Below are 55,887 nucleotides of genomic sequence, written 5' to 3'. Positions count from 1 at the left end.
AAGGATCGCCATCACGATGCCGAGCAGATAGAGAGAGAAGACCGCCAGCGCCCCCTCCTTACCAAAAAAGGCGGAGGCGAACACGGCGAAGATGGCCAGCCGTGCCCCGCAGGACATAAACGGTGCCATCATGATGGTCATCAGGCGTTCGCGCGGCGCGTCAAGGGTGCGCGCGCCCATCACCGATGGCACATTGCAGCCGAAGCCGACGATCAGCGGCACGAAGGATTTACCCGGCAGGCCAAGGGACTGCATCAGGCGATCCATCACAAAGGCCGCCCGGGCCATATAGCCCGAGTCCTCAAGGAAGGAGAGGAACAGGTACATCATGCCGATCTGCGGCACCAGCGGCAGCACGGTGTTGATCCCGCCCCCCAGCCCCTGCGCGAGGAAGATTGTCAGCCACTGCGGGAAGTGCAGGGTATAGCCCAGCCACTGTGTACCGTGGATGAAGATGGCGACCGAACCGGCATCGAAAATAGGCGACAGCGCGCCGCCAATGTTGATGGCGAGCACGAACATGACGTACATCACCAGCAGAAAGATGGGCAGGCCGAGTAGGCGGTTGATGATGATCCGGTCCATCGCGGCGGTAAAGCGGCTCGGCTCGGCGGTAAGAGTGTTGCTGACCGTGTCGCAAACGGCGGCGATGGTCTGGTAACGGGCATCGGCAATGTGTAAGGCCGGATCGTCCATCTCCTTGCCGAGGCGCGCCAGCGAGGCTTCCAGCTTGCGCGCGGCTTCACCGGCATAGGCGCGGCTGTAAATATCGCCCTCCAGCATTTGCAGACCCAGCCAGCGGCGCTGCTGAAGCGGCATATCCGCTGCCATCGCCTGCGCCAGCACGTCTGCTTCATGCACCAGGGGCCGGGCGTAGTGAACCCGCTCAATATCGCTGTTCCGCTGATGGCGGTCGATGGCTATTTTCAGCGCCTCAATGCCGCGTCCGCGGGTCGAGACCAGCGGCACCACCGGGCAGCCAAGGCGGGCGGCGAGGGCGTCGATATCGATGCGGATCTGCTGCTTCTCGGCAATGTCCAGCATGTTCAGCGCGACGATGCAGGGGATGCCCAGCTCCAGCAGCTGCAGCGTCAGGTAGAGGTTACGCTCCAGGTTGGAGGCGTCGACGACGTTGATCAGCATATCGGCATCGCCGCTGAGGATATAGTGGCAGGCGATCTGCTCATCGAGAGAGGTTTGCGACGAGATGGTGGTCAGCGAGTAGGTGCCAGGCAGATCGACCAGCGTCACCTGAGCGTCGGTGGTAATAAAGGACCCCTCTTTGCGCTCGACGGTAACGCCCGCCCAGTTGCCCACGCGCTGGCGTGCACCCGTTAGCTGATTGAATAGGGTCGTCTTGCCGGAATTAGGATTACCAATAAGACCAAGGGTTAATTTTTTCATAATAGCAGACTCATTGCGTGGAGCGCCGTTAACGCGGCAGGGCTTCCACCTCTAATAACGCGAGATCTTTTTTGCGTAATACCAGGCTAACACGCCGGGTTTGAATATGAATGGGATCGCCTAAGGGGGCGACGCGCACCACGTTAAATGACGATCCGGGGAGCATGCCTAGCGAGAGCAATTTTTGCCGGTAGGCCGGGCTAATTTCACGGGAAAACCCCACGATTTTCCACGCGCTGGCGGGCGAGAAGGACATAGGACGGACCTGCTAGATTAATGGTTAAATAATCAACAGGGCAATGGTAATGATAATAGTTTTTATCATCAATCATTAAAATGTGTGGGAGTGTTGAATTAGGTAAGAATAACTATTAGGTTTGATTTAGCGCAATATTTGCCATTGCTCTTTTAACAGCGGGAATTAATTAATATACGTTGTGGTAACAAGGAGAGTTATATTTATTTACTCTTCGCGTAAATAAACTCCCCCTGCACGATAAATTAACGCGAAGGGGGAGAGGGGATCAGCGTTTTTTACCCATTGCCGCTGCCAGCGCATCCATCATCGCGCTGTTGCCAGCCGGCTGCGTTTCACGACCACGTGGCTTCGCCGGACGGGAAGCGGGTTCACGCTTCGCGCCGTTGCTGTTGCTGCCGCCGCGTCGGGCGTTGCCTTCGCCTGGCTGCTCGTCCAGACGCATGGTCAGGGCGATACGCTTGCGGGGCAGGTCAACCTCCAGCACCTTCACTTTCACTATGTCGCCCGCCTTCACCACCGTGTGGGGATCCTCAACGAACTTATTGGCAAGGGAAGAGATGTGTACCAGGCCGTCCTGATGCACGCCAATATCCACAAACGCGCCGAAGTTGGTCACGTTGGTGACCGCACCTTCAAGGATCATCCCCGGCTGCAGGTCGTTCATGGTCTCAACGCCATCGGCAAAGGTGGCGGTTTTAAACTCGGGACGCGGGTCGCGGCCAGGTTTCTCCAGCTCTTTGATGATGTCGGTGACCGTCGGCACACCAAAGCGCTCGTCGGTAAAGTCAGATGCCTTCAGGCCGCGTAGATTGCTGCTGTTACCCATCAGGTCGCGCAGCGAGTGCTCGGTCGCGGCAAGGATACGCTCGACCACCGGGTAGGCTTCCGGGTGAACAGTGGAGGCATCCAGCGGGTTATCGCCGTGGTTGATGCGCAGGAAGCCTGCACACTGCTCAAAGGCTTTTGGCCCCAGGCGGCTCACCTTCAGCAGCTGCTGACGGTTGTGGAACTGGCCGTTCTCGTCGCGCCACGCCACGATATTCTGCGCCATCATCCGCGTCAGGCCCGCGACGCGGGTCAGCAGCGGCACGGAGGCGGTATTGAGATCGACGCCGACGGCGTTCACGCAGTCTTCTACTACCGCATCCAGCTTACGGGCCAGTTGGGTCTGGCTGACGTCATGCTGGTACTGGCCGACGCCGATGGATTTTGGATCGATCTTCACCAGCTCCGCCAGCGGATCCTGTAAGCGCCGGGCGATGGAGACCGCGCCGCGCAGCGAAACGTCGAGACCCGGGAACTCCTGCGCCGCCAGTTCAGAGGCGGAGTAGACCGACGCTCCGGCTTCGCTGACGATTACCTTCTGCCCCTTCACCTGCGGGAACTGCTTCTGCACGTCGAGGTAGAAACGTTCGGTTTCGCGGGAGGCGGTACCGTTGCCGATTGCTACCAGCTCTACGTTATGCTTTTCACACAGCGCAGCCACGATGGTGGCGGCTTTTGCCGCCTGGCCGGTGTGGGGATAGATGGTATCGGTCGCCACCAGCTTGCCGGTGCCGTCGACAACCGCCACCTTCACGCCGGTACGCAGGCCAGGATCGAGACCCATGGTCGCGCGCAGCCCGGCAGGGGCGGCCATCAGCAGGTCGTGCAGGTTGCGGGCAAATACGTTGATGGCTTCATCTTCGGCGCGCTCGCGCACCGTGCCCATCAGCTCGGTCTCCAGATGCATCAGCACCTTGATGCGCCAGGTCCAGCTCACCACGCCTTTGCGCCAGCTGTCCGCCGGGGCGTTGTTCAGGCGCAGGTCAAGATGATCGCTAATAATCTGTTCGCAGTGGCTCTCTTTTGGCGGCTCGTCAAACTGCGGATCGGCATTTAGCGCCAGCTGCAACACGCCTTCGTTGCGGCCGCGGAACATTGCCAGCGCACGGTGGGACGGCACGCTGGAGATCGGCTCATGATGATCGAAGTAGTCGCGGAATTTCGCGCCCTCTTCCTCTTTGCCGGCGACCACGGTTGCCGTCAGGTGAGCATTTTTCCACAGGTAGTCACGCACCTTCGCCAGCAGGGCGGCATCCTCAGCAAAACGCTCCATCAGGATGTAGCGTGCGCCGTCCAGCGCGGCTTTGCTGTCGGCTACGCCTCTATCGGCGTCAATAAACTTCTCCGCTTCGGTTTGCGGATCGTGGGACGGGACGTTCCACAGCAGATCCGCCAGCGGCTCGAGGCCAGCTTCGATGGCGATCTGTCCGCGGGTGCGGCGTTTTTGTTTGTACGGCAGATAGAGATCTTCGAGTTCGGTTTTATTCAGGGTGCCGTTAATGGCTTTTGCCAGCTCGTCGGTCAGCTTGCCCTGGTCGCCGATGGATTTCAGAATTGCCTGACGACGCTCCTCCAGCTCCCGCAGGTAGCCCAGGCGGGTCTCAAGGTTGCGCAGCTGCGTATCATCCAGCCCGCCGGTGACTTCCTTACGATAACGTGCAATAAACGGCACGGTGTTCCCTTCATCAAGCAGGCGAACGGCAGCTTCTACCTGTTCGGCTCTGGCCTGAAGTTCACCCGCAATAATGCGGCAGAGCGAATCATTCATCATGGCTATTTCATCTAGTGGATCGAGTAGTGGATCGAAAATCAGGGGGATAGTTATACGGACTGGCTGGCAAAAATGCCAGCCGGGGAGGATGCTCCAGGACTATTTAACGTACTCGATTTCGTTGACGTACCAGCTCGCTTCGCCGCCAGGCGTCTGGACGATTGCCAGGTCGCCGACCTCTTTCTTCAGCAGCGCACGGGCCATCGGAGAGTCGATGGAGATATAGTCTTTGCGGCCAAAAATCTCGTCGTAGCCCACAATGCGAAAGCGCTTAGTGTCGCCGTCGTCGTTTTCGATCTCCACCCAGGCACCGAAGAACACTTTGCCCTCCTGCTGCGGGGAGTAATCAACAATTTTCAGGTTTTCCAGGCATTTCGTCAGGTATCTGACGCGGCGGTCAATTTCCCGCAGGCGTTTTTTATTATACTGATAGTCAGCATTCTCGCTGCGGTCACCGAGGCTTGCCGCCCAGGTCACCTTTTTCGTGACTTCCGGGCGCTCCTGACGCCAGAGATAGTCCAGCTCCTGTTTAAGCTTGTCGTAACCTTCTCGGGTGATAAGTGGCGTTTTCATCCGGTTTTTGCCTTTAAGCTGCTGTTAAATATGCTTTGTAACAATTTCGACTAGAATGTATACCAGATTTAGCTGGTGGTCGGCGCACACTTTTTTAGAATACGCACTTATATTGTCCGAACCTTTGGGAGTACAAACAATGCAAGAGAATTATAAGATTCTGGTCGTCGATGACGATATGCGCCTGCGCGCACTGCTGGAACGTTATCTCACCGAGCAAGGCTTCCAGGTTCGCAGCGTGGCCAACGCAGAACAGATGGATCGCCTGCTTACCCGTGAATCCTTCCACCTGATGGTACTCGACCTGATGCTTCCCGGCGAGGACGGTTTGTCCATCTGCCGCCGCCTGCGTAGCCAGAGCAACCCGATGCCGATCATTATGGTCACGGCGAAAGGGGAAGAAGTTGACCGTATCGTGGGGCTGGAGATTGGTGCGGATGACTACATTCCTAAGCCGTTTAACCCTCGCGAACTGCTGGCCCGCATCCGCGCGGTGCTGCGTCGCCAGGCCAACGAGCTGCCCGGCGCACCGTCGCAGGATGAGGCCGTCATTCAGTTTGGTAAGTTCAAGCTCAACCTCGGCACCCGCGAAATGTTCCGCGAAGATGAGCCGATGCCGCTCACCAGCGGCGAGTTTGCGGTGCTGAAGGCGCTGGTGAGCCATCCGCGAGAGCCGCTCTCCCGCGATAAGCTGATGAACCTGGCGCGCGGTCGTGAATACTCGGCAATGGAGCGCTCCATTGACGTGCAGATCTCCCGCCTGCGCCGCATGGTGGAAGAGGACCCGGCGCACCCGCGCTATATTCAGACCGTCTGGGGTCTGGGCTACGTCTTTGTGCCGGACGGCTCTAAAGCATGAGGCGACTGCGCTTCTCGCCGCGAAGTTCATTTGCCCGCACGCTGCTGCTGATTGTCACCCTGCTGTTTGTTAGCCTGGTGACAACCTATCTGGTGGTGCTGAACTTTGCCATTCTGCCCAGCTTGCAACAGTTTAATAAGGTGCTGGCGTACGAAGTGCGTATGCTGATGACCGACAAACTGCAGCTGGAGGATGGCACGCAGCTGGTAGTGCCCCCGGCGTTTCGCCGGGAGATCTATCGCGAGTTGGGCATCTCTCTCTACTCGAACGAGGCGGCGGAAGATGCCGGCCTGCGCTGGGCGCAGCACTATGGCTTTTTAAGCCAGCAGATGGCGCAGCAGCTGGGCGGCCCAACGGAAGTGCGCGTTGAGGTAAACAAAAGCTCACCGGTGGTGTGGCTGAAGACCTGGCTGTCGCCCAACATTTGGGTACGCGTACCGCTCACCGAGATCCATCAGGGCGACTTCTCGCCGCTGTTCCGTTATACCCTGGCGATTATGCTGCTGGCGATAGGCGGGGCGTGGCTCTTTATACGTATCCAGAACCGACCGTTGGTAGACCTTGAGCACGCGGCGCTGAAGGTGGGGAAAGGGCAGATCCCGCCCCCGCTGCGCGAGTATGGCGCCTCGGAGGTACGCTCTGTGACCCGAGCCTTCAACCAGATGGCGGCAGGGGTTAAGCAGCTTGCCGACGATCGTACCCTGCTGATGGCGGGCGTCAGTCACGACCTGCGTACGCCGCTAACCCGTATCCGGCTGGCGACGGAGATGATGGGTGAGCAGGATGGCTACCTGTCAGAGTCAATCAATAAGGATATTGAAGAGTGCAATGCCATCATCGAACAGTTTATTGACTATCTGCGTACCGGCCAGGAGATGCCGATGGAGATAGCCGAGCTGAATGCGGTGCTGGGGGAGGTCGTTGCGGCAGAGAGTGGCTACGAGCGTGAAATTGATACCGCGCTCTATCCGGAGGAGATCTACCTGCGCATGCACCCGCTGTCGATTAAGCGCGCCATTGCTAACATGGTGGTGAATGCCGCCCGCTACGGCAACGGCTGGATCCGGGTCAGCAGCGGCAGCGAGGCGAACCGCGCCTGGTTCCAGGTAGAGGACGACGGGCCGGGCATTAAGCCGGAGCAGCGCAAGCACCTGTTCCAGCCCTTCGTGCGCGGCGACAGCGCTCGCAGCACCAGCGGCACCGGGCTGGGGCTGGCGATTGTGCAGCGTATCGTCGATAACCATAACGGCATGCTGGAGCTGAGCACCAGCGAGCGCGGCGGTCTCTCGATTCGCGCCTGGTTCCCTGTTCCGGTCACGCGTGGGCAGAATAATACGTAGAATGTAGGCCGGGTAAGCACAGTGCTACCCGGCATTTTACACTCTTATAATTTCGGACCTGCACTCACCAACGCCGCGCCCGCTGGCGTATCGGTATACTTCTCAAAGTTCTCAATAAACAGCTTCGCCAGCGCGTTGGCCTTCTCTTGCCACTGCTCAGGGGAGGCATAGGTGCTACGCGGATCGAGGATCTGCGGATCGACACCCGGCAGGCTGGTGGGGATCGCCAGATCAAATATTGGCAGCGTGAAGGTGTCAGCCTTATCAATAGAGCCATCAAGGATGGCGTCAATAATGGCCCGCGTGTCCTTAATCGAGATCCTTTTTCCCGTGCCGTTCCAACCGGTATTCACCAGATAGGCTTGCGCGCCCGCCGCCTGCATCCGTTTGACCAGTACCTCGGCATACTGCGTCGGGTGCAAGGAGAGGAACGCCGCGCCGAAGCAGGCGGAGAAGGTCGGGGTTGGCTCCGTCACGCCGCGTTCGGTACCGGCCAGCTTGGCGGTAAAGCCGGAGAGGAAATGATATTGCGTCTGGTTTGCGGTCAGACGGGAAACTGGCGGCAGCACGCCAAAGGCGTCGGCAGTCAGGAAGATAACCTTAGTGGCATGGCCCGCTTTTGACACCGGCTTGACGATATTATCGATATGGTAGATGGGGTAAGAGACGCGAGTATTTTCGGTCTTGCTGCCGTCATCAAAATCGATGGTGCCGTCGTCGAGCACGGTAACGTTTTCCAGCAGCGCGTCGCGACGAATAGCGTTATAAATATCTGGCTCTGCCTCACGGGAGAGCTTGATGGTCTTGGCGTAGCAGCCGCCTTCAAAGTTAAACACGCCGTCGTCATCCCAGCCGTGCTCGTCATCGCCGATCAGGCGGCGCTTGGGATCGGTGGAGAGCGTGGTTTTGCCGGTGCCGGAGAGACCAAAGAACACCGCCACGTCGCCCGCTTCACCGACGTTCGCCGAGCAGTGCATAGAGGCGACGCCCTTGAGCGGCAACAGGTAGTTCATAATCGAGAACATCCCTTTCTTCATCTCGCCGCCGTACCAGGTCCCGCCGATAAGCTGAATGCGTTCGGTCAGGTTAAAGGCAACGAAATTCTCAGAGTGGAGACCCTGCTCCTTCCACTGTGAGTTTGTGCATTTTGCGCCATTCATGACGATAAAGTCCGGCGTAAAGTCAGCCAGCTCCTCATCCGTCGGGCGGATAAACATGTTCTTCACAAAGTGCGCCTGCCAGGCCACTTCGGTAATAAAGCGCACCGCGAGGCGGGTGTCGGCATTCGCACCGCAGAAGGCGTCAATGATAAACAGACGCTTGCCGGAGAGCTGCTGGGTTACCAGCCCTTTCAGCTGCTGCCAAACCTCGGGAGAGAGCGGTTTATTGTCATTTTTGCCTTTGCCTTTATCGGCCCACCACACGGTATCGCGGGTGGTGTCATCGCGGACAATGTACTTATCTTTCGGCGAACGCCCGGTAAACACGCCGGTATCGACGGCGACAGCACCAGAATTCGTCACTCTGCCCCGCTCAAATCCCTCCAGGTCTGGACTGAGTTCCTCCTGATACAGCGTATCGTAGTCGGGGTTGTAGACGATATCCTGAACATCATTGATACCATAAGCCTTGAGATCCTGCGGGGTTAAACGTTTAACGCGCATGTCACTGCTCCTTAGCCAATATGTATTGCCTGCGATTGTAGGGTTATTCTGAGGGGGTTAACCGCGACGAGGCTCATAGATTTATGCATCCAGACAAGCCTTCGCTGGTGAAAACGCTGTTACATCTACCCATAAGCGAGACAAATTATGGCAGGATTCATCAGTTGCATAGCGAAAATGCTCTATAAAGGCAAAACGCAGGTGATTTTATCGGTGAGATTGTGAGTGTAATCGCTTTCCGGTAATAAAATTACGTAATGGTTTCAGGAAAGTGATCGCCCGTGCGGCGTCTGTAAGGGGAGGGGAGAGCAGCGCGCCGTCGGGCGACGCGCTGGGGGAGCAAGTAATCAGTGTACCTGCGGATCGGCAGGAGAAGCGTTGTTGCGGATCTCCGCAATATCCATGGCGTTAAACAGATAGTGATTGCCACAGTAGTCGCAATGCATATCGATTTCGCCGTCTTCTTCCAGAATACTGTCGATCTCCTCATCCGGCAGCGTCTTCAGCGCGCCGGCGCAGCGTTCGCGGGAGCAGGTGCACTTGAACTCAACGTCCTGCGGATCGTAGAGCGTCACCTCTTCTTCATGATAGAGACGCCACAGCACGTCGTTCGCTGGCAGAGTAAGCAGCTCTTCCGTTTTGATGGTGTCGGTCAGCGTTGCCAGGTGCTCGAAGTCATTGGAGTCGGTATCCTGGGCTGGCAGTACCTGTAACAGCATACCGCCTGCAGCGGGCAGGCCATCGACTTCACCGGTACGGATGTAGAGGCGCGTCGGCAGCTGTTCTGAACGCATAAAGTAGTCCTCAAGGCACGCCGCCAGCGTATCGCCTTCCAGACCCACTACACCCTGATAGCGCTCGCCCTCTTCCGGGGAAATAGTGATCACCAGATAGCCATTGCCGACCAGGGTTTTCAGATCGGCATCGTCCGCAATCTCGCCCTGAACACGCGCCACGCCGCGCATCTGCTGCTGGTTGTTACCGTTGATGACCGCCAGGCTCATCGGGCCATCGCCCTGCAGCTGAACGGTAATATCACCGGCAAATTTCAGCGTAGCGGTCAGCAGGCTGGTAGCCACCAGCAGCTCCGCGAGGATGTTTTTCACCGGCTGCGGGTAGCTGTGGTTTTCAAGGATCTGCCGCAGGCTTTCGGATACCGTTACCAGTTCGCCACGAACAGCGTAGTTTTCAAACAGATAGCGGTGTAATTGGTCGTGTTGGGCCATAATTATCTCTCTGGAGGGCGACGACTACTCGTCATCACCATATTTAAATTTCATCAGGTCGCGGCGCTCTTTTTTATCCGGGCGACGCTCCGGATGCGGCATCGTTAACGCGTTCATCTTGCGGGCCAGCGCCATCTTTTCGCGTTTTTCAATACTTTCAGCTGTCTCTTCATACAGCGCCACCGCCTCGCTTGCCGGACGGCGCTGATCGGTGATGGCTTTCACCACCACCGTGCGTTCATCGTTTCCCTGACGCAGGGTCAGAGTGGCGTTCAGCTCGACGATTTTACCCGGCTTGCTGCGTTGCCCGTTGTAGTGCACCTTACCGCCCTCGATCATCTCGCGGGCCAGGGCGCGGGTTTTGTAAAAGCGCGCCGCCCAGAGCCATTTGTCTAAGCGGACTTCTTGCGCGGGCTTCTCTTTCATCGCGTCTCCTTCACTTGAGGGAGGGGATCAGGCGGCGATAGTCATTGAGTCCGGGGTGGCGCTGGTAGCGCTTCTCCACCAGCCCGGAGTCAGGATTGGTGACGCCGAGACAGTAACGAATACCGAATGCCGCTGCCGCATCCAGGATCGGCTCGCTGTCATCAATAAACAGCGTCTTCTCCGGGTTCAGGCCAGTAGCCTCAACGACGGCCTGCCACAACCGTTGATCCTCTTTCGGATAACCAAATGTGTGGGTAGAAAGCAATAAATCAAGGTGTGCGCCAAGCCCGGTATGCTCAAGCTTCACCGCCAGATTATGCGGATGTGCATTGGTGAGCAGAATGCGACGCTTGCCGCAGGCTTTCAGCGCGTCCAGAAAAGGCACCGTATCCTCACGCAGAACGGCACGTGCTCCCTCGGCGGTGGTCATGGCACAAATATCCAGGCCGAGGCGTTCGCTCCAGTAATCCAGACAGTACCAGTTTAGCGTATGCTGCACAGCATGGTACTCCGCCTGCATGTGTGCCTGCGCCTCCGGCGGCGTTAAGCCGCGCACGGAACCAAAGGTTTCCGGTACCAGCGTCTGCCAGAAGTAGTTATCGAACGCCAGGTCCAGCAGCGTGCCGTCCATGTCCAGCAGCACGGTCTCTACGTCCTGCCAGTTGATATCAATATGCATGAGAGACTCCTGCGAGCGGATAAGCGCGACAGGGTAGCATACCCCGACGCGCATCGTATTTATCAGATGAGGCTATAAGATAAGGCTATCGGAGGCCTGAAGCAGCGGCGGATTCAGGCAGCTATCATAGTACTCCTGAATGTCGGCAAGACGTGAGCGGTGGCGCTGGTAGCGGCGCACTGCCTGCACGGCGTTGTAGAGGGTGCAGAGCGTCATCGCCAGCAATAGCAGCGCGGTACCAATATAGCGCCATAGCCCGGCGCTGGATGGCATTCGGTGCAGGCTGACATGCTTCGTCCCGTTGGCATCGGTGTAAATATTAGTGACGATACCCTCGGCGCTAAACGGGGTCTGCATCAGCATTTGCGCCAGTCGCTGGAACTCTTTCCACTGCTCCTGGGCCGGATAGTCATATAAGGCAATCGGCGGCCAGGGCTGATCCACCAGCTCGCTGCCCTCATCGCTGGCGATCACAAATCCACCCGGGGCCGGACTGTTCAGTGCCTGGGCGGCGCGTGACGTCTCGCGCAGCAGGAAGGGGGCGGTAGACGTGGTGACCAGGTTATCGAGGGATTCGGCGCTGACCGGACGCAGCAGCACGTTTACGCCGCTAAGCCTGCCGGCGCTGGCGCGTTTGGTCAGGGTCTCCCAGTCTTTGGTGTTGCCGAGGTTCACCAGCGCGTTTTTAAGCCGTACACACTCGTCGTCGGCAGAGCAGAGATCCTGGGTTTTCAGCACGATCTCGGCGAAATCATCCAGCAGCACCATGCCTGACTTCTGGATCGCCGAGCGCAGCGCGGCGCTAACGTGGGAATCCTCTTCGCTGGAGGGGTGCAGCTGCCGGTTGACTGCCTCAATCAGCGCATTGGCTTTATTTACGATATCTGACTCCGGCAGCGGCAGCGGCGGCGCGTCGTTCCAGATGATCTGCGAACAGTCGAACGGCGAGAAGGGGGAGTTTTGCCGCCCGCGCCAGTTCTCCTGCATATGGATATTGCACATCCCGGTGCCCTGGATGCTCAGGGTATCGCCTACCCGCAATCCAGCCTGCTCCAGTTGGCTAACGCTGGTGGCCTCAACGGTCTGCGCGCCTTTCATCCACGACAGGGTAAATTTGACCGGCATATCCAGCGGCACCCAGATCAGCAGCAGGATCAGCACTACCAGCGCGCCAAGGGAGATAATGGCGCTGCGCAGCCAGTGCTGTAAGGGGAAGTTAACCGCTTCGTCATGCAGGGAGAGAAAGCGCCCCTGGCGCACCACGTGGCGGTCGAGATAGATATCGATATCAGTCTGCTGGCCCAGATCCTGAGTGATGTAGGGCTGCCAGTGGCGAGGATAGATCAGATCGATAATCCCTAATGAGATATTGTTGATCTGCTCCTGGTTGTTCTCACCAAACAGCCCCCAGCGCCGGGGCGTGCCGCGCAGGCAGTGGATCTCCCGCAGGGTATTTTTTGCAGGTGGGGCGAAGATACCCCATAGTCCCGCAGCGAGCAGCATGACTGCTCCTCCTGCCATCCACGGCACAAAGACATCCGGCGTCGCGAGACAGAAATAGAACAGCAGGAATGAGGTGACGATCAACAGCGCTTCCCGCAGGCCGTCCGGACGACTCAGGGCATACTCCTCCCGCGTCTCCTGACGAATATTCAGCAGTTCAATCTGCTCGCTCTCTTCACCGCGAATCGAGGTCTGGGTAGAGGGCGGCAGCTCCAGCGCATAGCCGCGCGCTTCCTGAATATAGTCGCTCAGCGTATGGCCGTTGAGAGAGATCACCAGCGGAAGCGTATCGGTGCGGATAAGCTCAACCACGTTCTCGTCGGTAATATACTGCTCCCAGAACGGCGGCAGATGGACTTCAACCGAGTCGAGGAAGTAGCGCCACTTGTTCAGATCGTCGCTGTTAATGCCGTAGCGGGTGATCGAGTGGGTAACGGAGAGCACCGTATTGCTCTGCGCATTCAGGGAGAGAGAGATCGGCGCAGCGGTTGCGCCCGTCAGGCCGGGTGCCTGCTGGGTTCGGGACAGCGTCTCGATATAGGCTTCTACCGCGCTACGCTCTTCCGGGGTAAGCTTACGGTTCGCCGCGCCGGCGAAATCTGGCAGGTACGGCAGACGGAAGCGACGGTGTGAACGTCGTCTGAAAAACCACCCTGCAAGGAGTGCGCAGGCCAGCATAGCAGCGATAAAAATCAAAATGGTGCTCATGCTTTCCCCATCTTACTTTTTCTTACAGAGGTGTAGTCAGTGCACCTTGTTGGCGAAGCGAATTGTAGCAGCGCCCGATAGTAACAAAGCCGTATCGTTGACCATATCAGCAAATTCTTAGTTTCATTTCAACCTCTTGACTTTTTAGGCTAAATGATTAATGACACGCTCTACGTTGCACAAATGTAAATAAAAGGCAATTGCCGTTGCCGAAACCGTGCGGTTTGCCGCACAATGGCGAAAGTTTTCACTGGAAAGACCCATCAGAATGAGCAAATCATTGCAAAAACCCATCATCCTTAACGTAGAAACGGTAGCTAAATCGCGCCTGTTTAACGTCGAAAGCGTGGATTTGGAATTTAGCAACGGCGTTCGCCGCGTGTATGAGCGCATGCGCCCTTCGACTCGTGAAGCCGTTATGATTGTGGCCATTGTCGATGAGCACGTGATGCTAATCCGTGAATATGCCGTCGGTATTGAGTCCTACGAGCTGGGGTTCCCGAAAGGGCTGATTGACGCTGGCGAGAATGTCTATGAAGCGGCGAACCGCGAGCTGAAAGAGGAGATCGGCTTTGGTGCTAATCAACTCACCTTCCTGAAGAAGCTCAGCATGGCGCCCTCCTACTTCTCCAGCAAGATGAACATCGTGGTTGCAGAAGATCTCTATCCGGAGTCGCTGGAAGGGGATGAACCAGAGCCGTTGCCGCAGGTGCGCTGGCCGCTGGCACATCTCATGGATCTGCTGGAAGATCCCGATTTCAACGAGGCCCGCAACGTAAGCGCGCTGTTTTTAGTGCGTGAGTGGTTGAAAGGTCAGGGACGACTGTAGAGTACATAACGCCCAGCGGGAGTTGCTCCGCCGGGCGTTTTACGACTTAAAACAGCTCGTGCGTCTCGCCGTTATCGATAAGTGTTGTCCCCACCTCATGCACTGCCTGCTGCGTTGGCTGCGTGCCTTCAATGAAGAACTCCTGACGGCTATTCCCACCGTTGGCCAGCTGCCCGGTACTGCGGTCGATATTCACCGTAATAATACCCGGCGGCGGCGTGAGCGGCGCTTCCGGCACGCCGTCCAGCACGCTCTTCATAAAGGCATCCCAGGCGGGCTGAGCGCTCTTCGCGCCGCCTTCATAACCTGAAATCTGATCCTTAATCGCGCCAGAGGCGGTGGTCCGGCCAAGATCGCGGCGGTGATCGTCAAAGCCAATCCATACCGAGGTCACAACGCCCGGACCGTAGCCGGAGAACCAGGCATCTTTTGAGCTGTTGGTGGTGCCCGTTTTGCCGCCGATATCGTTACGCTTGAGATCGCGGCCGGCGCGCCAGCCGGTACCTTGCCAGCCCGGTTCGCCAAAGATATTAGTGTTTAGCGCGCTCTTGATCAGGAAGGAGAGCGGGGTGTTGATCACATGCGGTGCATACTGCGGCGCGCCGGTCTGGGCCACCAGCGCCTGGTTGGCCTGCTCAAGCTGCGGCATCGGCACGGTAAGATTCTGCTGCTCCTGTGATACGGCCACGTCCTCAACGTTGCTGTTCTCCAGCACGTTGGATTTCTGCGTCTCGCCGTAGATCACCGGAATATCACAGTCCGCACAGGCCACCTTCGGCTGTGCTTCAAACAGCACCTTACCCTGGTCATTTTCGATCTTGCTGATAAACCACGGATCGATAAGGAAGCCGCCGTTCGCCATTACCGCGTAGCCGCGCGCAACCTGCAGCGGGGTGAAGGAGGCGGAGCCAAGCGCCAGCGATTCGGTGTGCACAATGTTCTGCGCCGGGAAGCCGAAGCGTTGCAGGTATTCCGCGGCGTAGTCAACGCCCATTGCCCGCATGGCACGCACCATCACCACGTTTTTCGACTGGCCTAACCCCTGGCGAAGACGAATGGGACCGGCATACTCCGGCGGCGAGTTTTTCGGTCGCCAGTCGGAGCCTGCGCCCGCATCCCAGCGAGAGATGGGCACATCGTTAAGAATGCTCGCCAGGGTCAGCCCCTTGTCCATCGCCGCGGTGTAGAGGAACGGCTTGATGTTCGAGCCAACCTGGCGCAGCGCCTGGGTGGCGCGGTTAAACTTGCTCTGGTTGAAGTCGAAGCCGCCGACCAGCGCGATGACTGCCCCGTTCTGCGGATTAATGGAGACCAGGGCTGAGTTAACGTCCGGCACCTGCGCCAGCCACCAGGCGTCGTTCACCTGGCGAACCCAGATCTGCTGTCCGGCCTGCACCGCATCGGTTACCCGGCGCGGCGTCGCGCCCTGAGCGGTATCCGACCGGAAAGGACGCGCCCAGCGCACCCCATCCATGCGCAGCGACACCGACGTGCCGTCAGCCAGCATTGCCGTGGCCTCCTGGGCATTCGCCTGCACCACCACCGCAGGGAGCAGTGGTCCGTAGGTCGGCAGCGCCCGCAGAGAGTCGGTGATTTTTTTGCTGTCCCAGGGGCTTTCGCCCAGCTTCCACAGCACGTTTGCCGGTCCGCGATAGCCGTGACGCATGTCGTAATCCATTACGTTGTCGCGTACCGCCTTCTGGGCCGCTTCCTGTGTCTTCCGCGTGATGGTGGTATAGACCCGGTAGCCATCCTCATAGGCCTTCTCACCGTAGCGCGACACCATATCCTGGCGCACCATCTCCGAGAGGTAAGGGGAGGAGAAGGCGATCTCCGGGGCGTGATAGTTAGCATCAATGGCTTCGCTGCGGGCGCTGTCGTACTGTGACTGGCTGATATAGCCCTCGCTCATCATACGCGCCAGCACCACGTTACGCCGTGAGGTAGCTCGATCGAGGGAGTAGAGTGGGTTGAAGGTAGAGGGCGCTTTCGGCAGCCCGGCAATCACCGCGATTTCGCTAAGGGTAAGCTGATCGACCGACTTGCCAAAATAGACCTGCGCCGCTGCCCCCACGCCATAGGCGCGATAGCCGAGATAGATCTTGTTCAGGTAAAGCTCAAGGATCTCATCCTTCGTCATCATCTGTTCGATGCGAATGGCGAGGAATACCTCTTTCAGCTTACGTATCAGAGTCTTTTCCGGACTCAGGAAGAAGTTACGCGCCAGCTGCTGCGTAATGGTACTCGCCCCCTGAGACGCGTGGCCGGAGAAGAGCGCGACGCTAGCGGCACGGAAAATCCCCACCGGATCGACACCGTGATGCTCGTAGAAACGGCTGTCTTCCGTCGCAATAAAAGCTTTGACCATAACGGGAGGGATCTGATCCAGGGTCAGCGGAATGCGGCGCTTTTCGCCGTACTGCGCAATCAGCTCGCCGTCGGCGGTGTAGACCTGCATCGGAATTTGCAGCCGCACGTCTTTCAGCGTGGCAACGTCGGGTAGCTGTGGCTCAATAAACTTGTAGAGGCCATAAACCGAGCCTGCTCCCAGCAGAATGCAACAGACTGCAAGGATAAATAGATACTTTACGAACTTCACCGGAGATTTCCCATTTAGTTTTCTTTGGGCAGTTTATAAACAATCGCGCGGTAGTATAAAGGCAAGCCTGATGCATTGATATAGCCGTCACCCTGACGAACGATAAGGAGATCGCGATTTATGGCAATCAGTCGCTGGCGAATAGGCCTTCATATTCAGCAGGATGGCATCTATGCCATCGCGCTAACGCAGGAAAAATCCCACTCTGTGCTGCGCCACTGGTGGCAGCTGCCGCTGGCGGCGGGCACCCTTGTAGACGGGCAGATCACGCAGCCTGAACGCCTCCGCGCGGCGCTACAGGCGTGGAGTAAAACCCTGCCGCGCAGGCACCAGATTAGCCTCGCCTTTCCCGCCGCGCGTACGCTGCAAAAGAGGTTGCCCCGTCCCGCCGTACGGCTAGGGGAGAGCGCCCAGCTGCAGTGGGTGGCAAACAGCCTCGCTCGCGAACTGGGTATGCCTGCCGGCGACCTGCGTTTCGACTACACCGATGACAGCGTGCAGCGTGCGTACAGCGTAACGGCGGCGCAGAACAGCGACGTTGCCGGGCTACTGACGCTGGCGGATAGCCTGGGCCTGCACCTCTCGGCCATCACCCCCGACGCCTGCGCGCTACAGCGCTTTATCCCGCTGCTTACTCCGCCGCTGCGCTGGCTGGCCTGGCGTGATGCTACCCAGTGGCTGTGGGCAACGCGCAGCGGCTGGGGGCGGCGGGCGCGTAAGGATGCCAGTAACCTTGATGAACTGGCGCAGGTGTTAGGCCTGCCGCTGGAGGAGGCCACGCTGTGCGATGCCGAACCGGAGGGCTTCGATCCCTGGCGCGCGATTGCCCGCCGCTATCCGCCGCTGCCAGAAAACGGTGGGGCCTGGGCAGTAGCCATTGGCCTGGCGCTGGGAGGTGAATAGTGGCGCAGGCGGTTAACTTTCTCCCCTGGCGCGCCCGGCGGCAGCGCCAATGCCTGCGCCTTTGGCTAACGATCTTCTCTGTCACCCTGCTGCTGATTGTGCTGCTGGCGGCGATGCTGCGAATGCAGACGGCGCAGAAAAATCGGCGGCTGGAGCTGATACAGCAGGCGGGCATCACGTTGCAGACAGGGCTGGCGCAGCGCAAGACAAACCTGCTTGCCCGGCAGGCTGAATACCAGGCACGACAGCAGCGTTATCGACAATTGCAGGCCACGCGGGAGTGGCAGCAGATCTTAACCCGTCTTGCAGACACGCTGCCGGAGCAGGCGTGGCTGAGCGAGCTGCGCTTTCAGCAGGGAACGCTGTCGCTGGCGGGCTATGCAGTCAGTTTTACGGCGTTAAGCCAGCTTGAAACGGCGCTCTATGCTCTCCCCGGCTTGCGAATGGGCAAACCTGGTCCAGCCTCGCGGGATGCGCAGGGGCGCTGGCAATTTGATTACGCTCTGGTTTTGGATGTGCGCCATGCGCCTTAGCCCTGAACGTTGGCTCTCGCTCTCAACCCATCGTCGAGTGGTCTTCTGGCTAAGCGTAACGATGAGCTGCACCGTGCTGGCCTGGCTCCTGACGGTACGGCCATACATCAGCGAGCAGACGCAGCGGCTGGCCGAGCTGCATGCACAGCAGCAGAGCCGCAGCCAGATGTGGACAAGCACCCTGCCGCTGCGCCAGGCGTGGGGAGCTGAAGCCACGGCGCCTCTGCCCGAACGCGTATTTTCCGCCCTCGCTTTCCAGACCGGCGGCGCCCGGCTGCTGAGCTGGCATCCCACCGAACGTGGCGGTGAGATGGTGCTACAGACCGGATGGCAGGATGTGCCAGAGACCTTTACCCGCCTCGCCGAGCAGGGTATGCAGGTCACTGCCTTTTCGCTGGCGTTAAAAGAGGAGGTGCTGCATCTGCGGCTGGAGCTGGAGAGCGGCAATGATCCATGACATGCATAGAGCATTGCTGCTGGCGCTGCCGCTGCTGTTGGGTATGCGCGACCCTTTCCAGCCGCTGCCGGACCGCTGTCAGACGGCGGCGCTGGCACAGTGGCGCTACCAGGGCTTTATTAACGTTAACGGCCAGCATCGGGGTGTGCTGCGTAGCCCAGAGGGGAGATGGTACAGAGCGGCAGCGGGTGAGAGCCTGCTATCCGGCTGGCGCGTCGTCTCGGTCACGGAGCAGACGTTGCGGATTACCATCGCTGCGGGCTGTGAACCGACGCAGTGGCAGTGGCAGCGACAAGGAGTTGAAGATGAAAAAGTGGATAACGGCAGCGGGACTGCTTCTCAGCGCGCTGCCTACGGGGGCAAAAAGCCCCCTGCCGGTGACGCTGGCCATCGATGATGTACCGGTGGTGCAGGTCTTGCAGACCCTGGCGGAGCTGGGGAGATATAATCTTATCGTTGCGCCAGAGGTCAGTGGCACGCTCTCTCTGCATCTGGTCAACGTTCCCTGGAGCCAGGCCCTGCAAACGGTGCTCGCCAGCGGCGGACTGATTGTGCAGAGAGAGGGGACTATTCTGCAGGTGCATACTCAGGCGTGGTGGCAGCAGCAGCAGGAGAAGCGCGAGGCCGACAAGGCGAAGCAGCAGAGCGCCCTGCCGCTGGTGGCAAAGAGCGTTACGCTACGCTATGCCGAGGCGGAGGAGCTGGCCAAAGCGGGTGGCAAGCTGCTCAGCCCACGGGGAACAATGATGGCCGATAAGCGCATGAACCGCCTCCTGCTGCGCGACAACGCGGCTACGCTAAAGACCATAGAGCGCTGGATAACGGAGATGGATCTGCCCGTCGCTCAGGTGGAACTGGCGGCGCATATCGTGACTATTAATGAAAAGAGCCTGCGCGAGTTGGGGATCAAATGGACGCTGGCCGAGGCGCAGTCGGCAGGAAAAATCGGTGATATCACTACCCTGAGCAGCGATCTCTCAGTGGGAGAGGCCACAACGCGGGTTGGGTTTAATATCGGGCGCATCGATGGCCGGATGCTGGACGTTGAGCTGTCAGCCCTTGAACAGGCGCAGCAGCTGGAAATTATTGCCAGTCCGCGCCTGCTGGCCTCCCATCAACAGCCCGCCAGCATCAAGCAGGGCAGCGAGATCCCCTATCAGGTCTCCAGCGGCGAGAGCGGGGCGACCTCGGTTGAATTTAAGGAGGCGGTGCTGGGCATGGAGGTGACGCCAACGGTGCTGCAGGACGGCAGAGTGCGCCTGAAGCTGCACATCAGCCAGAATATGCCCGGCCAGGTGCTTCAGCAGGCGGATGGTGAGGTGCTGGCTATCGATAAGCAGGAGATCGAAACCCAGGTCGAAGTAGGTAGCGGCGATACGCTGGCGCTGGGAGGCATCTTTCAGCAGCAGAAGAAATCCGGCAGTGAGAGCGTGCCCGGGCTTGGCAGTCTGCCCTGGCTGGGACAGCTCTTTCGCCACAACGGCCACGATAACGAGCGGCGCGAGCTGGTGGTTTTTATCACGCCACGCCTCATGCCGCTGCATGAAGGCGGAAAGGGTAAAGCTTAAATATGATGATTTTTGCCGTGAACTGAACTCAGGTGTTTGACGTGAGAGATGAATTAGCTTACAAGGAGTACCGATTTTGAGCGTCAGCTACTCCCGTCTTACCTCAATTGGCCTCTTCGCAAGGTTGGTGATTTATTCAGTTGCCAAAACAGCGCGAGTATTGAGATAATTTTCAGTCTGATTCTCGAACTTACGCATATGAGGTTTCAGTTCATGTCCTGCTCCGCCAGGTGTCTGCGAAGTGGGTTTACCATTAACGAATAGTCTTATAGTAGTACCGAAAAAATGGCAGAGAAACGCAATATCTTTCTGGTTGGGCCTATGGGTGCCGGCAAAAGCACTATTGGGCGTCAGTTAGCTCAACAACTCAATATGGAATTTTACGATTCTGATCAAGAGATTGAGAAACGAACCGGAGCTGATGTGGGCTGGGTCTTCGATGTAGAAGGTGAAGAAGGTTTCCGCGATCGCGAAGAAAAGGTCATTAACGAACTGACCGAGAAGCAGGGCATTGTGCTGGCGACAGGCGGCGGCTCTGTGAAATCCCGCGAAACCCGTAATCGTCTCTCCGCCCGTGGCGTAGTGGTGTATCTGGAAACCACTATCGAAAAGCAGCTGGCTCGTACTCAACGCGATAAAAAGCGTCCACTGTTACAGGTGGAGACGCCGCCGCGGGAAGTTCTCGAAGCGCTGGCTGACGAACGGAATCCTCTCTATGAGGAGATTGCCGACGTCACCATCCGCACCGACGATCAGAGCGCAAAAGTGGTCGCAAACCAGATTATTCATATGCTGGAAAGCAACTGATTCTGGCTTAATATAACGCCTGCAGGTTTACGCAATTGAGGTGGATGTCGCGTCATGGAGAGGATTACCGTCACTCTTGGGGAACGTAGTTACCCAATCACCATCGCGGCTGGTTTGTTTAACGATCCAGCTTCCTTCATGCCGTTGAAGTCTGGCGACCAGGTCATGCTGGTCACTAACGAGACGCTGGCTCCGCTCTATCTCGAAAAGGTCCGCCATGTACTTGAACAGGCGGGCGTGCGGGTTGACAGCGTTGTGCTGCCGGACGGCGAGCAGTTTAAAAGCCTGGCAGTGTTGGATACGGTCTTTACCGCCCTGTTGCAGAAACCTCACGGGCGCGACACGACGCTGGTCGCCCTTGGCGGCGGCGTGGTCGGCGATCTTACCGGCTTCGCGGCAGCGAGCTATCAACGTGGCGTGCGCTTTATTCAGGTGCCCACCACGCTCCTTTCTCAGGTCGATTCGTCCGTTGGCGGCAAGACGGCGGTGAATCACCCTCTCGGCAAAAATATGATCGGCGCGTTCTATCAGCCCGTCTCGGTGGTCGTCGATCTCGACTGCCTTGCGACGCTGCCAGCACGTGAACTCTCCTCTGGTCTGGCTGAAGTGATCAAGTACGGCATCATTCTTGACGCCGCGTTCTTTAGCTGGTTGGAAGAGAACCTTGATGCGCTTCTGCGCCTCGACGGTCCGGCCATGGCCTACTGTATCCGCCGTTGTTGTGAGCTGAAAGCCGACGTTGTCGCCGCGGACGAGCGCGAGACGGGCTTACGTGCTTTACTCAACCTGGGCCACACGTTTGGTCACGCTATCGAAGCCGAAATGGGCTACGGTAACTGGCTGCACGGTGAAGCGGTGGCGGCGGGAATGGTTATGGCAGCGCGCGCAGCCGAACGCCTTGGCCAGTTTAGCCGTGACGATACGCAACGAATCATCACCTTACTCACGCGCGCTGGCCTGCCGGTCAACGGTCCGCGGGAGATGTCCGCCGAGGCCTATATTCCTCACATGCTGCGCGACAAAAAGGTGCTGGCGGGCGAGATGCGTTTAGTCTTGCCGCTGGCAATAGGGAAGAGTGAAGTGCGTGGCGGAGTGCCACACAATGTTGTTCTCGGCGCTATTGCTGACTGTCAGCAGGCGTGAAAATTAGAAAGGTCTGGCCACGCCAGTCGTGGTGTTTAACTTCGGGCGATGCGCACTAGTGGTTGGCATTAGCCTTAGAGTGGGGTGTTAAATGGATGAATTTAAACCAGAAGACGAGCTGAAAACCGATCCCAGCGATCGTCGCCCTGGTCGTACGCGCCAGTCTTCTGAACGCGACAGCGATCCGCAGATCAACTTTGATGATGTCGATCTGGACGCTGACGATCGTCGCCCTTCACGGACGCGTAAAGCCCGTGAAGAGGCTGATGAAAGCTACGAAGAAGATGAGCTGGAAGAGAGCGCAGTGGATGAGGAGCGCGTTGAGCGTCGCCCCCGCAAGCGTAAAAAAGCCCCTGCTGCCAAACCCGCCTCCCGCCAGTACCTGATGATGGGCCTTGGGATCCTGGTTCTGCTGCTGCTGATCGTGGGCATCGGCTCCGCGCTGAAATCTCCTGCTGATAAGTCCGGTAGCGAGCAGGCCTCGGCAGAGAAGAGCGTCAACCTGTCAGAGAATGCCGCCGACCAGGCCAACGGCACGCAGCCTGCGCCAGGTACTACCTCGGCTGAGCAGACGGCGGGTAATCCGCAGGATGTTTCCCTGCCGCCAATCGCCTCTACTCCAACCGAGGGGCAGACCACTGCCGCGCCGGAAGGGCAGCAGCGCGTTGAGGTACAGGGCGACCTGAACAACGCCCTGGCACAGCCGCAGAATCAAAACCAGGTAGACAACGTAGCGGTGAACTCCACCCTGCCAACAGAGCCTGCTACCGTTGCGCCGGTGCATAACAGCAAGGCAGCAGAGTCGCGCCAGACTGCCGCCTCTGAACGTCAGGCATCAGCTACCGAGCATCGCGCTGCTCCGCGCACCGAGCGCCAGCAGACGACGATCGAGCCGAAGCCTGCCCAGAGCGCACCGAAAGCGGCGGCCCAGCCGAAACGTACCGAGACCGCTGCCACCGCACCGGCGGCCAGCGCCCAGCCTAAAGCAACGGCCAGCGCAGCGCCTGCGGCCAAACCGTCTGCGGCGGTAACGGCAACGGCACCGACCCAGTCGGCTAAGCCTGCCACGACCGCTGCGCCAGCCGCAACTGCCACCGCACCGGCAGCCGCAGCGCCAGCGGCCTCTGGTAACGCCTCCACTGGCAACGTCGGTTCCCTGAAGTCAGCGCCGGGCAGCAGCTATACGCTGCAGTTGAGCAGCTCATCGAACTACAACAACCTGAACGCGTGGGCGAAGAAAGAGAACCTAAAAAACTTCGTGGTTTATCAGACCTCACGCAACGGCCAACCGTGGTATGTACTGGTGAGCGGCGTTTATGCCTCGAAAGATGAAGCGAAACGCGCCGTCTCTACGCTGCCAGCCGATGTGCAGGCGAAAAACCCGTGGGCGAAGCCGCTGCATCAGGTGCAGGCCGACCTCAAGTAATGAGTAAAGCGCAAATGCTGTCGGGCTTACGCCACAGCTGCATAGGGTGTCATTAGTTAGTCAGCATGAAAAAAAATCGCGCTTTTCTGAAATGGGCAGGGGGTAAATACCCCCTGCTCGACGACATTAAAAAGCATTTACCGCCGGGTGAGTGTCTCATCGAACCCTTCGTCGGGGCCGGGTCGGTATTTCTTAATACCGACTTTTCGCGCTATATCCTCGCAGATATTAACAGCGATTTGATTGGTCTCTACAACATCGTTAAGACCCGCACCGACGAGTACATTCTTAACGCCCGCGAGCTATTTACGCCGCAGCATAACCAGGCTGAGGTTTACTACCAACTGCGCAGCGAGTTCAATCAGTGCCGGGATCCCTTGCGGCGTGCGGTGCTGTTTTTATATCTGAACCGCCACGGCTATAACGGCCTGTGTCGCTATAACCTGCGCGGTGAGTTTAATGTGCCTTTTGGCCGCTATAAAAAGCCCTACTTCCCGGAAGCCGAGCTGTACCATTTTGCTGAAAAAGCACAGAACGCAGAGTTTCGTTGCCTCTCATATGAGGAGTGCATGGGACTGGCCGACGTTAACTCCGTGGTCTATTGCGATCCGCCCTATGCACCTCTCTCCGCGACGGCGAACTTTACCGCCTATCATACCAACAGCTTTAGCCCGCTAGAGCAGGCGCGTCTGGCTGAGATGGCGGAAATGCTGGTCAGCAAGCAAATCCCGGTGTTAATTTCGAATCACGATACGCCGGACACCCGTGAGTGGTATAAAGCCGCGACGCATTTTCAGGTTAAAGTGCGACGCAGCATTAGCAGCAACGGTGGCACACGCAAAAAGGTGGACGAACTGCTGGCGCTCTATCGCCCGGCAGACAAAAAATAGTTCTCAAGGAGATGCGGATGAAACAGTATTTGATTGCCCCTTCAATTCTGTCGGCTGACTTTGCCCGCCTGGGCGAGGACACCGCTAACGCGCTGGCGGCCGGTGGCGACGTGGTGCATTTTGACGTCATGGATAACCACTACGTCCCCAACCTGACAATGGGACCAATGGTACTAAAAGCCCTGCGGGACTATGGCATCACCGCCCCGATTGACGTCCACCTGATGGTGAAGCCGGTTGATCGTCTGATCCCGGATTTCGCCGCTGCGGGAGCAAGCATCATTACTTTCCACCCGGAAGCCACCGAGCACGTCGACCGCTCGCTGCAGCTGATCAAAGAGCATGGCTGCAAAGCGGGGCTGGTGTTCAATCCGGCGACCTCCCTGAACTGGCTCGACTACGTGATGGACAAGCTTGATGTGATCCTGCTGATGTCGGTCAACCCGGGCTTCGGCGGCCAGTCCTTTATTCCTCATACTCTTGATAAGCTGCGCGAAGTGCGCCGTCGCATTGACGCCTCCGGCTACGACATTCGCCTTGAAGTTGACGGCGGCGTGAAGGCGGATAACATCGGCGAGATTGCCGCCGCGGGCGCAGATATGTTTGTCGCCGGCTCGGCCATTTTTGACCAGCCGGACTACCGCAAAGTCATCGATAAGATGCGCAGCGAGCTGGCAAAGGTGCACCATGGCTAAAAAAATCGACGGAATCCGCGCAGTTGCATTCGATCTCGACGGCACGCTGGTGGATAGCGCACCGGGTCTGACCTATGCGGTAGACCAGGCGCTCTACGCGCTGGAGCTGCCGGCTGCCGGAGAGGCGCGGGTAGTGACATGGATCGGCAATGGTGCTGACGTGCTAATGCAGCGGGCGCTGGCCTGGTCGCGTCAGGAGCACGCCAGCCAGCGTGCAATGGCAGGCAAACCGGCTATCGATCATGCGGCCATTCCCGAAGAGGAGCAGGCCCGCATTCTGCGCAAGCTGTTCGATCGCTACTACGCTGAGGCCGTTGAAGAGGGGAGCTTCCTCTTCCCGGACGTAGCTGGCACTCTGGCAGCCCTGCATGAAGAGGGTTACCCGCTAGCGCTGGTGACCAACAAGCCGACGCCGTTTGTTGCGCCGCTGCTGGAGGCGCTGGATATCGCCCGCTATTTCACGCTGGTCATCGGCGGTGACGACGTTAAAAACAAAAAGCCGCACCCGGAGCCGCTGCTGCTGGTGGCTGAAAAGCTGGGGGTGGCACCGCAGGCGCTGCTGTTCGTCGGCGATTCGCGGAATGATATTCAGGCGGCGAAGGCGGCTGGCTGCTGTGCCGTGGGTCTGACCTACGGCTATAACTACGGCGAAGCCATCGCGCTGAGCGAGCCGGATCGTATATTCGACCATTTTAAAGAGTTACTGCCCGCGCTTGGGCTTCCATATAGTGAACATCAGGAACAGAAAAATGACTAAGCCCATCGTCTTTAGTGGCGCACAGCCCTCAGGTGAACTGACCATCGGCAACTATATGGGTGCGCTGCGTCAGTGGGTAACCATGCAGGATGAGTACGACTGCATCTACTGCATCGTGGATCTCCACGCTATCACCGCCCGTCAGGATCCCGAGAAGCTGCGTAAAGCCACCCTGGATACGCTGGCGCTCTACCTGGCCTGTGGGATCGATCCCGAGAAGAGCACCATTTTCGTTCAGTCTCATGTGACTGAACACGCGCAGCTGGGCTGGGCGCTGAACTGCTACACCTATTTCGGTGAGCTGAGCCGCATGACCCAGTTTAAAGACAAGTCAGCGCGCTACTCTGAGAACATCAACGCCGGCCTGTTTGACTACCCGGTACTGATGGCGGCGGACATTCTGCTCTATCAGACCAACCAGGTACCGGTCGGTGAAGATCAGAAACAGCACCTTGAGCTGAGCCGCGATATCGCCCAGCGTTTTAACGCCATCTACGGCGACGTGTTCAAAGTGCCGGAGCCGTTCATTCCAAAATCCGGCGCGCGCGTAATGTCGCTGCTGGAGCCGACCAAGAAGATGTCCAAGTCTGATGATAACCGCAACAACGTTATCGGCCTGCTGGAAGATCCGAAGTCGGTAGTGAAAAAGATCAAGCGTGCGGTAACCGACTCCGAAGAGCCGCCGGTGGTGCGCTACGACGTGAAGGAGAAGGCGGGCGTCTCTAACCTGCTGGATATCCTCTCTGGCGTGACCGGACAGAGCATCGCCGAGCTGGAGCAGCACTTTGAAGGCAAAATGTATGGCCATCTGAAAGGGGAAGTGGCGGAAGCGGTTTCCGGCATGCTGACCGAGCTTCAGGAGCGCTATCACCGCTACCGTAACGATGAAGCTTTCCTGCAGCGCATCATGAAAGAGGGTGCCGAGAAAGCCAGCGCTCGCGCCGCAGAGACGCTGAAAACGGTCTACGAAGCTATTGGCTTTGTTGCCAAGCCGTAAGTCCCGTATCCAGGCCCGGCAGGCGGTCCGCCGGGCGTTTTTCAAAAATCAGTGGTTCGAGAACCAGTTTAGCTTGTCGCGCAGGGCTACCACGCGGCCAACGATAATCAGCGCCGGGCTTTCGACCTGTTGCGCCAGCATACCCAGCTCGCTCAGTACCCCGCTCACTACCCGCTGCTGTACCGCCGTGCCGTTCTCTACCAACGCCACCGGCATATCCGCCTGCATTCCATGCTCGATAAGCTTTTGCTGAATAGTTGCGGCCTGGTTTAGCCCCATATAGAACACCAGGGTCTGCTTCTCTGCGGCGAGGTTCTCCCAGTCCAACTCGCCGCCGGTTTTCAGATGGCCGGTGATCAGCCGCACGCTCTGGGCGTAGTCGCGGTGGGTCAGCGGAATGCCGGAGTAGGCGGAGCAGCCCGAGGCGGCGGTAATGCCCGGCACTACCGAGAAGGGGATCCCTGCATGGCACAGGGTCTCCAGCTCTTCACCGCCGCGGCCAAAGATAAACGGATCGCCGCCCTTCAGGCGCACTACGCGCTTACCGGACTGCGCCTGGCGGAGCAGGATCTGGTTAATCTCCTCCTGCGGCACGCAGTGGTAGCCCGCGCGTTTGCCGACAAAAATACGGTCGGCGTCGCGGCGCACCAGATTCATAATGTCATCAGAGACCAGACGGTCATAGACCACCACGTCCGCCTGCTGGATCTGCTGTAGCCCTTTCAGCGTCAGCAGCCCGGCATCGCCTGGTCCCGCACCGACCAGCACCACTTCCCCCCGGTTATCGAGCGGCGTGTTAAACAGCGACTCTGTCTCTTTGTCGATGGCGAGGCGATCGTTGTTCGCCAGATACTGGGCAAGACGGTCGTTAGTAAAAAATTTCTCCCAGAAGCGGCGACGCTCGGCCATGGTGGCAAAGGTGGCTTTCACCCGTCCACGCAGGGTCCCGGCGTAGCCAGCAATTTTGCCGAGGTGCAGCGGCAGCAGCGACTCCAGCTTTTCACGCAGCAGGCGCGCCAGTACCGGAGAGGTACCGCCGGAGGAGATTGCCACCATCAGCGGCGAACGGTCGATAATTGATGGCATGATAAAGCTCGCCTCTTTCGGCGCATCGACCACGTTACAGAAGATGCGGCGCGCTTCTGCCGCATCGCTGACCTGCTGATTAACCGCATCGTCGTCGGTAGCGGCAATCACCAGCCAGCACGGGTCGAGCAGCGCCTCATCGAAGTGACCTTCGACCAGGGTGACCATGCCTTCGTCCGCCCATACGGTAAACTGCGGATCGAAGTGCAATGCATTAACGGTAAGCCGCGCACCGGCTTCCAGAAGCAAGCGGGCTTTACGCTCTGCGACATCGCCACCGCCGACGAGCAGGCAGTCGCGATCGCGTAACTGGCAAAATATTGGAAGATGATGCACGACATAACCTCTTTATCGTTTTAAGGGCTAACGGTTTCCTGCGCGGCGTTTTTAGCAGGAGCAGGACGCTCTGCGCGAGGGGTAGCATACCAATATCCCAGCCCCATAAATATGGCCCCGGATAAAGTATTCCCCAGCGTAACCCACAACAGGTTATGTCCGATACCGGCAAGGGTATAAGCTTCGCTGTGGTGGCCGAACCACGATAGAGCGAACAGGGTCATGTTGGCAACCGAGTGCTCATAGCCGGAGGCGATAAACGCCAGCAGGCACCACCAGATAGCAAGGAACTTCGCCGCGCCTTCGGTACGGATCGCCATCCAGATCGCCAGGCAAACCAGCCAGTTACAGAGCACACCTTTAAAGAACAGTACGCTGGCAGGGGCACTGGTTTTTGCCAGCGCGACGGTGTGTACCAGGCTGGTATCCACCGACAGCAGGCTGCCGCCGCCCCAGAAGTAGAGCAGGGCCACGAAGACCGACCCCACCAGGTTACCCAGCCAGGTTTGCGGCAGGATCGTCCACATCTGACCGTGGCTGATGGTGCCCGCTTTAACGCCCAGGGTTAGAAACATGGTGTGGCCGGTAAACAGCTCGGAGCCAGCAATGATCACCAGCGTCAGCGCGATGCCGAAGGTAGCGCCCATCACCAGCGGACGTACCGCCGGGTCAAGCAGGTTACCGAGGGTAAAAATCAGGATAATCGCCAGGCCTACGTAAGCACCGGCCATCGCGGAGCTGATCCAGAAGCCCAGCGGATTATGTGTAGAGAGGCGTGCAATGCGCGCAGCGTTAGCCGCACACTTGTTGATAGTGTCTGCGAACATGATGATTATCCTTGTACACTTCATCCTTCGAGCTGCCTCTTTGTTGGCTGCCTTCTCTCACCCCAGTCACATAGTTAACTATGCTCCTGGGGATTCGTTCAGTTGCCGCCGCGATGCAACTCAAATGATTTTGTGTAAAAAAGTTAGAAAAGAAAATTCAAACAAAAAGAGAAAGTTAACGGGCGAGGGCATTGCACCCCCGCCGGGGTATTACGCTTTGATCTGTACTTCGCCGTCTTTGACCCGCGCATCGAAGCGCGCCACGGAGTGGTCCGCATCCTCCATGCACAGGCCGTCGCGCAGGCGGAAGCGCTGCTTCTTCAGCGGGCTGGCAACCCACAGCTCGCCATCGTGCTCGGCGATGATGCCCCGCGACAGTACGCTGGCCTCAAAGAAAGGATCGATGTTGCTGATGGCATAGACCTGCTCATTGGCCCGCGGGCGGAAGATGGCGATCTGCTGGTTATTCAGCAGGGCACAGACGCCGGTTGCCGGCACGATGTCAGCGAGCTGACAGACGGTGTTCCACTGGCTCATACGGTTTCCTCCACCAGGGTGACCGGGATACGCTCATACGGCGTAGCCGGGCGATGCTGCTGACGTTCCGGTACGATCTGTACTGCCGGGTCGCGGCGATCGCTGTTGATAAAGTGTTTGAAGCGCACCTGCGCCTGCGGATCGTTGACGGTGGCGGTCCACTCGCAGATAACGGCGTCGCGCAGGCGAGCCATCTCCGCTTCCAGCTGGCTGTTCAGGCCAAGCTTGTCGTCGATAATCACGCTCTTCAGGTAGTCAATGCCGCCTTCCAGATTATCCAGCCAGGACGCGGTACGGGTCAGCTTGTCGGCGGTGCGGATGTAGAACATCATAAAGCGGTCGAGATAGCGCACCAGCGTGTCGCGGTCGAGATCCGCTGCCAGCAGGTCCGCATGGCGTGGTTTCATCCCGCCGTTACCGCAGACGTAGAGGTTCCAGCCTTTTTCAGTGGCGATGATGCCCACGTCTTTGCCCTGGGCTTCCGCGCATTCGCGAGTACAGCCAGAGACGCCAAACTTCATTTTGTGCGGGGTACGGATGCCTTTGTAGCGGTTCTCCAGCTCGACGCCGAAGCCCACGCTGTCACCCACGCCGTAGCGGCACCAGGTTGAGCCGACGCAGGTTTTCGCCATCCGCAGCGCTTTAGCGTAGGCATGACCGGTTTCGAACCCGGCTTCAATCAGCTGACGCCAGATCTCCGGCAGGTCATCTTTCTGCGCACCGAACAGGCCGATACGCTGGGAGCCGGTAATTTTGGTGTAGAGGTTAAACTCACGGGCGATACGGCCCACCTCCATCAGCCCTTCCGGGGTGATTTCGCCCCCGGCAGAGCGCGGGATCACCGAGTAGGTGCCGTCTTTCTGAATATTGGCGAGGAAATTATCGTTGGTATCCTGCAGCGGCGTATGCTGCGGCTTCAGAATGTATTCATTCCAGCAGGAGGCCAGCAGGGAGCCAACGGTAGGTTTACAGACCTCGCAGCCGTAGCCTTTACCGTGTTTCGCCAGCAGCTCGTCAAAGGTTTTGATCCCTTCCACGCGGATCAGGTGGTACAGCTCCTGACGGGAGTAGGCAAAGTGTTCACACAGGCTGTGGTTCACTTCGATGCCCTGTTTCGCCAGCTCGGCGTTCAGTACCTGAGTCACCAGTGGGATACAGCCGCCGCAGCCGGTACCGGCTTTGGTTTCCGCCTTCAGCGCTGCCACCGTATGGCAGCCCTTGTTGATCGCGGAGATCAGCATGCCTTTAGTCACGTCGAAGCAGGAGCAGATCTGCGCGCTGTCCGGCAGCTTATCGACGCCGATAGAGGGTTTTCCGCTGCCCGCGTGGGCGGGCAGGATCAGCGCGTCCGGGTTCTCCGGCAGCTCGATGGCGTTCAGCACCAGCTGCTGTAAATTCCCAAAGTCGCTGGTGTCGCCTACCAGTACCGCACCAAGCAGAGTTTTGTTATCCGGGCTAACGATCAGGCGCTTGTAGACCTCTTTGCTCTCATCCAGATAGACGTAGCTGCGGGAATTTGGCGTACGGCCATGGGCATCGCCAATGCCGCCGACGTCCACGCCCAGCAGCTTCAGTTTGGCGCTAAGGTCTGCCCCTTCAAACGCGTTCGGGGTACCGAGGATATGGTCCACGGCTACCTGTGCCATTTTGTAGCCAGGGGCGACCAGGCCGTAGACGCGATTGTTCCAGCTGGCGCACTCGCCGATGGCGTAGATATCCGGGTCGGAAGTCTGGCAGGTATCGTTTACCATGATGCCGCCGCGCTGGGCCGTCGCCAGGCCGCACTGGGTCGCCAGCTTGTCGCGCGGGCGAATACCGGTTGAGAAAACGATAAAGTCGATCTCCAGGCTGCTGCCGTCGGCAAAGCGCATGGTCTTACGACCCTCAACGCCCTCCTGGACAATCTCCTGGGTGTTTTTACTGGTGTGCACGCCCACGCCCATGCTCTCGATTTTGCGTTTCAGCTGCTCGCCGCCCATCTGGTCAAGCTGTTCGGCCATCAGCATCGGTGCGAACTCAATGACGTGAGTCTCGACGCCAAGGTTTTTCAGCGCCCCGGCAGCTTCCAGACCGAGCAGACCGCCGCCGACCACTGCCCCCCGGCGGCTACGACGCGCGCAGGCTTCAATGGCGTTCAGATCTTCAATGGTGCGGTAAACAAAGCAGTCCTGAGTTTCAGAACCTTTAATTGGCGGGATCCACGGATAGGAGCCGGTAGCCATAATCAGCTTATCGTAATAGACCGTGCGGCCAGCGCTGGAGTGGATCACCTTCTCCTGACGGTTGATAGTGATAGCACGTTCGCCTACCAGCACCTTGACGCCGTGCTTCTCGTAGAAGCCTTCCCGCACCAGGGATAGCTCTTCGGCAGTATGGTGAGAGAAGTAGGAAGAGAGATGGACACGGTCGTAGGCTTTCCGCGGCTCTTCACAAAACACGGTAATGTCGAAACGGGCAGCGTCAGCTTTATCGAGGAGATCCTCAATAAAACGGTGGCCGACCATGCCGTTACCGATAATAGCGATTTTGACTTTGCTCATTTTTGCCTCGATTTCTTTTCTATTACTGCCTACCTTAACGATTCAGCAGCGGCGTTTATTGATGCAAATCAAGTTCACCTTTACCTACTCCCTAAGGAGTATATTGCTGATTTAGCAGCGTTTTTCTAAGTCGTGGAATTAGTTGGCTTTTCGCGATAGCGTAAATAACATACAAAAATGAGGGTTTTTAACAGACGGGATTTACCACTAAAGATTAATGGGGTTAAACCGTTAGGAGAGGTCGAAGTTAGCCCCTTTTCAGGACGAAAAGGGGCGGGAATAACTTAGTGCGCAGAAACCGTGTTGCTGTGCTGACGATGGCGACTGACGAAGCCAAGCGCGAAGCACATTACGAAGACCACGGCGTAGAGGCCGTTAGCGGTCATCAGCGCCGCCTGCGGGCCGCTGCTGGCAACGATAGGACCGGTAACCACGAAGGTCAGCATAGTCCCAATGGTGCCGCAGGTGAGAACAAAGTTAACCAGCTTCGGCGAAGCGACTTTGGTCTGCTGGGAGCCAAGGGTAATGATGGTGGTGTAGATGGCGCTGGAGAAGAAGCCGAGGGCCAGAATAAACCACGCCATATGCTCTGGGCTGCTGGTGATAAAGAGGTACATCAGCACGGTCGCCATACCTGCCAGCACGGTCAGAATACGCTGCAGATCGAAGAAGCGCAGGATAAAGCTAAACGCCCACATGCCGATCATGTAAGACATCCAGAAGTCGCTGACCAGTTTCCCCTGTCCGCTGACGTCCATACCCAGACCCTTAGCATACTCCGGTACCCAGGAGATAAAGCCGAGCTGGCCGAGGATGTAGCAGAGTGCGGCGATAGAGAGGAACAGCACGCCGATGCCCCACTTCTCTTTCACCACTGGCTTATCGCTCGGAGCAGCGTGTTTACCCAGCGCCGGAAATTCGCAGCCGATAGTCAGAACGAAGATGGCGACGTAGACCAGACCGATGCAGGCGTAGACCCAGTACCACTCAATGCTGCGCGCCAGCAGGAAGGCGGCAACCATCGGGAAGATCATGCCGGCCATACTGAAGAAGGAGTCAGTGAACAGCAGGCGGGAGCCACGCTGGCGGCCTTCATACATCTGGGTGACCAGGAAGGTACCGATGGACATGGTGATACCGCTTACCAGCCCCAGCACGAACATCGCGGCGGAGAAGAGCGCCAGGCTGTGGCTTAGCATCAGCGCCGCTACGGCCAGGATCATCAGCACAAAGCCAAAACGCAGCTGGGTTTTTAACGGTACGATCTCCATCAGCCAGGCATTGAGGAAGATGGAGATCAGGATCCCGGCGTTCAGGAAGGTAAAGGTGTTGCTCATGCTGGAAACCGGAAGATCAAAATACTTCGCGATATCGCCCATCACCATACCGGTGACGATCACCAACGCACCGGTAAGGGCGTAGGAGAAAAAGCTGATCCATGTGAGCTTGATTCTGTTGCTGTTAGTCATGACTGGCCTGTGAATAGAAGTGTAAAGCGCATTGACTGCGCCATGAACGGGCAGATTTTATGCGTTCGGGTGACACATTTAAATCTTTAAAAATGAAAATAGGTCATGTTGCACATTTTATTTTGAAATGTGTCACAAATTTTCACCAGATTGCGCCATAGTGGGCTACAGACACATATGTTTCAAATTCGTAAAATTGAGTAAAGCGCTGGCCTGGGGGCAGTATGCTCTTTAGAATCAAGCGACTCGCTCTCTTCACTGTTCACTGTTAGGAATTCACATGGTTAAAACGACTCTGGCGGCTGTAGCGGCTATCTTTGCTCTCTCTGCAATTTCACCCGCAGCCCTCGCGGCAAAAGGCGATCCTCACGTTCTGTTAACCACGTCTGCCGGAAACATTGAGCTGGAGCTGAACAGCCAGAAAGCTCCGGTCTCGGTGAAAAACTTTATCGACTATGTGAACAGCGGCTTCTATAACAACACGACCTTTCACCGCGTGATCCCGGGCTTCATGGTGCAGGGCGGTGGCTTTAACGAGCAGATGCAGCAGAAACAGCCAAACCCGCCTATCAAGAACGAAGCGGATAACGGCCTGCGTAACACCCGCGGCACCATCTCCATGGCCCGTACCGCTGATAAAGACAGCGCCACCAGCCAGTTTTTCCTGAACGTTGCGGATAACGCTTTCCTCGATCACGGCCAGCGCGACTTCGGCTATGCCGTTTTCGGTAAAGTTGTGAAAGGCATGGATGTTGCGGACAAGATCTCCCAGGTACAGACTCACAACGTCGGCCCGTATCAAAATGTGCCGTCAAAACCGATCGTTATCCTCTCCGCCAAAGTTCTGCCGTAACTCTTTTTTGCACGGGCGTCTGTTGCCCGTGCACCGCCAGCTTCCCTGCGTAACGTTAAAATGCCGCTTATACTTGTGGCAAATGACGCACATCATCAGGGAGACACAATGGCGAAAAAACTCACCGAACGGCAAAAATCCCGTCTCTGGGAGCAGCAGCGTAACGTCAATTTCCAGGCCAGTCGGCGTCTGGAGGGGGTGGAGTGCGCCCTGGTCACGCTCAACGCAGAAGAAGCAGAGGCGCGCCTTGAGGCGCTGCGGAGGCAGCATGAGCGATAAGTTTGGCGACGGGCGAGACCCGTACTTCTACGCTGGCCGTAATGTGATGAGCAACCGGCTGGGTATCCATCAGGCGAAACAACTGGAAGAGGCGGCATATGAGTTTACTTCGCTGCGTGCCGCCACCCTGGAGCTGGGTCCTGTTGCCCGGGGTCTGCCGCATCTCTGCGCCATCCATCGCCATCTCTACCAGGATATCTTTGAGTGGGCCGGTGAGATCCGCGAGGTCAACATCTATCAGGGCGATACGCGCTTCTGTAATTTTGACTACATTGAGAACGAGGGCAACGCCCTGATGCAGGCGCTGGAGGATGAGGACTGGTTGCAGGGGCTGGAGAAGACCGCGTTTATCGAGCGTCTGGCACACTACTACTGCGAGATTAACGTCCTGCATCCGTTCCGGATCGGCAACGGCATCGCTGAGCGGATCTTCTTTGAGCAGCTGGCAATCCATGCCGGATATCAGCTCGACTGGCGCGGCATTGAGCCCGATGCCTGGAGCGCGGCCAACCAGAGCGGCGCCATGGGTGACCTCTCAGCACTTATCGACATCTTTACTCACGTGGTGAGCGAAGCGGAGTAAAACGTTGCCGGATGGCGCTGCGCTTATCCGGCCTACGCGGGGCGGACATATCTATATCAATATGTCCAGCCCATGCTTTTGTATAACGCTTAACAGCTTTAGTGATAACCCATTCGGCCGTTTAGCGCCGCTTTCCCATTTTTGTACGGTTGAAACGCTGGTATTTAAATAGTGGGCAAAAACAGGTTGGCTAACGTTAAACTTCTCCCGTAGCTTTTTGATTTCATCCGGCTGAATGTCATCTACCTCGCCAATGCAGGCTTTATCAAAGCTACGCATTGTTTCCTGAGAGATAGCATCTACGCTGTGTAATCCCGCAGCAGCGCTATGAATCGCTTCAAAAGCGGTACTTTTAAATTTCTCTTTTGCGGTCATGACAAATCTCCAGCAACTCTTTTGCGTCAATTAACAGGCTCAGTTTTTCAGTTTTCAGGCCCGCGTAATGCTTTGCGAGCGTTCGAAAGCCTGTGAGTTCTTCATGAGTGATATTTGCCATATCCTGTTTGGCATACAGGAAAGTGTAAAACCAATTCCTCCCACCTTTAGCCAGACATAACTCATCGTCCTTGATGGCATGGTTTTTTGCCGTTTTACTGAACCATTTTGTTTTAAAAACTCGCATTTGATTCACATCCCTGTTCACTTTACTGTAGCACTTAGTGCGATAGTAAGCACTTCTTTCAATAGGTCATAGTCAGAATTTCTTAGGCTGCGTACAATGTCGCAAAGATAGTTAACAAGTGGCTTACCATGATCCTGCTTATCGACAACTACGACTCCTTTACTTGGAACCTCTATCAGTACTTCTGCGAGCTGGGGGCGGAGGTCGTGGTAAAGCGCAACGACGAGATAACCCTCGCCGATATCGCGGCGCTGGCTCCGGAGAAGATCGTCATCTCTCCCGGCCCCTGCACGCCGGACGAGTCGGGCATATCGCTGGAGGTTATTCGTCACTACGCCGGTAAGCTGCCGATGCTTGGCGTCTGCCTGGGTCACCAGGCGATTGCTCAGGTCTTTGGCGCGACCATCGTCCGGGCGCAGAAGGTGATGCATGGCAAAACGTCCGCCATTACCCACAGCGGGCAGGGCGTATTTCACGGGCTGAACAATCCGCTCACCGTCACCCGCTACCACTCGCTGCTGATCGATCCCGCGACGCTACCCGACTGTTTTGAGGTGACCGCCTGGAGTGATACTCAGGAGATTATGGCTATACGCCATCGGGAGTGGGATCTACAGGGGGTACAGTTCCATCCGGAGAGCATTTTGAGCGAGCAGGGGCATGCGCTGCTGGCAAACTTTCTTAACCAGGCCGATTTTTAGTTGCCATAAGCTGATTTTTTATGCATATTTTGTGATTATATTTTCATAATCATTACTGCATATATTGCTGCATATAACGGATGGGCATGACATGGCAACTGAACAGAACGCAGTTACGCGCGCAACATTTGACGAAGTAATTCTGCCCGTTTATGCACCGGCGGAGTTTATCCCGGTGAAGGGTAAAGGCAGTCGGGTGTGGGATCAGCAGGGCAAAGAGTATGTTGATTTTGCGGGCGGGATTGCCGTTACGGCGCTGGGCCACTGTCATCCTGCACTGGTTGAGGCATTGAAGAGCCAGGGTGAAACCCTGTGGCACACCAGCAACGTCTTCACCAACGAGCCGGCGCTGCGCCTGGCGCGCAAGATTATCGACACCACCTTTGCCGAGCGCGTGCTGTTTATGAACTCCGGCACCGAGGCCAATGAAACCGCCTTTAAGCTGGCGCGCTACTATGCCTCTACGCGCCACAGCCCCTATAAAACCAAAATCATCGCCTTCCACAACGCCTTCCACGGGCGCTCGCTGTTTACCGTCTCGGTCGGCGGCCAGCCGAAGTACTCCGACGGCTTCGGGCCGAAACCGGCCGATATCATCCACGTGCCGTTTAACGATCTTCATGCGGTAAAAGCGGTGATGGATGATCACACCTGTGCGGTGGTGGTCGAGCCGGTGCAGGGAGAAGGGGGCGTCACCGCCGCGACGCCAGAGTTCTTACAGGGCTTGCGCGAGCTGTGCGACCAGCACCAGGCGCTGCTGGTGTTTGATGAGGTGCAGTGCGGAATGGGGCGCAGCGGCGATCTCTTTGCCTACATGCACTACGGCGTAACGCCGGATATCCTCACCAGCGCTAAGGCACTGGGTGGCGGCTTCCCGATCAGCGCCGTGCTGACCACCGAGGCGATCGCCAGCGCCTTCCACGTTGGCTCCCACGGCTCGACCTACGGCGGCAACCCGCTAGCCTGCGCGGTGGCCGGTGCGGCCTTTGATATCATCAGCTCGCCGGAAGTGCTCCAGGGCGTCAGCGAGAAGCGCCAGCGCTTTGTGAAGCATTTGCAGCAGATCGATGAGCAGTTCAATGTGTTCAGCGATATTCGCGGCATGGGCCTGCTGATTGGGGCAGAGCTAAAGCCGCAGTACAAAGGGCGCGCCCGCGATCTGCTTTACGCGGCGGCCGATGAGGGAGTTATGGTACTGAACGCTGGACCGGATGTGATGCGCTTTGCGCCGTCGCTGGTGGTCAACGAGCAGGATATTGATGAAGGCATGCAGCGCTTTGCCGTGGCGGTCGCCAACGTCGTCCGGGCTTAATCTTTACTCCACCTGCGGTTAAGCCAGATGCCATGATGCGGGCGCTGACGCCATGCCACCGACGAGATGGTGTGCATGCTGTTCAGATGCCCGATAATGCGCTGGAGATGCATCTCCATCGGACTCATCGGGCCGTGAGTTAGCGTCTCCGGCGCTTCAAGAATATTCGCGTCACCGGACGCGCCGGCCCCGTCATAGTCCAGCCGCTGCTGGCAGCGCTGAAGCGCAATTTCACAGGACTCCAGATAGCGTTGCGCCAGATCCGGCGTCAGCATGGCGTGCTCCCGGGCCAGCGTCGTCAGGGCATTAATATGCTCAACGATAAACTGGCTGTGGGTCACCCAGAGCTTCATATCTTCCAGATAGTGGGTATTGAACCCTGGCTCCTGCATCGCCTGGTTGAGCGAGTTGAAGAGGGCGTTATGCGCCTGGTTAACCCGTATCCGCTGGTAGGCCAGCGGCGTCGGCTGCGGATCGTCGCTGAGGATCAGGCGAATCGCATCCTGATCCTTCTCAATCGCATCATGGGCGTTTTTACGCAGCAGGCCGCTCTGCCACTGCGGCCAGAGCCAGACCATCCCGCCGAAGGCGATCAGGCAGCCAATTAGCGTATCGATCAGCCGGGCAACGATAAAGTTCTCGCCGCTCAGGGTGAGGATCTGAATAGAATAAACCGCCGTGATGGTAAAGCCTACCGTCGCCCAGCCGTAGCTTTTGCGAATAATGAGGTAGCTGATTAGGGTAATAAACAGCATACCCAGCAGCGTATACCCCTCCGGGACATGAAAGTGTAGGGCGATCCCGGCGATGGTTAACCCCGCCAGCGTGCCCGCCGCCCGGTGTAAAATACGCACCCGCGTCGCGCCGTAGCCGTTCTGGGTAACCAGCAGCACCGTCATCAGGATCCAGTAGGGCTTCGGCAGATGAAGGGCGCTGCCCATCAGGCTGGCGACGCCCAGCATAACGCTGATGCGGGCGGCATTGCGCAGCGCCGGAGACTTCAGCGACAGATAGCTTTTGAGCGCCTCCCACAGCGGCTGGCGGCGCTGCTGGTCGGCCATCAGGTCGCGGGTATAGAGCGGCCGCTGGGTACGCAGCACGCGGGCGATACGGCTAAAGTGCCAGGCACAGAACTGCCCGACCGGGTTTTGCGGATGCTGACGGGCGATCTTCTCCAGCGCGCCAATTTGCTTCTCCATAGTGAAGCGGGTCGGGTAGCGATGATACAGAATGTCGTCCGCCAGCACCCGTAACCGGGCAGCGACCACCTGCGCATTCCAGCGGATCACCGCTTCGGCGTGGCTGCGCTCCACCAGCTTCTGTACCTCTTCCGGCTGGTGCAGGCTGACGGAGATGTGCTCCTGCAGATCCAGCGCCACCTGAAAGGCCCGCAGCAGGCGCTTGTAGTCGTTATGCTGGTTAGCCGCAAGCATATGCAGCTGCTGATAGCACTGGCTGATGAGATCCACCGCCTTTTGCTGACGCGCCAATAGCGGTGGCAGCGCCTTTTCCGGGTCGGCATGCTGAGTCAGCAGGCTGTACTTCGCCTCGCAGTAGTCGGCGAGCTGGCGGTAGAGCAGGCTCAACGATTCGCGCAGCGGCTGTTCGCGCCACAGCCAGAACCAGAACCAGTTAAATGCGCCATACCAGAGCGTGCCCAGCGTATAGATAAGCAGCGGCTCCCACACCGGCATATTGCCCGCCAGGCTGAGGGTAAAGATAGCGGCGATGAGCGAGGCGGGAAGCAGACGGGCGTGCAGGGGGCTAATCTCCGCGGTGACGCCAAGCAGCATCGCCAGCCCGGCGAGGATCAGCGGTAGCGCAACGTTGGCCTCCAGCAGCAGCTGCACCGCCAGGCTACAGCCAGCAAACAGCGAGCCGCCGATAATCAGGCGCTTAAAGAAGCGTTTGTGTGGGGTATCAAGACCGGCAATGTTGCAGCAGGCGGGCACCAGCGAGAACAGCAGCCCCTGCTGAAGATGACCCAGCGCCAGGCCGATGGCCACGGGAAGACACAGCACCAGCGTTTGCCGCAGTGCGTAGTTAACTTCGGGGTGGTAGATTAACCTGCGCCACATGAGGGAGAGAGCAAAAACGGCGTGCGTAGAGGCAGCACGCCGTTCTTAAAGCTTAACGCGTTCCGTAGACGACGATGGTTTTACCATGCGCGGAGATCAGGTTTTGATCTTCCAGCATCTTCAGGATACGGCCCACGGTTTCACGGGAGCAGCCCACGATCTGGCCGATCTCCTGGCGGGTGATTTTGATCTGCATCCCGTCCGGGTGGGTCATGGCGTCCGGCTGTTTAGCCAGGTTCAGCAGCGTCTGCGCGATGCGGCCGGTCACGTCGAGGAAGGCGAGGTTACCCACTTTCTCAGAGGTGACCTGCAGGCGGCGCGCCATCTGCGACGAAAGGCGCATCAGAATATCCGGGTTGACCTGGATAAGCTGGCGGAACTTTTTATAGGAAATTTCGGCCACTTCACAGGCGGTTTTCGCCCGTACCCATGCGCTGCGCTCCTGGCCCTCTTCAAACAGGCCCAGTTCACCGATAAAGTCTCCCTGGTTCAGGTAAGAGAGGATCATCTCTTTCCCTTCTTCGTCCTTGATGAGCACTGCCACCGAGCCTTTGACGATGTAGTACAGCGTTTCCGCTTTTTCACCCTGGTGAATCAGCGTGCTCTTCGACGGGTACTTATGAATGTGGCAATGAGACAAGAACCATTCGAGAGTCGGGTCTGTTTGTGGTTTGCCAAGCACCATGCGCGGTTATCCTCTGTTATAAGCTGGCGCCAGTCGCGGGACATATCCGGCGGCTGGGGTTGCAATCATATGCTTCCCGATTCCTGGGAAGGGGGCCGTCAATAAAGGCATGCGGCCTGTAATGGTTGAAGTCCTCTGCATACCTGCATAATGTCAATACATTACTGGAGCATCCAGACTGTTTTAGCATAGCTTTCGCCGTGTGTCTCCTGGTGTCTCGCTTCAGCTTGATGCAGGTCGCCTTCCGTTGCGCGTTTTGTTATGTGCGCGTAATCTGTCGGGAAAATTGCCACTCTGGAGTGATGAAAATGCAAGCACGCGTAAAATGGGTTGAAGGTTTGACGTTCATCGGTGAATCCGCCTCGGGCCACCAGGTGTTGATGGACGGCAATTCCGGGGACAAAGCCCCCAGCCCGATGGAGATGGTGCTCATGGCGGCAGGTGGATGCAGCGCCATTGACGTGGTGTCGATCCTGCAAAAAGGGCGGCATGGCGTGACCGATTGCGAGGTGAAGCTGACCTCCGAGCGCCGGGAAGAGGCACCGCGCCTCTTCACCCACATCAACCTGCATTTTATCGTCACCGGCAAAGAGCTGAAGGATGCGGCGGTATCACGCGCGGTGGATCTCTCGGCGGAGAAATACTGCTCCGTAGCGCTGATGCTGGAGAAAGCGGTCAATATCACCCATTCATATGAAGTGATCGAAGCGTAACGTCGCCGGCCCGGTCAGCGTAGCGCCGCCGGGCAGTAATTTACTCAATCTTCTTCCCTTCCATCAGCCGCTGCACCAGCGGCAGCATAATCAGCTCCATCGCCAGTCCCATTTTGCCTCCCGGCACCACCAGGGTGTTGATGTGGGAGATAAACGAGCCTTGCAGCATCGCCAGCAGCCAGGGGTAGTCGATGCCCTCTAAATCGCGGAAGTGGATCACCACAAAGCTTTCGTCCAGCGAGGGGATATTTTTAGCCGCAAAGGGGTTTGAGGTATCGACGGTGGGGACACGCTGGAAGTTGATGTGGGTGCGGGAGAACTGCGGCGTAATGAAGTTGATGTAGTCATCCATGGAGCGCACTACCGAGTCCATTACCGTCTCCCGGGAGTGGCCGCGCTCGCTGGTATCGCGGATCATCTTCTGGATCCACTCGAGGTTAATAATCGGCACCACCCCCACCAGCAGATCCACATGTCGCGCCACGTCATGCTGGGGCGTCACAACACCACCGTGCAGCCCCTCATAAAACAGAATATCGGTAGGCTCCGGCAGCGGTTGCCAGGGCGTGAAGGTACCGGGGATCTGGTTCCAGGGCACGGCTTCGTCGTAGGTGTGCAGATATTTGCGCGCCTGGCCGGTGCCGTTGTGACCATATTCGATAAAGGTCTGCTCGAGCAGACCGAAATCGTTAGCGTCCGGGCCAAAGTAGCTGATATGCCGTCCGGCATCGCGCGCCTTACGGATCGCCATGTCCATCTCCGGACGGGTATAGCGGTGGAAGCTATCGCCCTCCACCTCAGCGGCGCGCAGCCCAAGCTGGGCAAAGATTTTACGAAAAGCGAGGCTGGTGGTGGTGGTTCCTGCCCCGCTGGAACCTGTAACAGCAATCACCGGATGTTTGGCTGACATAGCGAACGACTCCCTGATAAATAACATAAGAGGGCGGATCGCCTGACGCAGCGTTATTCGCGAAACTGTTTACGGGGCATGATATTGACCGTCTCGTGCAGCTCTGACCACACCAGCACGACCTCACCCGTTTCCAACTGACGCTTTACGTCGGCAACCTTTTGCTCAAGCGAACGCTCATGTTCACCATAATCGGTGCCTTCGCGCAAGACAAAGCTCTCAATCAGGCTATTAAGCGTGTCGGGTGCAACCTCTTGCCAGGGAATAATCATCTATGCCTCCAGATAGGGTGCCAGCCAGTCGGGGATGCGCTTCTCCAGCCACATCTCAGGGTGGCGCAGCGTACCGCCAACGAAGCCAACGTGGCCGCCATGTTCGGTTAACTGATACTCAATATTAGCGGGTAAATGGCCCGCCGCCGGAATGACGTGGTGATCCATAAAGGGATCGTCCTTGGCATGGATAATCAGCGTCGGCTTGCGGATCTGCGGCAGCACCGGCATGGCGCTGCTCCGGCGATAGTAGTCGATCGCGTCATCAAACCCGTGCGCCTTCGCGGTAATCAGGTCATCAAACTCACGGATGCGGCGTACGCGCTTAAGCTGGGCGAGATCGATCGGCAGAGTGCCGGGGTAGGCCTTAAGCTTACGCGTGGCGTTGGCTTTCAGCAGGTTGAGCAGATAGCGCTGATAGAAACGTGAGAAACCCTTATCCATATGGAGGCTACAGGCCTCCAGCACCAGCGGAGCCGAAACAATCACCGCCGCGTTGAGCGGCAGGCTGTCGTCGGCTTTCGCCAGCAGGCAGCCAAGCATATTGCCGCCGAGGGAGTAGCCCACCGCCGCCGTCGGTGCCGGGCCAAACTCATCATGCAGCCAATGCAGGAACGCGCTGCCGTCTTCGGTTTCGCCAGAGTGGTAGATGCGGTTCAGGCGGTTAGGCTCGCCGCTGCAGCCGCGAAAGTGCATCACCACCCCGAGCCAGCCACGCTGCTTCGCGGCATGGATCAGGCCGTGGGCGTAGGGGCTGTGCAGGCTCCCTTCAAGGCCGTGAAACACCACCAGCCGGGGCTTATCTTTCGCCAGCAGCGGATCTTCGCTCCACGCCAGATCGACAAAGTCGCCGTCGGGTAACTCAAGACGCTGCCATTGCGCGGTAAATTGCAGGCGACGGCGCAGGATACGCGGCAGCATCGTCTGCAAATGCGGATTACGCGCCCCCGGCATCGGGCGAAATTCAACGTTATCCTCCGCCGCAGCGGGGAGTATTAAGGGAGTTATCTGAGCCATCTCGTGCAATATATTCTTCAGTGATCTGCTGAATACTATACCTTCACAGGTAAATTATGTTTATGAAAATGGGTCAATACCCTCTCGCCCCCTCGCGTTACTCGCTTTGCAGCATGCCTTCAAGCTGCTCCTGTGCCTCAAGCCACGCCATCTCACACTCCTCCAGGCCCGACTTCGCGCTTGCCTGTGCCTGTAAACACTCCGTTAGCTCAGCCTTGCGGCTCTGATCGTACAGGCCGCTGTCGCCAAGCTTCTCTTCGGCTTTAGCCAACTGGGCGTTGAGCTTCTCCATCTCCTTCTCCAGACGGGCGATCTCTTTGCGCAGCGGCTGGGTCTGGGTACGCAGCTCGGCTTCCCGGCGCTTCTGGTCTTTCCGCGCCTGGGCACTGTTGCCGTTCTCCTTCGCCGCGTCGGCAGGCTGGCTCTCCTGCTTCTGCACGTCGCTCAGCCACTGCTGGTAATCTTCCAGATCGCCGTCGAACGGCTCGACCTTACCATCATGGACCAGGTAGAGATCGTCGGTGGTGGAGCGGATCAGGTGACGATCGTGCGATACCACCACCAGCGCGCCTTCAAACTCAATTAGCGCTTCGGTCAGGGCCTGACGCATGTCGAGATCGAGGTGGTTGGTTGGCTCATCGAGCAGCAGCAGGTTAGGGCGCTGCCAGACGATCAGGGCCAGTACCAGCCTGGCCTTCTCACCGCCGGAGAAACGTTCGGTGTTCTCTGTGACCTTATCGCCCTGGAAGCCAAAGCCGCCAAGATAGTCTCGCAGCTTCTGCTCCGCTTCCTGAGGGGCAAGGCGGGCCAGATGCTGCAACGGCGACTCATCCGCCCGCAGGAACTCCAGCTGGTGCTGGGCGAAATAGCCAAGCTTGATGCCCTTCGCAAGACCGATATCGCCGCCGGTAGGAGCCAGTTCGCCCGCCAGCAGCTTGATCAGCGTCGATTTACCCGCGCCGTTGCGCCCCAGCAGGCCAATGCGTGAGCCAGGGACAAGGTTGAGCTTGATCGAGTTAAGAATGGTGCGATCGCCGTAGCCCGCGCTCACCTTCTCCATCTTTAGCAGCGGATTGGGCAGGCTCTCCGGCGCGCGGAAGCTGAAGTGGAAGGGGTTATCTACGTGCGCCGGAGCGATCAGCTCCATGCGCTCCAGCATCTTCACCCGGCTCTGGGCCTGTTTGGCCTTGCTGGCCTTGGCTTTGAAGCGGTCGATAAAGCTTTGCAGATGCGCCACGCGCTGCTGCTGGCTCTCGTAGGTGGCCTGCTGCTGCGCCAGACGGGTCGCGCGCTGGCGCTCAAACGAGCTGTAGTTGCCGGTATACTCGAACATATTCTGCTGTTCGATATGGATGATTTTATCCACCACCGGATCGAGGAAGTCACGGTCGTGGGAGATGAGGATCAGCGTACCCTGGTAGCTCTTTAGCCAGCGCTCCAGCCAGATCACCGCATCGAGATCGAGGTGGTTAGTTGGCTCATCGAGCAGGAGCAGATCCGAGCGGCAGACCAGCGCCTGGGCAAGGTTGAGGCGCATACGCCAGCCGCCGGAGAAGTCGCTTACCGGCCGCTCAAGCTGCTCGGTAGAGAAACCCAGCCCGTGCAGCAGGCTGGCAGCGCGCGAGCGAATGGTCCAGGCGTCGATGGCGTCGAGCTTGCCGTGAACGGTGGCGATGGCATGGCCATCGTTGCGCTCGTTGGCGTCATTCAGCTGGGCCTCCAGCTGGCGATACTCACGATCGCCATCAATAACATAGTCGATGGCAGGCTCGCTGAGGGCAGGGGTCTCCTGGTTCACCCACGCCAGCTGCCAGTTGGCAGGGTAGGTGAAGCTGCCGCCGTCGGCGGTAAGCTCGTTTTTCAGCAGCGCCAGCAGGGTAGACTTCCCGCAGCCGTTTTTACCCACCAGCCCGACTTTCTGGCCGGGGTTGATGGTGGCGGTGGCATTATCCAGCAGGACACGCACGCCGCGACGAATTTGTAGTGAGGAGAAAACAATCATAGAGCGCCGTATGTTCAGACTATGTTAATTTGTCATTATGATAATGTGGAGTGCGTTTATAATGCTGCACCGGGGCGCAATGGTAGCCCGAAACGACAACTATACACAAAAGCATTAAAACATAACCGGGAGGGGAGTGATGTCCCAGACAGCCAGAGTGCTGCTGCTGTATGCCCATCCGGAATCTCAGGACTCGGTAGCCAACCGGGTGCTGCTTAAGCCGGCAATGCAACTGCACAACGTGACCGTGCACGATCTCTATGCGCACTACCCAGACTTTTTTATCGATATTCCTCGTGAGCAGGCGCTGCTGCGCGAGCATGATGTGATCGTCTTTCAATTCCCTCTCTACACCTACAGCTGTCCGGCGCTGCTTAAAGAGTGGCTGGATCGCGTTCTGACCCGCGGCTTCGCTAGCGGGCCGGGAGGCAATCAGCTGGCAGGCAAGTGCTGGCGCTGCGTCATTACCACCGGCGAGCCGGAGAGCGCCTACCGCTACGACGGCCTCAACCGCTATCCGCTTAGCGAAATCCTGCGTCCCTTTGAGCTGACGGCGGCCATGTGCCGTATGCAGTGGATGACGCCGTTTATTGTTTACTGGGCGCGCCGCCAGCCGAAAGAGGAGCTGGCAAGCCATGCACGGGCCTACGGCGACTGGCTGGCATTACCCACCGCGACGGGAGGTCGCTAATGGACGGAACCGATCTGCTGCTGGCGGGTGTACTGTTTCTGTTTGCCGCCGTGGTCGCCGTGCCGCTGGCCGCCCGGCTGGGTATTGGTGCAGTGCTGGGCTATCTGCTGGCGGGCATAGCCATCGGCCCGTGGGGGCTGGGATTTATCAGCGACGTTGATGAGATCCTCCACTTCTCTGAGATGGGCGTCGTGTTTCTGATGTTTATCATCGGTCTGGAGCTAAACCCGTCGAAGCTGTGGCAGCTGCGACAGTCGATCTTCGGCGTTGGAGCAGCGCAGGTGCTGCTCAGCGCCGCAATCCTTGCCGGGCTGCTGATGCTGACCGATTTCGCCTGGCAAGCGGCGGTGATTGGTGGTATCGGTCTGGCGATGTCGTCTACTGCGATGGCGCTCCAGCTGATGCGCGATAAGGGGATGAACCGCAGCGAGGCGGGACAGCTGGGATTCTCGGTGCTGCTATTTCAGGACCTGGCGGTGATCCCGGCCCTGGCGCTGGTGCCGCTGCTGGCGGGCAGCGGCGACGATCATTTCGACTGGATCAAGATCGGCATGAAGGTGATCGCCTTCGCCGGGATGCTGGTGGGTGGCCGCTATCTGCTGCGTCCGGTGTTCCGCTTTATCGCCGGTTCCGGCGTGCGTGAAGTCTTTACCGCCGCCACGCTGCTGCTGGTGCTCGGCTCGGCGCTGTTTATGGACGCGCTGGGGCTGTCGATGGCCCTCGGTACCTTTATCGCCGGGGTGCTGCTGGCAGAGAGCGAGTACCGCCACGAGCTAGAATCTGCTATCGATCCGTTCAAGGGTCTGCTGCTGGGGCTATTCTTTATCTCAGTGGGGATGGCGCTGAATCTGGGCGTGCTCTATACCCATTTACCATGGGTGATAGCGGCGGTCGCTATTTTGGTAGCGGTGAAAACCACGGTTCTCTATCTGCTGGCACGCCTCTACGGTCTGCGAAGCTCGGAGCGGATGCAGTTTGCCGGGGTGCTCAGCCAGGGCGGAGAGTTTGCCTTCGTGCTCTTCTCCACCGCCTCCTCGCAGCGGCTGTTCCATAACGATCAGATGGCGCTGCTGCTGGTCACCGTTACCCTGTCGATGATGACCACGCCGCTGCTGATGAAAGGCATCGATAAGGGACTCTCCCGACGCTTTAACACGCCGGATGAGGAGGGGGAGACCCCCTGGGTCGAGGATGATAAGCCGCAGGTGATCATCGTCGGCTTTGGCCGCTTCGGCCAGGTGATTGGACGTCTGCTGATGGCTAATAAGATGCGCATCACCGTGCTGGAGCGCGACATCAGTGCAGTTAACCTGATGCGTAAGTATGGCTACAAAGTCTATTACGGCGATGCTACCCAGGTCGAGCTGCTGCGCTCGGCGGGCGCAGAGGCAGCGGAATCGATCGTCATCACCTGCAACGAGCCGGAAGACACCATGAAGCTGGTGGCGATTTGCCAGCAGCACTTCCCGCACCTGGCGATCCTCGCCCGGGCGCGGGGGCGTTTTGAGGCGCACGAGCTGCTCCAGTCGGGCGTAACGCAGTTCTCCCGTGAGACCTTCTCCAGTGCGCTGGAGCTGGGGCGCAAGGCGCTGGTCTCGCTGGGCATGCATCCACACCAGGCGCTGCGGGCGCAGCTACATTTCCGCCGTCTCGATATGCGGATGCTGCGCGAGCTGATGCCGGTAGTGCATACTGATACTCAGCAGATCTCCCGCGTTCGTGAGGCGCGGCGCGAGCTGGAAGAGATTTTTCAGCGCGAAATGCAGCAGGAGCGACGGCAGCTGGATGGCTGGGACGAGTTTGAATAGAGGTTAAAAAGTATGGCGATACGTAAACGTTTTATCGCGGGCGCAAAATGCCCGGCCTGCCAGGCGCAGGACACGCTGGCGATGTGGCGTGAAAATAATGTCGATATTGTTGAGTGCGTTAAGTGCGGCCACCAGATGCGCGAGGCGGATAAAGAGGCCCGCGAGCACGTTCGCAAAGAAGAACAAGTGATCGGGATTTTTCATCCGGACTAGCGATATGTCCCAGCTTTTTTTAAGCTTAAGGGTACACAGGGGCAGAATTCCGTTACAATCTGCGCCAGCAATTTACCCACGCTCAGGAGATATCATGAAAGTAGCAAAAGACCTGGTGGTCAGCCTGGCCTATCAGGTACGTACAGAAGACGGTGTGTTGGTTGATGAGTCTCCGGTAAGTGCGCCGCTGGACTACCTGCACGGTCACGGCTCCCTGATCTCTGGTCTGGAGTCCGCGCTGGAAGGTCACGAACCTGGCGACAAATTTGACGTGGCGGTTGGCGCAAACGACGCTTACGGTCAGTACGACGAGAATCTGGTGCAGCGCGTACCGAAAGACGTCTTCATGGGCGTTGATGAGCTGCAGGTAGGCATGCGCTTCCTGGCTGAAACCGACCAGGGTCCGGTACCGGTTGAAATCACTGAAGTGGAAGATGACCACGTCGTGGTTGATGGTAACCACATGCTGGCTGGCCAGAACCTGAAGTTCAACGTTGAAGTCGTTGCGATTCGTGAAGCGACCGAAGAAGAGCTGGCCCACGGCCACGTTCACGGTCCGCACGGTCACGACCACGGCCACGACCATGAACACGGTGACGGCTGCTGCGGCGGTCACGGCCACGATCATGACCACGGTCATGGTAAAGGCGGTTGTGGCAACGGCGGTTGCGGCTGCCACTAATATCCTTCGGCTTTCAAGCTTGCCGCCTTGCTGCAACTTGAAATCCATTGGATATTGAAATTTCAGATGGTAGGAAGCGGGGATCTCCCCGCTTTTTTTACGCCTTAATAGTGGGGCGGCGGCGTCTCTTCTGACTGAGAGGCCATATGTGAAGGCTGGCTGGCTTTAAGCTTCTCGGTCACCAGGCGCATAAGATCCCGCAGCTTTGCCATCTCCAGCTCGTGGGCGGTGACCGTCTGGTTAAGCTCCTCGATCGTAATCTCCTGAAAAGCCAGACGGCTCTCCAGCTCGGCCAGCCGCGCTTCCAGCGTCATATCCTGCATGTTTCACCTCATCTGTTTTAGCCCGGATTCTACGCAACTTTACGCGTCCGCGCAGCCCACCTGACAACCTTAAGAAACTAATTTAAACAAAAATAGTCACAAAAGAGGCAACAATCGGGAATGTCGTTATATAGATTTCTCCCACAACGATTTATAGTACGTTTTTCAAATACGCAAACCCTGGGGCAATCTGCCCCCGGCCCTGGAGATATGGATGAAATCACTGTTTAAAGTCACGCTGCTGGCGACCACGATGGCCGTTGCGCTGAATGCACCTCTCTCTTTCGCTGCTGACGCCCCGGCTAAAGCCCCGGCGACCACCGACAGCAAAGCGGCATTCAAAAATGACGACCAAAAATCAGCCTATGCGCTGGGCGCGTCACTGGGGCGTTATATGGAAAACTCCCTGAAAGAACAGGAGAAGCTGGGCATTAAACTGGATCAGGCCCAGCTGATTGCTGGCGTACAGGACGCTTTCGCCAATAAGAGCAAACTCTCTGACCAGGAGATTGAACAGACTCTGCAGACCTTTGAAGCACGCGTGAAGGGTGCTGCTCAGGAGAAGATGGAGAAGGACGCGGCTGAGAACGAAACCAAGGGCAAAACCTTCCGCGACACCTTTGCTAAAGAGAAAGATGTGAAAACCTCCTCTACCGGCCTGCTCTACAAAGTAGAGAAAGAGGGAACCGGCGACGCACCGAAAGATAGCGACACCGTAGTCGTTAACTACAAAGGTACGCTGATTGACGGTAAAGAGTTTGATAACTCCTACACCCGTGGTGAGCCGCTCTCCTTCCGTCTTGATGGCGTGATCCCTGGCTGGACCGAAGGTCTGAAAAACATCAAGAAAGGCGGCAAGATCAAGCTGGTTATCCCGCCGGCGCTGGCCTATGGTAAAACGGGCGTTCCGGGCATCCCGGCTAACTCCACGCTGGTCTTCGACGTAGAGCTGCTGGATATCAAACCGGCACCGAAAGCGGACGCACAGCCGAAGGCGGAAGCGGCAGCACCGGCAGAGCAGCCTGCTGCAGCGGATAAAAAGTAAGACGCTGAGAGCCGCCGCCTGACCAGGCGGCGGTTTTTTATTACAGGGCAGATATAATTAACACTGGAAAGCGCTATAGGCGCTGTATTAATTTAGATGTCCCTGTAAATGATGAGCCTGCCCTGAAAACATAACGACAGGCTCCTGAAAAGGAGTGTTTTTTTTCATGTCCAGGTCGCTATTAACCAACGAAACCAGCGAGCTTGATCTGCTGGATCAACGGCCTTTTGATCAGACCGACTTCGATATCCTGAAATCCTACGAAGCGGTGGTCGATGGGTTAGCGATGCTCATTGGTGCCCACTGTGAAATCGTCTTGCACTCCTTGCAGGATCTCAAATGCTCTGCCATTCGTATTGCCAATGGTGAACACACCGGGCGTAAGATTGGCTCGCCAATTACCGACCTTGCCCTGCGCATGCTGCATGACATGACGGGGGCGGACAGCAGCGTCTCTAAGTGCTACTTCACCCGCGCCAAGAGCGGCGTGCTGATGAAGTCGGTCACCATCGCTATCCGCAACCGCGAGCACCGGGTCATTGGCCTGCTGTGCATCAACATGAACCTTGATGTGCCTTTCTCGCAGATTATGAACACCTTCATTCCGCCAGAGACGCCGGACGTTGGCTCCGCCGTGAACTTTGCCTCCTCGGTAGACGATCTGGTGATGCAAACCCTGGAGTTCACCATTGAAGAGGTGAATGCCGATCGTAACGTCTCGAATAATGCAAAAAACCGTCAGATCGTGCTGAACCTCTACGAAAAAGGCATCTTCGATATTAAAGATGCAATTAACCAGGTCGCGGATCGGCTGAATATCTCCAAGCACACGGTCTACCTCTACATCCGCCAGTTTAAGAGCGGTGATTTTCAGGGGCAGGATAAGTAATGCGCTTTGCCTTACTGGTGACAGGTCCCGCCTACGGTACGCAGCAGGCCAGCAGCGCGTGGCAGTTTGCCCAGGCGCTAATGGCGGCGGGTCACGAACTGGCGAGCGTCTTTTTCTATCGCGAAGGGGTCTATAACGCCAACCAGCTAACCGCGCCCGCCAGCGACGAGTTTGATCTGGTCCGTGCCTGGCAGGCGCTGCACCTTGAGCATCAGGTGGAGCTGCATATCTGCGTCGCGGCGGCGCTGCGGCGTGGCGTCACCGATGAGATCGAGGCCCAGCGAGCCGGACTGGCAGGGACCAACCTCCAGCCGGGCTTTATGCTCAGCGGCTTAGGCGCACTGGCCGAGGCGGCTTTAACCTGCGATCGCGTGGTACAGTTCTGATGAAAAGCGTGGCATTTGTCTTTAACTCCGCGCCCCACGGCTCTTCTGCTGGACGGGAAGGGCTGGACGCGCTGCTGGCAATGTCAGCTCTGACCGAGGAGATCGGCGTCTTTTTCCTTGGCGACGGCGTTTTCCAGCTGCTGGCTAACCAGCACCCCGGTGATATCCTTGCGCGTGATTACATCGCCACCTTCAAGGTGCTGCCGCTCTATGATATCGAACAGCGCTGGCTGTGCGCGGCCTCGCTGCGCGAGCGTGGGCTGAGCGCCTCAACCTCTTTTATTCTTGATGCCCAGCCGCTGGAACCTGAAGCGCTGCGCGAGTGTCTAAATCGCTATGACGTCGTCATGACGTTCTGAGGCTGTTATGCTGCATACTCTTCGTCACTCTCCCTGGCAGTGCGACATCGCGACGCTGCTGCGCACGATGCAGGAGGGTGACGACCTGCTGCTGCTCTCTGATGGCGTAGCGGCGGCGGTAAAGGGAAGCCGTTACCTTGATTTACTGCTGGCGGCCCCCATATCCGTTTATGCTCTACAGGAAGACGTTGATGCCCGCGGTCTTTCTGGTCAAATTTCGAACAGCGTCGTCCTGGTTAGCTATACTGATTTTGTTAGCCTGACGGTAAAACACGCTGCTCAAATCGCCTGGTAGGGCGAGATCGCTGTATATTTCTTGACACCTTTTGAGCACAGCCCTAAAATTCCGCGTCCTCATATTGTATGAGGGCGTTTTATTACGTGTTTACGAAGCAAAAGCTAAAACCAGGAGCTATTTAATGGCAACAGTTAACCAGCTGGTACGCAAACCACGTGCACGCAAAGTTGCGAAAAGCAACGTGCCTGCACTGGAAGCCTGCCCGCAGAAACGTGGCGTATGTACTCGCGTATATACCACCACTCCTAAGAAACCGAACTCCGCACTGCGTAAAGTTTGCCGTGTGCGTCTGACTAACGGTTTCGAAGTTACCTCCTACATCGGTGGTGAAGGTCACAACCTGCAGGAGCACTCCGTGATCCTGATCCGTGGCGGTCGTGTTAAAGACCTTCCGGGTGTTCGTTACCACACCGTTCGTGGTGCACTTGACTGCTCAGGCGTTAAAGACCGTAAGCAGGCTCGCTCCAAGTACGGCGTGAAGCGTCCTAAGGCTTAATGGTTCTCCGTTAAGTAAGGCCAAACGTTTTAAATTAATGTCAAACTAAACTCTTTGAGTTTTGGACAATCCTGAATTAACAACGGAGTATTTCCATGCCACGTCGTCGCGTCATTGGTCAGCGTAAAATTCTGCCGGATCCTAAGTTCGGATCAGAACTGCTGGCTAAATTTGTAAATATCCTGATGGTAGATGGTAAGAAATCTACTGCAGAAGCAATCGTATACAGTGCTCTTGAGACCCTGGCTCAGCGCTCTGGTAAAAATGAACTGGAAGCTTTCGAAGTCGCTCTCGACAACGTGCGCCCGACTGTAGAAGTTAAGTCTCGCCGCGTTGGTGGTTCTACTTATCAGGTTCCAGTTGAAGTTCGTCCGGTTCGTCGTAATGCTCTGGCAATGCGTTGGATCGTTGAAGCTGCTCGTAAACGCGGTGATAAATCCATGGCTCTGCGCCTGGCGAACGAACTTTCTGATGCTGCAGACAACAAAGGTACTGCAGTTAAGAAACGTGAAGACGTTCACCGTATGGCAGAAGCCAACAAAGCGTTCGCCCACTACCGTTGGTAATCCCTTCGGAGTTTTAGTCACCAAGCGGGCGCTTTATGTAAGCTGCCCGCTCTGGGCTACATAACTTGAACGCTAAGGCAATAGAGGAATCAAATGGCTCGTACAACACCCATTGCACGCTACCGTAACATCGGTATCAGTGCGCACATCGACGCCGGTAAAACCACTACTACCGAACGTATCCTGTTCTACACCGGTGTAAACCACAAAATCGGTGAAGTTCACGACGGCGCGGCAACTATGGACTGGATGGAGCAGGAGCAGGAGCGTGGTATCACCATCACCTCCGCAGCGACCACTGCATTCTGGTCTGGTATGGCGAAGCAGTATGAACCGCATCGCGTAAACATCATCGACACCCCGGGCCACGTTGACTTCACCATCGAAGTAGAACGTTCCATGCGTGTTCTTGACGGTGCGGTAATGGTTTACTGCGCAGTTGGTGGTGTTCAGCCGCAGTCTGAAACCGTATGGCGTCAGGCAAACAAATATAAAGTTCCACGTATCGCGTTCGTTAACAAAATGGACCGTATGGGTGCGAACTTCCTGAAAGTTGTTGGTCAGATCAAATCCCGTCTCGGCGCGAACCCGGTTCCGCTGCAGCTGGCGATTGGTGCTGAAGAAGGTTTCACCGGTGTTGTTGACCTGGTGAAAATGAAAGCCATCAACTGGAACGATGCCGACCAGGGCGTTACCTTCGAATACGAAGATATCCCGGCTGACATGCAGGATCTGGCTGAAGAATGGCACCAGAACCTGATCGAGTCCGCTGCTGAAGCTTCCGAAGAGCTGATGGAGAAATACCTGGGCGGTGAAGAACTGACTGAAGAAGAGATCAAAACTGCTCTGCGTCAGCGCGTTCTGAACAACGAAATCATCCTGGTAACCTGTGGTTCTGCATTTAAGAACAAAGGTGTTCAGGCGATGCTGGATGCGGTAATTGATTACCTGCCATCTCCGGTTGACGTACCGGCGATCAACGGCATCCTGGACGACGGTAAAGATACCCCGGCTGAGCGTCACGCAAGTGATGACGAGCCGTTCGCTGCTCTGGCGTTCAAAATCGCTACCGACCCGTTCGTAGGTAACCTGACCTTCTTCCGTGTGTACTCCGGTGTGGTTAACTCTGGTGATACCGTACTGAACTCCGTGAAAACTGCACGTGAGCGTTTCGGTCGTATCGTTCAGATGCACGCTAACAAACGTGAAGAGATCAAAGAAGTTCGCGCTGGTGACATCGCGGCAGCTATCGGTCTGAAAGACGTGACCACTGGTGACACCCTGTGTAACCCGGATCACCCGATCATTCTGGAGCGTATGGAATTCCCTGAGCCGGTAATCTCCATCGCCGTTGAACCGAAAACCAAAGCTGACCAGGAAAAAATGGGTCTGGCTCTGGGCCGTCTGGCGAAAGAAGACCCGTCATTCCGCGTATGGACTGACGAAGAGTCTAACCAGACCATCATCGCGGGCATGGGTGAGCTGCACCTCGACATCATCGTTGACCGTATGAAGCGTGAGTTCAACGTTGAAGCGAACGTCGGTAAACCGCAGGTTGCTTACCGTGAAGCGATTCGTTCTAAAGTTACCGATATCGAAGGTAAACACGCCAAGCAGTCTGGTGGTCGTGGTCAGTACGGTCATGTTGTTATCGACATGTACCCGCTGGAGCCTGGCTCTAACCCGAAAGGTTACGAGTTCATCAACGACATCAAGGGTGGTGTAATTCCTGGCGAATACATCCCTGCCGTTGATAAAGGCATCCAGGAACAGCTGAAAGCTGGCCCGCTGGCGGGTTACCCGGTAGTGGATCTGGGCGTGCGTCTGCACTTCGGTTCTTACCATGACGTTGACTCCTCTGAGCTGGCGTTTAAACTGGCTGCGTCTATCGCCTTTAAAGATGGCTTTAAGAAAGCAAAACCAGTTCTGCTTGAGCCGATCATGAAGGTTGAAGTAGAGACGCCGGAAGAGAACACCGGTGACGTTATCGGTGACCTTAGCCGTCGTCGCGGCATGCTGCGCGGTCAGGAATCTGAAGTTACTGGCGTTAAGATCCACGCTGAAGTTCCGCTGTCTGAAATGTTCGGATATGCAACTCAGCTGCGTTCTCTGACCAAAGGTCGTGCATCATACACCATGGAATTCCTGAAGTATGATGATGCGCCGAACAACGTTGCTCAGGCCGTAATTGAAGCCCGTGGTAAATAAGCCGCAGGGTTAAAACCTAAGTCCCGTGCTCTCTCCATAAGGGGAGAGCACTATAGTAAGGAATATAGCCGTGTCTAAAGAAAAATTTGAACGTACAAAACCCCACGTTAACGTTGGTACTATCGGCCACGTTGACCATGGTAAAACTACCCTGACCGCTGCCATCACTACCGTTCTGGCTAAAACCTACGGTGGTGCTGCTCGTGCATTCGACCAGATCGATAACGCGCCGGAAGAGAAAGCTCGTGGTATCACCATCA

Annotated in this window: 58 protein-coding genes (1 of these 58 only partly in view); 34 read left to right on the top strand and 24 right to left on the bottom strand. The window is 57.4% G+C overall.

What is annotated here, in order from left to right; all coding sequences use genetic code 11:
* From feoB to greB, 4 genes are all read right to left on the bottom strand, one after another.
* Positions 1-1,404: the 5' portion of a Fe(2+) transporter permease subunit FeoB gene (gene feoB / locus RTN40_RS08100; protein WP_312228016.1), read on the bottom strand. Its footprint begins 933 nt before the window's first position; 1,404 of the gene's 2,337 nt are visible here — the first part of the coding sequence; the start codon lies at positions 1,402-1,404; the stop codon falls past the left edge of the window.
* Between the two features lie 28 nt (positions 1,405-1,432).
* A complete protein-coding gene (gene feoA / locus RTN40_RS08095) occupies positions 1,433-1,660 on the bottom strand; it encodes a ferrous iron transporter A (protein ID WP_144818086.1) in 228 nt (75 codons plus the stop codon).
* Positions 1,661-1,928: 268 nt separating this feature from the next.
* A complete protein-coding gene (locus RTN40_RS08090; RefSeq protein ID WP_312228015.1) occupies positions 1,929-4,259 on the bottom strand; it encodes a Tex family protein in 2,331 nt (776 codons plus the stop codon).
* 99 nt (positions 4,260-4,358) lie between these two features.
* Complete coding sequence (gene greB, locus RTN40_RS08085; protein ID WP_103820325.1) at positions 4,359-4,832, bottom strand: transcription elongation factor GreB; 474 nt, start codon at positions 4,830-4,832, stop codon at positions 4,359-4,361.
* 139 nt (positions 4,833-4,971) lie between these two features.
* Between greB and ompR the strand changes: the two genes are divergently transcribed.
* A complete protein-coding gene (gene ompR / locus RTN40_RS08080) occupies positions 4,972-5,691 on the top strand; it encodes a two-component system response regulator OmpR (RefSeq protein WP_042393138.1) in 720 nt (239 codons plus the stop codon).
* On the top strand, positions 5,688-7,031 hold the full coding sequence (gene envZ / locus RTN40_RS08075; protein WP_312228014.1) for a two-component system sensor histidine kinase EnvZ: 1,344 nt from the start codon (positions 5,688-5,690) through the stop codon (positions 7,029-7,031). Before ompR ends, envZ begins: the two co-directional genes overlap by 4 nt.
* Before the next feature lie 44 nt (positions 7,032-7,075).
* Here envZ and pckA read toward each other — a convergent pair whose 3' ends face one another.
* The 5 genes from pckA to RTN40_RS08050 form a co-directional block, all read right to left on the bottom strand.
* The gene (gene pckA / locus RTN40_RS08070; RefSeq protein WP_312228013.1) at positions 7,076-8,695 is read right to left on the bottom strand and encodes a phosphoenolpyruvate carboxykinase (ATP); all 1,620 of its coding nucleotides are present in this window, start codon (positions 8,693-8,695) and stop codon (positions 7,076-7,078) included.
* Positions 8,696-9,042: 347 nt separating this feature from the next.
* Positions 9,043-9,921: an Hsp33 family molecular chaperone HslO gene (hslO, locus tag RTN40_RS08065; RefSeq protein WP_312228012.1), complete on the bottom strand. Its 879-nt coding sequence runs from the start codon at positions 9,919-9,921 to the stop codon at positions 9,043-9,045.
* 24 nt (positions 9,922-9,945) lie between these two features.
* On the bottom strand, positions 9,946-10,347 hold the full coding sequence (gene hslR, locus RTN40_RS08060; protein ID WP_312211884.1) for a ribosome-associated heat shock protein Hsp15: 402 nt from the start codon (positions 10,345-10,347) through the stop codon (positions 9,946-9,948).
* A gap of 10 nt (positions 10,348-10,357) precedes the next feature.
* On the bottom strand, positions 10,358-11,026 hold the full coding sequence (yrfG, locus tag RTN40_RS08055) for a GMP/IMP nucleotidase (RefSeq protein WP_312228011.1): 669 nt from the start codon (positions 11,024-11,026) through the stop codon (positions 10,358-10,360).
* Between the two features lie 72 nt (positions 11,027-11,098).
* Entirely contained in the window at positions 11,099-13,237 is a 2,139-nt protein-coding gene (locus RTN40_RS08050) for an intracellular growth attenuator family protein (protein ID WP_312228010.1), read from the bottom strand.
* A 268-nt stretch (positions 13,238-13,505) separates the two neighbouring features.
* Here RTN40_RS08050 and nudE point away from each other — a divergent pair, with 268 nt between their 5' ends.
* Positions 13,506-14,066: an ADP compounds hydrolase NudE gene (gene nudE / locus RTN40_RS08045; protein WP_312228009.1), complete on the top strand. Its 561-nt coding sequence runs from the start codon at positions 13,506-13,508 to the stop codon at positions 14,064-14,066.
* A 46-nt stretch (positions 14,067-14,112) separates the two neighbouring features.
* Here the strand turns inward: nudE and mrcA are convergent, their stop codons facing one another.
* The gene (gene mrcA / locus RTN40_RS08040) at positions 14,113-16,665 is read right to left on the bottom strand and encodes a peptidoglycan glycosyltransferase/peptidoglycan DD-transpeptidase MrcA (protein WP_312228008.1); all 2,553 of its coding nucleotides are present in this window, start codon (positions 16,663-16,665) and stop codon (positions 14,113-14,115) included.
* 120 nt (positions 16,666-16,785) lie between these two features.
* Here mrcA and RTN40_RS08035 point away from each other — a divergent pair, with 120 nt between their 5' ends.
* From RTN40_RS08035 to trpS, 12 genes are all read left to right on the top strand, one after another.
* A complete protein-coding gene (locus RTN40_RS08035) occupies positions 16,786-17,568 on the top strand; it encodes a DNA utilization protein HofM (RefSeq protein WP_312228007.1) in 783 nt (260 codons plus the stop codon).
* Positions 17,568-18,101 carry a PilN domain-containing protein gene (locus RTN40_RS08030; protein ID WP_312228006.1) on the top strand — a complete coding sequence of 178 codons (534 nt, stop codon included), beginning with the start codon at positions 17,568-17,570 and terminating at the stop codon, positions 18,099-18,101. Before RTN40_RS08035 ends, RTN40_RS08030 begins: the two co-directional genes overlap by 1 nt.
* Positions 18,091-18,558 (top strand): hypothetical protein, encoded by a 468-nt coding sequence (locus RTN40_RS08025; protein WP_312228005.1) that lies wholly within the window; start codon positions 18,091-18,093, stop codon positions 18,556-18,558. Before RTN40_RS08030 ends, RTN40_RS08025 begins: the two co-directional genes overlap by 11 nt.
* A 1-nt stretch (position 18,559) precedes the next feature.
* Positions 18,560-18,955, top strand: a complete 396-nt coding sequence (locus tag RTN40_RS08020) for a HofP DNA utilization family protein (RefSeq protein WP_312228004.1) — start codon at positions 18,560-18,562, stop codon at positions 18,953-18,955.
* Positions 18,864-20,126 carry a DNA uptake porin HofQ gene (gene hofQ / locus RTN40_RS08015; RefSeq protein WP_312228003.1) on the top strand — a complete coding sequence of 421 codons (1,263 nt, stop codon included), beginning with the start codon at positions 18,864-18,866 and terminating at the stop codon, positions 20,124-20,126. Before RTN40_RS08020 ends, hofQ begins: the two co-directional genes overlap by 92 nt.
* A 285-nt stretch (positions 20,127-20,411) precedes the next feature.
* Positions 20,412-20,933, top strand: coding sequence for a shikimate kinase AroK (gene aroK / locus RTN40_RS08010; protein ID WP_003861630.1), 522 nt, complete (start codon positions 20,412-20,414; stop codon positions 20,931-20,933).
* Between the two features lie 54 nt (positions 20,934-20,987).
* On the top strand, positions 20,988-22,076 hold the full coding sequence (gene aroB / locus RTN40_RS08005) for a 3-dehydroquinate synthase (protein WP_312228002.1): 1,089 nt from the start codon (positions 20,988-20,990) through the stop codon (positions 22,074-22,076).
* Positions 22,077-22,167: 91 nt separating this feature from the next.
* Complete coding sequence (gene damX / locus RTN40_RS08000; protein WP_312228001.1) at positions 22,168-23,502, top strand: cell division protein DamX; 1,335 nt, start codon at positions 22,168-22,170, stop codon at positions 23,500-23,502.
* Between the two features lie 65 nt (positions 23,503-23,567).
* Positions 23,568-24,392, top strand: coding sequence for an adenine-specific DNA-methyltransferase (gene dam / locus RTN40_RS07995; RefSeq protein ID WP_312228000.1), 825 nt, complete (start codon positions 23,568-23,570; stop codon positions 24,390-24,392).
* Between the two features lie 17 nt (positions 24,393-24,409).
* Complete coding sequence (gene rpe / locus RTN40_RS07990) at positions 24,410-25,087, top strand: ribulose-phosphate 3-epimerase (protein ID WP_312227999.1); 678 nt, start codon at positions 24,410-24,412, stop codon at positions 25,085-25,087.
* The gene (gph, locus tag RTN40_RS07985; protein WP_312227998.1) at positions 25,080-25,844 is read left to right on the top strand and encodes a phosphoglycolate phosphatase; all 765 of its coding nucleotides are present in this window, start codon (positions 25,080-25,082) and stop codon (positions 25,842-25,844) included. The genes rpe and gph overlap by 8 nt, the downstream gene beginning before the upstream one ends.
* Positions 25,837-26,841: a tryptophan--tRNA ligase gene (gene trpS / locus RTN40_RS07980; RefSeq protein ID WP_312227997.1), complete on the top strand. Its 1,005-nt coding sequence runs from the start codon at positions 25,837-25,839 to the stop codon at positions 26,839-26,841. The genes gph and trpS overlap by 8 nt, the downstream gene beginning before the upstream one ends.
* Before the next feature lie 48 nt (positions 26,842-26,889).
* On the opposite strand, the gene cysG is transcribed toward trpS, so the two are convergent.
* From cysG to tsgA, 5 genes are all read right to left on the bottom strand, one after another.
* Positions 26,890-28,263, bottom strand: coding sequence for a siroheme synthase CysG (cysG, locus tag RTN40_RS07975; protein WP_312227996.1), 1,374 nt, complete (start codon positions 28,261-28,263; stop codon positions 26,890-26,892).
* Positions 28,264-28,283: 20 nt separating this feature from the next.
* On the bottom strand, positions 28,284-29,090 hold the full coding sequence (gene nirC, locus RTN40_RS07970) for a nitrite transporter NirC (RefSeq protein ID WP_312227995.1): 807 nt from the start codon (positions 29,088-29,090) through the stop codon (positions 28,284-28,286).
* Positions 29,091-29,300: 210 nt separating this feature from the next.
* A complete protein-coding gene (gene nirD, locus RTN40_RS07965) occupies positions 29,301-29,627 on the bottom strand; it encodes a nitrite reductase small subunit NirD (RefSeq protein ID WP_312227994.1) in 327 nt (108 codons plus the stop codon).
* Positions 29,624-32,167, bottom strand: coding sequence for a nitrite reductase large subunit NirB (nirB, locus tag RTN40_RS07960; protein WP_312227993.1), 2,544 nt, complete (start codon positions 32,165-32,167; stop codon positions 29,624-29,626). Before nirB ends, nirD begins: the two co-directional genes overlap by 4 nt.
* Before the next feature lie 284 nt (positions 32,168-32,451).
* On the bottom strand, positions 32,452-33,636 hold the full coding sequence (gene tsgA / locus RTN40_RS07955) for an MFS transporter TsgA (protein WP_312227992.1): 1,185 nt from the start codon (positions 33,634-33,636) through the stop codon (positions 32,452-32,454).
* 280 nt (positions 33,637-33,916) lie between these two features.
* On the opposite strand from tsgA, the gene ppiA reads away from it, so the two are divergent.
* The 3 genes from ppiA (at position 33,917) to RTN40_RS07940 (ending at position 35,351) form a co-directional block, all read left to right on the top strand.
* Positions 33,917-34,489, top strand: coding sequence for a peptidylprolyl isomerase A (gene ppiA / locus RTN40_RS07950; protein ID WP_312227991.1), 573 nt, complete (start codon positions 33,917-33,919; stop codon positions 34,487-34,489).
* A gap of 108 nt (positions 34,490-34,597) precedes the next feature.
* Positions 34,598-34,768 carry a YhfG family protein gene (locus tag RTN40_RS07945; protein WP_268106017.1) on the top strand — a complete coding sequence of 57 codons (171 nt, stop codon included), beginning with the start codon at positions 34,598-34,600 and terminating at the stop codon, positions 34,766-34,768.
* On the top strand, positions 34,758-35,351 hold the full coding sequence (locus tag RTN40_RS07940) for a putative adenosine monophosphate-protein transferase Fic (RefSeq protein ID WP_312211903.1): 594 nt from the start codon (positions 34,758-34,760) through the stop codon (positions 35,349-35,351). The genes RTN40_RS07945 and RTN40_RS07940 overlap by 11 nt, the downstream gene beginning before the upstream one ends.
* A gap of 51 nt (positions 35,352-35,402) precedes the next feature.
* On the opposite strand, the gene RTN40_RS07935 is transcribed toward RTN40_RS07940, so the two are convergent.
* Positions 35,403-35,726: a DNA-binding transcriptional regulator gene (locus RTN40_RS07935; RefSeq protein ID WP_312227990.1), complete on the bottom strand. Its 324-nt coding sequence runs from the start codon at positions 35,724-35,726 to the stop codon at positions 35,403-35,405.
* Entirely contained in the window at positions 35,704-35,973 is a 270-nt protein-coding gene (locus RTN40_RS07930; protein WP_312227989.1) for a type II toxin-antitoxin system RelE/ParE family toxin, read from the bottom strand. The genes RTN40_RS07935 and RTN40_RS07930 overlap by 23 nt, the downstream gene beginning before the upstream one ends.
* Before the next feature lie 128 nt (positions 35,974-36,101).
* Between RTN40_RS07930 and pabA the strand changes: the two genes are divergently transcribed.
* Both pabA and RTN40_RS07920 read left to right on the top strand, forming a co-directional pair.
* A complete protein-coding gene (gene pabA / locus RTN40_RS07925; protein ID WP_312227988.1) occupies positions 36,102-36,674 on the top strand; it encodes an aminodeoxychorismate synthase component 2 in 573 nt (190 codons plus the stop codon).
* A 91-nt stretch (positions 36,675-36,765) separates the two neighbouring features.
* Positions 36,766-37,986 (top strand): aspartate aminotransferase family protein, encoded by a 1,221-nt coding sequence (locus RTN40_RS07920; RefSeq protein ID WP_312227987.1) that lies wholly within the window; start codon positions 36,766-36,768, stop codon positions 37,984-37,986.
* On the opposite strand, the gene RTN40_RS07915 is transcribed toward RTN40_RS07920, so the two are convergent.
* Positions 37,983-40,064 (bottom strand): YccS/YhfK family putative transporter, encoded by a 2,082-nt coding sequence (locus tag RTN40_RS07915; RefSeq protein ID WP_312227986.1) that lies wholly within the window; start codon positions 40,062-40,064, stop codon positions 37,983-37,985. The two genes, RTN40_RS07920 and RTN40_RS07915, sit on opposite strands and share 4 nt — an antisense overlap.
* Before the next feature lie 52 nt (positions 40,065-40,116).
* Positions 40,117-40,749, bottom strand: a complete 633-nt coding sequence (gene crp / locus RTN40_RS07910) for a cAMP-activated global transcriptional regulator CRP (RefSeq protein WP_000242758.1) — start codon at positions 40,747-40,749, stop codon at positions 40,117-40,119.
* Positions 40,750-41,057: 308 nt separating this feature from the next.
* On the opposite strand from crp, the gene RTN40_RS07905 reads away from it, so the two are divergent.
* Positions 41,058-41,462, top strand: a complete 405-nt coding sequence (locus RTN40_RS07905) for an OsmC family protein (RefSeq protein ID WP_312227985.1) — start codon at positions 41,058-41,060, stop codon at positions 41,460-41,462.
* Positions 41,463-41,502: 40 nt separating this feature from the next.
* On the opposite strand, the gene RTN40_RS07900 is transcribed toward RTN40_RS07905, so the two are convergent.
* The 4 genes from RTN40_RS07900 to RTN40_RS07885 all read right to left on the bottom strand — a co-directional run bounded on the left by RTN40_RS07900 (position 41,503) and on the right by RTN40_RS07885 (position 45,663).
* On the bottom strand, positions 41,503-42,372 hold the full coding sequence (locus RTN40_RS07900) for a phosphoribulokinase (protein WP_312211910.1): 870 nt from the start codon (positions 42,370-42,372) through the stop codon (positions 41,503-41,505).
* A 53-nt stretch (positions 42,373-42,425) separates the two neighbouring features.
* Positions 42,426-42,644, bottom strand: a complete 219-nt coding sequence (locus RTN40_RS07895) for a YheU family protein (RefSeq protein ID WP_238082659.1) — start codon at positions 42,642-42,644, stop codon at positions 42,426-42,428.
* Positions 42,645-43,661, bottom strand: a complete 1,017-nt coding sequence (locus RTN40_RS07890; protein WP_312227984.1) for a hydrolase — start codon at positions 43,659-43,661, stop codon at positions 42,645-42,647.
* 97 nt (positions 43,662-43,758) lie between these two features.
* Positions 43,759-45,663: an ABC transporter ATP-binding protein gene (locus RTN40_RS07885; RefSeq protein ID WP_312227983.1), complete on the bottom strand. Its 1,905-nt coding sequence runs from the start codon at positions 45,661-45,663 to the stop codon at positions 43,759-43,761.
* A 139-nt stretch (positions 45,664-45,802) separates the two neighbouring features.
* Between RTN40_RS07885 and kefG the strand changes: the two genes are divergently transcribed.
* The 4 genes from kefG (at position 45,803) to slyD (ending at position 49,057) form a co-directional block, all read left to right on the top strand.
* A complete protein-coding gene (kefG, locus tag RTN40_RS07880; protein WP_312227982.1) occupies positions 45,803-46,354 on the top strand; it encodes a glutathione-regulated potassium-efflux system ancillary protein KefG in 552 nt (183 codons plus the stop codon).
* Positions 46,354-48,162: a glutathione-regulated potassium-efflux system protein KefB gene (gene kefB, locus RTN40_RS07875; protein ID WP_312227981.1), complete on the top strand. Its 1,809-nt coding sequence runs from the start codon at positions 46,354-46,356 to the stop codon at positions 48,160-48,162. The genes kefG and kefB overlap by 1 nt, the downstream gene beginning before the upstream one ends.
* 12 nt (positions 48,163-48,174) lie before the next feature.
* The gene (locus RTN40_RS07870) at positions 48,175-48,375 is read left to right on the top strand and encodes a YheV family putative zinc ribbon protein (protein WP_042393050.1); all 201 of its coding nucleotides are present in this window, start codon (positions 48,175-48,177) and stop codon (positions 48,373-48,375) included.
* Between the two features lie 94 nt (positions 48,376-48,469).
* Positions 48,470-49,057, top strand: a complete 588-nt coding sequence (gene slyD / locus RTN40_RS07865; RefSeq protein ID WP_042393048.1) for a peptidylprolyl isomerase — start codon at positions 48,470-48,472, stop codon at positions 49,055-49,057.
* 104 nt (positions 49,058-49,161) lie between these two features.
* Here the strand turns inward: slyD and RTN40_RS07860 are convergent, their stop codons facing one another.
* Entirely contained in the window at positions 49,162-49,380 is a 219-nt protein-coding gene (locus RTN40_RS07860; protein ID WP_268105993.1) for a protein SlyX, read from the bottom strand.
* 214 nt (positions 49,381-49,594) lie between these two features.
* On the opposite strand from RTN40_RS07860, the gene fkpA reads away from it, so the two are divergent.
* The 9 genes from fkpA to RTN40_RS07815 all read left to right on the top strand — a co-directional run.
* Positions 49,595-50,425: an FKBP-type peptidyl-prolyl cis-trans isomerase gene (gene fkpA, locus RTN40_RS07855; protein ID WP_312227980.1), complete on the top strand. Its 831-nt coding sequence runs from the start codon at positions 49,595-49,597 to the stop codon at positions 50,423-50,425.
* A 166-nt stretch (positions 50,426-50,591) separates the two neighbouring features.
* Positions 50,592-51,314 (top strand): transcriptional regulator, encoded by a 723-nt coding sequence (locus RTN40_RS07850; protein WP_042393043.1) that lies wholly within the window; start codon positions 50,592-50,594, stop codon positions 51,312-51,314.
* Positions 51,314-51,700, top strand: coding sequence for a sulfurtransferase complex subunit TusD (gene tusD / locus RTN40_RS07845; protein ID WP_312227979.1), 387 nt, complete (start codon positions 51,314-51,316; stop codon positions 51,698-51,700). Before RTN40_RS07850 ends, tusD begins: the two co-directional genes overlap by 1 nt.
* Entirely contained in the window at positions 51,700-52,059 is a 360-nt protein-coding gene (tusC, locus tag RTN40_RS07840; RefSeq protein WP_312227978.1) for a sulfurtransferase complex subunit TusC, read from the top strand. The genes tusD and tusC overlap by 1 nt, the downstream gene beginning before the upstream one ends.
* Before the next feature lie 7 nt (positions 52,060-52,066).
* Positions 52,067-52,354, top strand: a complete 288-nt coding sequence (gene tusB / locus RTN40_RS07835; protein WP_312227977.1) for a sulfurtransferase complex subunit TusB — start codon at positions 52,067-52,069, stop codon at positions 52,352-52,354.
* Between the two features lie 124 nt (positions 52,355-52,478).
* Positions 52,479-52,853, top strand: a complete 375-nt coding sequence (gene rpsL, locus RTN40_RS07830; RefSeq protein ID WP_000246815.1) for a 30S ribosomal protein S12 — start codon at positions 52,479-52,481, stop codon at positions 52,851-52,853.
* A gap of 95 nt (positions 52,854-52,948) precedes the next feature.
* Positions 52,949-53,419, top strand: a complete 471-nt coding sequence (rpsG, locus tag RTN40_RS07825; RefSeq protein WP_004106370.1) for a 30S ribosomal protein S7 — start codon at positions 52,949-52,951, stop codon at positions 53,417-53,419.
* A 93-nt stretch (positions 53,420-53,512) separates the two neighbouring features.
* Positions 53,513-55,627 (top strand): elongation factor G, encoded by a 2,115-nt coding sequence (gene fusA, locus RTN40_RS07820; RefSeq protein WP_312227976.1) that lies wholly within the window; start codon positions 53,513-53,515, stop codon positions 55,625-55,627.
* A gap of 70 nt (positions 55,628-55,697) precedes the next feature.
* The coding region (locus tag RTN40_RS07815) for a GTP-binding protein (protein WP_021498352.1) at positions 55,698-55,887 on the top strand (190 nt) is incomplete at its 3' end.

It is taken from the genome of Pseudescherichia sp. (assembly GCF_031987975.1).
In the GTDB taxonomy this organism is placed as follows: Bacteria; Pseudomonadota; Gammaproteobacteria; order Enterobacterales; family Enterobacteriaceae; genus Pseudescherichia.
The sequence above is the reverse complement of the archived record's forward strand: the minus strand, read 5'-3'. Positions and strand labels throughout refer to the sequence as shown.

Bases quoted from the DNA above. Each gene is read 5' to 3' on its own strand.
- feoA (WP_144818086.1), bottom strand. From the start codon at position 1,660: ATGTCCTTCTCGCCCGCCAGCGCGTGGAAAATCGTGGGGTTTTCCCGT.
- RTN40_RS08090 (WP_312228015.1), bottom strand. From the start codon at position 4,259: ATGATGAATGATTCGCTCTGCCGCATTATTGCGGGTGAACTTCAGGCC.
- greB (WP_103820325.1), bottom strand. From the start codon at position 4,832: ATGAAAACGCCACTTATCACCCGAGAAGGTTACGACAAGCTTAAACAG.
- ompR (WP_042393138.1), top strand. From the start codon at position 4,972: ATGCAAGAGAATTATAAGATTCTGGTCGTCGATGACGATATGCGCCTG.
- envZ (WP_312228014.1), top strand. From the start codon at position 5,688: ATGAGGCGACTGCGCTTCTCGCCGCGAAGTTCATTTGCCCGCACGCTG.
- pckA (WP_312228013.1), bottom strand. From the start codon at position 8,695: ATGCGCGTTAAACGTTTAACCCCGCAGGATCTCAAGGCTTATGGTATC.
- hslO (WP_312228012.1), bottom strand. From the start codon at position 9,921: ATGGCCCAACACGACCAATTACACCGCTATCTGTTTGAAAACTACGCT.
- hslR (WP_312211884.1), bottom strand. From the start codon at position 10,347: ATGAAAGAGAAGCCCGCGCAAGAAGTCCGCTTAGACAAATGGCTCTGG.
- yrfG (WP_312228011.1), bottom strand. From the start codon at position 11,026: ATGCATATTGATATCAACTGGCAGGACGTAGAGACCGTGCTGCTGGAC.
- RTN40_RS08050 (WP_312228010.1), bottom strand. From the start codon at position 13,237: ATGAGCACCATTTTGATTTTTATCGCTGCTATGCTGGCCTGCGCACTC.
- nudE (WP_312228009.1), top strand. From the start codon at position 13,506: ATGAGCAAATCATTGCAAAAACCCATCATCCTTAACGTAGAAACGGTA.
- RTN40_RS08035 (WP_312228007.1), top strand. From the start codon at position 16,786: ATGGCAATCAGTCGCTGGCGAATAGGCCTTCATATTCAGCAGGATGGC.
- RTN40_RS08025 (WP_312228005.1), top strand. From the start codon at position 18,091: ATGCGCCTTAGCCCTGAACGTTGGCTCTCGCTCTCAACCCATCGTCGA.
- RTN40_RS08020 (WP_312228004.1), top strand. From the start codon at position 18,560: ATGCATAGAGCATTGCTGCTGGCGCTGCCGCTGCTGTTGGGTATGCGC.
- hofQ (WP_312228003.1), top strand. From the start codon at position 18,864: ATGAAAAAGTGGATAACGGCAGCGGGACTGCTTCTCAGCGCGCTGCCT.
- aroK (WP_003861630.1), top strand. From the start codon at position 20,412: ATGGCAGAGAAACGCAATATCTTTCTGGTTGGGCCTATGGGTGCCGGC.
- aroB (WP_312228002.1), top strand. From the start codon at position 20,988: ATGGAGAGGATTACCGTCACTCTTGGGGAACGTAGTTACCCAATCACC.
- damX (WP_312228001.1), top strand. From the start codon at position 22,168: ATGGATGAATTTAAACCAGAAGACGAGCTGAAAACCGATCCCAGCGAT.
- dam (WP_312228000.1), top strand. From the start codon at position 23,568: ATGAAAAAAAATCGCGCTTTTCTGAAATGGGCAGGGGGTAAATACCCC.
- rpe (WP_312227999.1), top strand. From the start codon at position 24,410: ATGAAACAGTATTTGATTGCCCCTTCAATTCTGTCGGCTGACTTTGCC.
- gph (WP_312227998.1), top strand. From the start codon at position 25,080: ATGGCTAAAAAAATCGACGGAATCCGCGCAGTTGCATTCGATCTCGAC.
- trpS (WP_312227997.1), top strand. From the start codon at position 25,837: ATGACTAAGCCCATCGTCTTTAGTGGCGCACAGCCCTCAGGTGAACTG.
- nirC (WP_312227995.1), bottom strand. From the start codon at position 29,090: ATGTTCGCAGACACTATCAACAAGTGTGCGGCTAACGCTGCGCGCATT.
- nirD (WP_312227994.1), bottom strand. From the start codon at position 29,627: ATGAGCCAGTGGAACACCGTCTGTCAGCTCGCTGACATCGTGCCGGCA.
- nirB (WP_312227993.1), bottom strand. From the start codon at position 32,167: ATGAGCAAAGTCAAAATCGCTATTATCGGTAACGGCATGGTCGGCCAC.
- tsgA (WP_312227992.1), bottom strand. From the start codon at position 33,636: ATGACTAACAGCAACAGAATCAAGCTCACATGGATCAGCTTTTTCTCC.
- ppiA (WP_312227991.1), top strand. From the start codon at position 33,917: ATGGTTAAAACGACTCTGGCGGCTGTAGCGGCTATCTTTGCTCTCTCT.
- RTN40_RS07945 (WP_268106017.1), top strand. From the start codon at position 34,598: ATGGCGAAAAAACTCACCGAACGGCAAAAATCCCGTCTCTGGGAGCAG.
- RTN40_RS07940 (WP_312211903.1), top strand. From the start codon at position 34,758: ATGAGCGATAAGTTTGGCGACGGGCGAGACCCGTACTTCTACGCTGGC.
- RTN40_RS07935 (WP_312227990.1), bottom strand. From the start codon at position 35,726: ATGACCGCAAAAGAGAAATTTAAAAGTACCGCTTTTGAAGCGATTCAT.
- RTN40_RS07930 (WP_312227989.1), bottom strand. From the start codon at position 35,973: ATGCGAGTTTTTAAAACAAAATGGTTCAGTAAAACGGCAAAAAACCAT.
- pabA (WP_312227988.1), top strand. From the start codon at position 36,102: ATGATCCTGCTTATCGACAACTACGACTCCTTTACTTGGAACCTCTAT.
- RTN40_RS07920 (WP_312227987.1), top strand. From the start codon at position 36,766: ATGGCAACTGAACAGAACGCAGTTACGCGCGCAACATTTGACGAAGTA.
- RTN40_RS07915 (WP_312227986.1), bottom strand. From the start codon at position 40,064: ATGTGGCGCAGGTTAATCTACCACCCCGAAGTTAACTACGCACTGCGG.
- crp (WP_000242758.1), bottom strand. From the start codon at position 40,749: ATGGTGCTTGGCAAACCACAAACAGACCCGACTCTCGAATGGTTCTTG.
- RTN40_RS07905 (WP_312227985.1), top strand. From the start codon at position 41,058: ATGCAAGCACGCGTAAAATGGGTTGAAGGTTTGACGTTCATCGGTGAA.
- RTN40_RS07900 (WP_312211910.1), bottom strand. From the start codon at position 42,372: ATGTCAGCCAAACATCCGGTGATTGCTGTTACAGGTTCCAGCGGGGCA.
- RTN40_RS07895 (WP_238082659.1), bottom strand. From the start codon at position 42,644: ATGATTATTCCCTGGCAAGAGGTTGCACCCGACACGCTTAATAGCCTG.
- RTN40_RS07890 (WP_312227984.1), bottom strand. From the start codon at position 43,661: ATGGCTCAGATAACTCCCTTAATACTCCCCGCTGCGGCGGAGGATAAC.
- RTN40_RS07885 (WP_312227983.1), bottom strand. From the start codon at position 45,663: ATGATTGTTTTCTCCTCACTACAAATTCGTCGCGGCGTGCGTGTCCTG.
- kefG (WP_312227982.1), top strand. From the start codon at position 45,803: ATGTCCCAGACAGCCAGAGTGCTGCTGCTGTATGCCCATCCGGAATCT.
- kefB (WP_312227981.1), top strand. From the start codon at position 46,354: ATGGACGGAACCGATCTGCTGCTGGCGGGTGTACTGTTTCTGTTTGCC.
- RTN40_RS07870 (WP_042393050.1), top strand. From the start codon at position 48,175: ATGGCGATACGTAAACGTTTTATCGCGGGCGCAAAATGCCCGGCCTGC.
- slyD (WP_042393048.1), top strand. From the start codon at position 48,470: ATGAAAGTAGCAAAAGACCTGGTGGTCAGCCTGGCCTATCAGGTACGT.
- RTN40_RS07860 (WP_268105993.1), bottom strand. From the start codon at position 49,380: ATGCAGGATATGACGCTGGAAGCGCGGCTGGCCGAGCTGGAGAGCCGT.
- fkpA (WP_312227980.1), top strand. From the start codon at position 49,595: ATGAAATCACTGTTTAAAGTCACGCTGCTGGCGACCACGATGGCCGTT.
- RTN40_RS07850 (WP_042393043.1), top strand. From the start codon at position 50,592: ATGTCCAGGTCGCTATTAACCAACGAAACCAGCGAGCTTGATCTGCTG.
- tusD (WP_312227979.1), top strand. From the start codon at position 51,314: ATGCGCTTTGCCTTACTGGTGACAGGTCCCGCCTACGGTACGCAGCAG.
- tusC (WP_312227978.1), top strand. From the start codon at position 51,700: ATGAAAAGCGTGGCATTTGTCTTTAACTCCGCGCCCCACGGCTCTTCT.
- tusB (WP_312227977.1), top strand. From the start codon at position 52,067: ATGCTGCATACTCTTCGTCACTCTCCCTGGCAGTGCGACATCGCGACG.
- rpsL (WP_000246815.1), top strand. From the start codon at position 52,479: ATGGCAACAGTTAACCAGCTGGTACGCAAACCACGTGCACGCAAAGTT.
- rpsG (WP_004106370.1), top strand. From the start codon at position 52,949: ATGCCACGTCGTCGCGTCATTGGTCAGCGTAAAATTCTGCCGGATCCT.
- fusA (WP_312227976.1), top strand. From the start codon at position 53,513: ATGGCTCGTACAACACCCATTGCACGCTACCGTAACATCGGTATCAGT.